Here is a 48,828-nt window from a genome sequence, read left to right as displayed (position 1 = left end):
TGCCGTGACGCATACCACGAAGTCGGGGGTCGCCGATGTTGCGTTCGATGATGATATCGAAGCGCTGCTCGCGGCCCGCGACTTCGTGGACTTCTTGCCTGCATCGAACCGCGATGCCGCGCCCGAGCGCCCGACGGCGGACCCGTGGGACCGGCTCGAGGAAAGTCTCGACCTGCTGATCCCGGCCAATGCCAACCAGCCGTATGACATGCACGAAGTGATCCGAAAGACGCTCGACGAGGGCGATTTCTTCGAGGTGCAACCGGCGCATGCGGGCAACATCATCACCGGTTTCGGGCGGATCGAGGGGCGCACCGTGGGCGTGGTCGCGAACCAGCCGATGGTGCTGGCCGGGTGCCTCGACATCAACTCATCAAAAAAGGCGGCGCGTTTCGTGCGCTTCTGCGATGCGTTCGAGATTCCGATTCTGACCTTTGTCGACGTGCCGGGCTTCCTTCCGGGAACGGCGCAGGAGCTGAACGGCATCATCAAGCACGGCGCGAAGCTGCTCTTCGCCTATGCCGAGGCGACCGTGCCCAAGATCACGGTGATTACGCGCAAAGCTTATGGCGGGGCGTATGACGTGATGGCCTCAAAGCATCTGCGCGGTGATTTGAATTACGCGTGGCCAACCGCCGAAATCGCGGTGATGGGCGCAAAGGGCGCGGTCGAGATCATCTTCCGCGGGAAAACGCCCGAAGAGATCGCCGAGCGGACGGCGGAATATGAGGCGCGCTTCGCGAACCCGTTCGTGGCGGCATCGAAAGGCTTCATCGATGAGGTGATCCAGCCGCACTCGACGCGGCGGCGGGTGGCGCTGGGGTTACGGAAGCTGAGGAACAAGCAGCTGGAGAACCCGTGGAAGAAGCATGATAATATTCCGTTATAAATACCTGTTTGCTATCAATATTAAATGCTGAACAACGCCCATTCGCAGCGCTGAAGGAAATAACGATGGTTGCTGTATTGATAGCGCTTCTTCAGTTGACTGTCGCGCCGCCCGCGCCGCAACCACCTGTAGCACCATGGACACCGGTGGCCCGCGCCGATCCGGCGGGAGGCCCGAGTTCGGTGTCGGCCTCTGTGATGACGGCGGATCGTAATGCGCGGCTTGTGGTTCGGTGTGACCGAGTGGCGGAACCGGTGGTGTCAATTCAAATGCGCATCCGCGCGGGCATCGCCGCTGCGCCGGACCATGCCGTATCGGTCGGCATCGATGGCGGCGCGCCAATCGTTACGCCTTGGGAGTTTCCGGGCACCGCGATCATGAACCGAGCGACGGCGGCAGTCACGCAACTGACCGTCGCGATGAACGGGGCGAAGACGATCTCCATTGCCACCACTGATGGCGAGACGCCGGTATCGCTCACGTTCGACGGGCCGAATGGCGGCGGCGGCATCAAGGATGTGCTGACGGCGTGTGGCTATGAATTCGGTGTCGTGCCGAAACCCGTCAAGGCAGAGAGGTAAAAGTGAAACTCGGCCGCCTCAATCATATCGGCGTCGCGACGCCGTCGATCGAAGCATCGATCGCGCTGTACCGCGACGTCCTCGGCGCGACGAAGATCCACGCCCCGTTCGATCTGCCCGCACAAGGCGTGAAAGTGTGCTTCGTCGACACCCCCAACACCCAGATCGAACTGATCGAGCCGCTGGGGGAGGCGTCACCGATCCACGGTTTTCTCGCCAAGAATCCGGCGGGGGGGCAGCATCATGTTTGCTACGAAGTGCCCGATATCCATGCGGCCAAGGCGTGGTTCGAGGCGAAGGGCACCAAGGTGCTCGGCGAGCCGCGAATCGGGGCGCATGGCACGTTGATCTTCTTCGTCCACCCCAAGGACATGGGCGGCGTGCTGACCGAGATCATGGAAACGCCGAAGGGGCATTGAGACGCGCGGGAAGCGCGGGGATGCCGTAGCGTCGCCATTTGTTGCGCCATACCCGATCTTCGAAACCTAGAGCGCTGGTTGCATCAAGGGCGATTTTCCAGCATACTGCGCCTTGAAAACCAGTCGATGCAATTCGGGAAGAGGGGATGCGCGATGACCTATGAAATGATCCGTGCCGAGCGCCAGGGCGATGTGCTGGTCCTCACCCTCAACCGGCCCGAGCGGCTCAACGCAGCACCGCCGCAGATGTTCGTGGAAATCGGCCACGCGCTCGAGAATCTGGATGGCGCGCGCGCGGTGCTGATCACGGGCGAGGGACGGGCATTCTGCTCGGGGGCTGACCTTGCCGGGCGTGATCAGAGCCAAGCATCGCCTGCCGATCGCGCCAAGCAATCGCTCACCAACAGCTATAACCCCACCATGCTCAAGATCGCGAACGCCAGCGTGCCGATCGTCAGCGCGGTCAACGGCCCGGCGGCGGGTATCGGGTGCAGCCTGGCGCTGGCCGCCGACTTCTGCATCGCGGGCGAAAGCGGTTACTTTCTGCAGGCGTTCGTCAATATCGGGCTGGTGCCCGATGGCGGGGCTTCGTGGATGCTCGCGCGGCTGGTCGGCAAGGCACGCGCGACCGAGATGATGTTGCTCGGCGAGCGCATCCATGGCCCCAAGGCGGCCGAATGGGGGCTGGTGTATAAATGCGTGCCCGATGCAGTGCTGTTGGAAGAGGCGATGACACTGGCGACGCGGCTTGCGGCTGGTCCGACGGTCGCACTGGGGCTGATGCGGCAGGGCTTGGCTGCAGCGCTGGAGAGCGATTACGCCACCGCGATGGCGGGCGAGGCCGATCGCCAGTCGATCGCGGGCCAGACGGCGGATGCGGTCGAGGGCGCCGTGAGCTTCCTGCAAAAGCGCAAGGCCGTGTTCAAGGGGGCCTAAACTCCCCCGTTCCTCCTGAGCCCTTCGGCGGGCTTCGGCCTTTTCGGCCGAAATCGAGGGACGTGCCGCAAGCGCTGCGCAGGGTGTCTCGACTTCGCTCGACACGAACGGGTAGGGATACGGAATGAGCGAAGAATCTCCTACCCAACCCACCCTCGCTGACTGGCAGGCCCTCGCCGCCAAGGAAGTGAAAGGCGCCGATCTCACCTGGCACACGCCGGAGGGGATTGCGGTGAAGCCACTCTACACCGCCGCTGACGTGCGCGATGATCCCGGCCTCCCCGGTTTCGCGCCGTTCACCCGCGGGGTGCGCGCGTCGATGTATGCGGGGCGGCCCTGGACGATCCGGCAATATGCGGGCTTTTCGACCGCTGAGGCCTCGAACGCCTTTTACCGTCGCAATCTCGCCGCCGGGCAAAAGGGCCTGAGCGTCGCGTTCGATCTCGCCACGCATCGGGGTTATGACAGCGATCATCCCCGCGTCACCGGCGATGTCGGCAAGGCCGGCGTCGCGATCGATTCGGTCGAGGACATGAAGATCCTGTTCGACGGCATCCCGCTCGACAAGATGAGCGTCAGCATGACGATGAACGGCGCGGTGATCCCGATCCTCGCCTTCTTCATCGTCGCGGGCGAAGAACAGGGCGTGCCGCAGGCGCAGCTCGACGGCACGATCCAGAACGACATTCTGAAGGAGTTCATGGTCCGCAACACGTACATTTATCCGCCCGAACCTTCGATGCGGATCATTGCGGATATCATCGCCTATACATCGGCCAACATGCCGAAATTCAACAGCATCTCGATCAGCGGCTATCACATGCAGGAAGCCGGCGCGACCCAGGTGCAGGAGCTTGCGTTCACGATCGCCGACGGGCGCGAATATGCCAAGGCGGCGATGGCGGCAGGGCTCGATATTGATGCGTTCGCCGGGCGGCTGAGCTTCTTCTTCGCGATCGGCATGAACTTCTTCATGGAAGTGGCAAAGCTGCGCGCGGCGCGGACGCTGTGGCACCGGGTGATGACCGATCTCGGCGCGAAGGACGAGCGGAGCAAGATGCTGCGCACGCATTGCCAGACGAGCGGCGTCTCGCTCACCGAGCAGGACCCCTACAACAACGTCATCCGCACCACGGTTGAGGCGATGGCGGCGGCGTTGGGGGGCACGCAGTCGCTCCACACCAATGCGCTCGACGAAGCGATCGCGCTTCCCACTGATTTTTCGGCGCGCATCGCGCGTAACACGCAGATCGTGCTGCAGGAGGAAACCGGCATCACCAAGGTCGTCGATCCGCTTGGTGGCAGCTATTATGTCGAAGCGTTGACGAGTGAACTGGTCGACAAGGCCTGGGCGATCATCGAGCGCGTCGAAGGTGAGGGCGGTATGGCGAACGCTGTCGCCAAGGGCTGGCCCAAGGCGATGATCGAGGAAGCCGCTACCGCCCGCCAGGCCCGCGTCGATCGCGGCGAGGATGTGATCGTCGGCGTCAATAAATATCAGCTCGCCGAACAGGATTCGATCGACATTCTCGACGTGGACAATGTCGCCGTGCGCGCCGGGCAGATCGCGCGGATCGAGCGGGTGAAGGCCGCGCGCGACGAGGACGCGTGTCGCGCGGCGCTCGATGCGCTGCGGGAGGGGGCGCGCGGAAATGCGAACCTCCTCGCCCTCGCCGTGAACGCCGCCCGTGCCCGCGCCACGCTCGGCGAAATATCCTCAGCGATGGAGGATGTATTCGGCCGCCATTCCACCAGCCCTACCCCTGTCAGTGGCATCTACGGCGGTGCCTATGGCGATGACGCACGCTGGGCCAATCTGGTCGAGGGTGTGGATGCAACCGAGCGCCGGATGGGCCGCAAGCCCCGCATGCTCGTCGCCAAGATGGGCCAGGACGGGCATGATCGCGGTGCCAATCTCGTCAGCAGCATGTTCGGCGATTTGGGGTTCGAGATCGTCCCCGGGCCGCTGTTCCAGACCCCGCGTGAGGCGGCGGCACTCGCGATCGAACATGACGTGGACGTCGTCGGCGCGTCGTCGCTAGCGGCTGGGCACAAGACGCTGATCCCCGAACTGATCGGCCTGCTGCACGATGCCGGGCGCAGCGATATCAAGGTCATCGTCGGCGGCGTCATCCCCGCGCAGGATTATGATTTTCTGCGTGAGGCGGGCGTGCAAGCGATCTTCGGCCCGGGCACGAACCTTATCAACGCGGCGGGCGAAGTGCTAAAGCTGCTGGGGCATAATATGCCACCCGAACGGGAGGCTGCCGAATGAGTGAACTGCCGGACGATCAGATCAGCGGTGCCGCGCGCGTCGATTGGTTGCTGCTCGAATATGATTATTTCAAGCATCTCAGCACAATCGCGCTGGTGGCGCTGGGGGCTATTCTCACCTGGATTCAGGGCGGCAGAGGGGGCACGATGATCGTGATTGGTCTCGTGCTGGTTGCAATGTCTGCGACAGCGGGGTTCGGTGCGATGAACCATATCATCGACCATCGAAAAACGGGCAAGAAGTTGCGTATGTTTTTTGCGTGGGAACGATCGATCGCAACTGCCACGTTCGCAACCGGGCTGGGCATGTTCATGAGTGAAATTGGAAGGGTGTTCAATTGATCCGTACCGACTGGGCCCGCGCTGAAATCGCCGATCTGTTCGATCTGCCGTTCGACGAGTTGATGTGGCAGGCGCAAGCTGTCCACCGCGCGCATCATGCGGCCGGAGAGGTGCAGCTGTGCACGCTCTTGTCGATCAAGACTGGCGGCTGCCCGGAGGATTGCGGCTATTGCTCGCAAAGCATGTCCGCAGACAGCGGGCTGAAGGCCGACAAGCTGATGGAGGTCGAAACCGTCCTTTCTGCCGCCGCCGAGGCCAAGGCGAGCGGATCGCAGCGTTTTTGCATGGGGGCGGCCTGGCGCAACCCCAAGGACCGCGACATGGACGCGGTGGTGCAGATGGTGGCGGGCGTGAAGGCGATGGGGCTGGAAACCTGCATGACGCTCGGCATGCTCGAGCCGCATCAGGCGCGCCAGCTCGCCGATGCCGGGCTCGATTATTACAACCACAATATCGATACCTCGCCGGAGAATTACGGCAACGTCATCACCACGCGGACCTTCCAGGATCGGCTCGATACGCTCGAGCATGTCCGTGCGGCCGGGATCAATGTGTGCTGCGGTGGGATCGTTGGCATGGGGGAAACCCGGTCGGATCGCGTCGGCTTCGTCCATGCGCTCGCCACGCTGCCGCGCCACCCGGAAAGCGTGCCCGTCAACGCGCTGGTACCGGTAAAGGGCACGGTGCTCGGGGATATGCTCGCCGATACGCCGCTGGCGAAAATCGACGATATCGAATTCGTGCGGACAGTCGCCGTCGCGCGGATCACGATGCCGCTCAGCATGGTGCGCTTGTCGGCGGGGCGCGAAAGCATGAGCGAGGCCACGCAGGCGCTGTGCTTCATGGCAGGCGCGAACTCGATCTTCACGGGCGACAAATTGCTCACCACCGGCAACCGCGGCGACAGTGCCGATGGCGCGATGTTCGAAAAGCTCGGCCTGCGCCCGATGGAGGGTGAGGAGCCGATGCGGGCGGTGGCAGCGGAATGATTGCCGCGCTGTTGCTCCTCGCCGCCGCAGCGCCCGCCGAGCCTTGCGACAACGCCATCTCGCAATCGGCGATGACGATGTGTGCAGCCGAAGCCTATAAGCGTGCCGACGCAGCGTTGAACGCGCAGTGGAAGATCACCCTTGCCAAGGCAAAAGCGCGTGACGTCGAGAGCCCGCCGATGAGCGTCGCCGAACGCCGTTATGCCGATGGGCTGCTTGATTCCCAGCGCGCCTGGATCGCTTTCCGCGATGCGCAATGCGCCGCTGAATCATTGGAAATGCGCGGGGGCAGTGCGCAGCCGATGCTGCTTTATGGGTGCAAGGCCGCGATGACGCGCGAGCGCACCAAGTGGCTTAAAGACTTCGCGGCTCAGCAATGATCGTTCGATTGCTCACGATGCTGTTGCTGCTGGCGGTCGCTGCGCCGGCAGCTGCTCAATCCGGCACCCCCATCGTCATCGGCCAATCCTATCGCCTGCCCTCGGCGGTGATGAGCGCGGATCGCACGCTCAACATCTGGCTGCCGCCGGGCTATGCGACCAGCGGCAAGACCTATCCGGTGCTCTACCTGCTCGATGGCGGGGTGGAGCAGGATTTCCACCACATCAGCGGGCTGGCGCAGCTCGGCACGATCGTGGGTACGACGCAGGATGTGATCGTGGTGGGGATCGAAACGGTCGATCGCCGCAACGAACTCGCCTTTCCGACGAGCGATGCCAAGCTGAAGGCGGATTATCCGACCGCGGGCCAATCGGCGCGGTTCCGGCGGTACATTGCAAATGAGGTGAAGCCATGGGTCGCTGCGCATTACCGCACGAGCGGCGATGACGGCCTGATCGGCGAATCGCTCGCCGGACTGTTCGTGGTTGAAACCTTGCTGCGCACGCCCGCCTTGTTCGATCGCTACATCGCGATCAGCCCCAGCCTGTGGTGGGACAATGAATCGCTCACCGCGCTGGCGCCGGGCTTGTTGCGGGCGGGTGATGTGCAACGACGTTGGCTGTGGCTGACCGTCGCCGATGAAAAGGGCATGGGCGTGGATGGTTTTGCTGCTGCGTTGAAAGCAAGCGCCCCGCCAACGCTCGACTGGACCTACGCCCCGCGCCGTGACGAAACCCATGCGACGATCTATCACGGTGCCGCGCTGGCGGCGCTGCGGGCGCTGTACCCGGTGGTGGGGAAGTGAATGCCGACAGTACTGCGGATCGGCGGATTTCGCTTTTACTTCTACAGTCACGAGCCGAACGAACCGCCGCACATCCATGTCGATCGGGGCGAGGCGACCATTAAGGTGTGGCTGGAATCGCTGGAAGTCGCCAAGAGCCGTGGCTTCCGGGCGCACGAAATTGGTGGCATTGTCGCCATGGTTGAGGGCAACAGGACTTTGCTGTTGGAGGCATGGCATGAATATTTCGGCTAAAGTCACCGACGAGGGCGTTCTCGATGTGCGATTTGATGATGCAAGCCTGATCGTCGATTTGATGGACGGACGGACGATTTCGGTGCCGCTCGCCTGGTATCCGCGCTTGCTGCACGCGACGCAGGCGCAGCGGGCGGCTTGGGAAAAGGCCGGCGCGGGTTATGGTATTCATTGGCCCGAGATCGACGAGGATCTGAGCACCGAAGGGCTGTTGCGTGGCGCGCCTGGGGTGAGGGCAGCGTGACCAGCTCCACCCCAAACCCCAACCGTCACCCCGGACGTGTTCCGGGGCCCACCGTGCAACAAGCTATGGCGTTGTCGGTGGAGGAGTGGGCCCCGGAACACGTCCGGGGTGACGCAGAATTGAAGCTCAGGCTGGCGGCGTGACGAAGCAACGAGCACTTGCCCTGTTGGCGCTTTTCATTGCTTGGGCTTGCTATGGCTTGGTTGTAATGACGATGGCCGATCGGGAAGCGTCGCGCTGCGACCAGTTCGGCAACCTTTGGGCCGAATGTGTTGCGCCATTCGGACTGTTCTTCGCCGGAGTATCTCTCGTGTTCGCCATCGCAACCTGCGCACTGGCTTTCTTGGCGCTTCGTGCGCCTTCAAATTCGGATCACCGATAATGCTCAAGAAAATCCTGGTCGCCAATCGTGGTGAAATCGCCTGCCGCGTGTTCCGCACGGCGAAGCGCATGGGCCTCCAAACCGTTGCGGTATATTCCGATGCCGATGCGCGCTCTCCCCACGTCCTGATGGCCGACGAGGCAGTGCGGCTAGGCCCGGCACCCGCAGCGGAATCCTATCTCAAGGCCGATCTCATCCTCGCTGCTGCCAAGGCGACCGGCGCCGACTGCATCCACCCCGGTTACGGCTTCCTATCCGAGCGCGAGAGCTTTGCGCGGGCGTGTGCCGATGCGGGCATCGCCTTTGTCGGCCCGCCGCCAGGCGCGATCGCCGCGATGGGCGACAAGATCGAATCGAAGAAGCTTGCCAAGGCGGCGGGGGTCAATGTGGTGCCGGGTTTCCTCGGCGAAATCGCCGATACCGATGAGGCGGTGCGGATCGCCAAGGACATCGGCTTCCCCGTCATGATGAAGGCATCGGCGGGCGGCGGTGGCAAGGGGATGCGGCTGGCGTATTCCGAGCAGGACGTGCGCGAAGGTTTCGAGGCGACCAAGCGCGAGGGGCTGGCGAGCTTCGGCGATGACCGCGTCTTCATCGAGAAATTCATCGAAACCCCGCGCCACATCGAAATCCAGCTCCTCGGCGATCAGCACGGCAACATCCTTTACCTTAACGAACGCGAATGCAGCATTCAGCGCCGCCACCAGAAGGTGGTCGAGGAAGCACCGTCGCCCTTTGTCACGCCGAAGATGCGCAAAAGCATGGGCGAGCAGGCCGTCGCGCTGGCCCGCGCGGTGGGTTATTATTCGGCGGGCACCGTGGAACTGATCGTCTCGGGCGCGGACACGACGGGGGAGAGCTTCTACTTCCTTGAGATGAACACGCGGCTCCAGGTCGAGCATCCCGTCACCGAAGCGATTACGGGCATCGATCTGGTCGAGCAAATGATCCGCGTCGCGGCGGGCGAAGCGTTGCCCTTCACGCAGGCCGATATCGGCATCAACGGCTGGTCGATCGAAAACCGGGTCTATGCCGAGGACCCGTATCGCGGCTTCCTGCCCAGCACCGGGCGGCTGGTGCGGTATAATCCGCCGGAGAGCGAGGGGACACCTTACGACTCCCTGTCCCGTCATCCCCGCGAAGGCGGGGATCCAGCTTCTTCTTCATCCGACGGCGACAGCCTGCAGCCCTACACCCGCGTCGATGACGGCGTTCGCGAAGGCGGCGAGGTCAGCATTTTCTACGATCCGATGATCGCCAAGCTGATCACCTGGGCGCCGACACGTTTGGACGCGATCGATACCCAAATCGCCGCCCTCGATGCTTTCGAGATCGAAGGGCCGGGGAATAACCTCGATTTCCTCTCCGCGCTGATGCAGCACTCGCGGTTTCGATCGGGCAACATCACGACGGGCTTCATCGCCGAGGAATATCCGCAAGGGTTTCACGGCGCGCCTGCCGGCCCCGATCTGCTCCGCTCGCTCGCCGCGATCGCAGCGTTCGCCGCCACCGCCGAGGCGGATCGGGCGCGGCGCGCCGATGGCCAGCTCGGTGACCGGCTCCAGCCTCCCGCCGACTGGACGGTGCGGATCGGCGGCACTGATCACAATATCGAACTCGATGAAGACGAGATCACCGTCGACGGCACCCCGCTTGATCTGGCGATGGAATATACCCCGGGCGACCGGGTGGTGGAGGCGGAGATCGACGGCGAGCCGCTGATCGTCCGCATCGCCCGGACGCGCACCGGCTTCAAATTGACGACGCGCGGCGCGAGCCATGTCGCGCGCGTGCTGCCCGCCCATGTCGCGCCCTATGCGCGCCACCTGATCGAGAAAGTGCCGCCCGATCTGTCGCGCTTCCTCCTCTGCCCGATGCCGGGGCTGTTGATGCGGCTCGATGTCTCGGCGGGCGACAAGGTCGAACTCGGCCAGCCGCTCGCGGTGGTGGAAGCGATGAAAATGGAGAACATCCTGCGCGCGGAGAAATCGGGCGTCGTGAAATCGGTAAGCGCAGCGCCGGGCGACAGCCTGGCGGTGGACGCGGTGATTCTGGAAATTGATTAGGGCGACCGAATTGTAGCGGTGTTGAATTTCGTCATTGTGCGTGCGGTTCTGTCGTCGGCAGCACCACAGCTGTGACAAGTTGCGACAAATTTCCGTTGGACGGTGATTGGCTTGGCCGATACGCCAGCGTCATGTTCCGCCAGAGACTCATTCCGATTGCCCTGACGGCCTTGTCGCTCAGCGCGTGCGCCGTCGGACCTGACTATGCCCCACCGACGCCCGGCAAGCTGGCGGTGCCCGAAACCTATTCTACACCGGCCCCCCCCGGCGCAGTCGGCGATGGCCAGCGCTGGTGGACCAGTTTCAACGATCCGCAGTTGACCGCGATCATCGATCTCGCGCTCAAGCAAAATCTCGACATCGAACAGGCGGTTGCCCGGTTGCGTCAGGCGCGTGAGGCGCTCGTCCAGTCGCGATCGAGCTTGTTCCCGACCGTCAGCGCGTCGGCAGGCTATTCGCGCAACATCAACGTGCGCGGGCGGAGTTTCGGCAACATCACCAATGCCGGTATCGTCAACGAGAATTACGCGATCAGCGCCGATGCGTCCTATCAGGTCGATCTGTTCGGCGGCGTGCGGCGCGGGGTAGAAGCATCACGCGGCTCGCTTGCCGCGACTGCGTTCACCCTCGCCAATGTCCAAAGCGCGATCGCGGCTGAGGTCGCGCGGAATTACATTATCGCGCGGTCAGCGCAGGCAAGTCTGGAGATTGCCCGGGGCAGTCTGACGATCCAGGACGATAATCTGGAAATCGCCGGTTTCCGCGTGCAGGCCGGGCTCGTGTCATCGCTCGATGCCGAGCAATCGCGGTCACAGCGTGCGCAGACGGCGGCGCAGGTGCCGTCATTCGAGCAGAATTTTCAGCAGGCCGCCAACCGGCTCGGTGTGCTGACCGGGCAAGCGCCCGGCGCGTTGAAGGCTGATCTGGCGGCGACCAAACCGATTCCCAGCGGGCCAACCGCCGTACCGGTCGGGCTTCCCGCTGACATCATCCGCCTGCGCCCGGATGTCCGCGCAGCAGAGCGCAATCTCGCCGCCGCTACCGCGCAGATCGGCGTTGCCAAGGCCGCGCTGCTTCCGGGGCTCAGCCTGTCGACGAGCCTGAGCACCAATGCCGGGATGGTAAGCTCGCTGACTGATATCATCACCGGCCGGGTGTTCGCCAACCTCGCGCAGACGATTTTCGATGCTGGCCGCAACCGGTCAGTCGTCCGCAGCCGCCGCGCCGCCGCCGAAGAATCGTTCGCGGCGTACAAAAGCACCGTGCTGACCGCGCTCGAGGATGTGGAGAATGCGCTGACGGCGCTTGCGACCGCCGAGGCGCGGCAGCGCGAATTCGCGGTGGCCCTCGATGCGTCGACCAATGCCGCGATCCTCGCTCGCAGCCAGTATCGCTCGGGGCTGACCGACATCACCACGCTCAACAACACCGAAAGCGCGCTGTTATCGGCGCAAAGTGGGCTGGTGACGGCGCGGGCCGATCAGGCCCAGGCATTGGTGCAGCTCTATCTCGCGCTTGGCGGCGGGTGGGACAGCACCAATCCGCCCTTCATCCCCCCTCTTTCCGCGCCCGCAAAATAGCCGCAGGAACCCCCATGGCCGACGCAACCACAACTGATCTGAACGATTTTCTCGGCAAGCGTGAGGTGCCGGCCTGGCGGCGCATCGCCAAATGGGTGCTGATCGGCATTGGTGTGGTGCTGCTGATCCTGCTCGCGATGCGATTTTTCGCGCCCGCAGCCAAGCCTACCTATGCGACCGAAGTGGCGGAAAAGGGTGCGCTGGTCGTCTCGGTATCGGCCACCGGCAAGCTTGCGCCGACCAACCAAGTCGATGTCGGCTCCGAAGTATCGGGGCTGGTGTCGAAAGTGCTCGTCGATGTGAACGACCGGGTGAGCAAGGGGCAGCCGATCGCGATCATCGACCCGCAACGCTTTCAGGATTCGGTCAACCAGAGCAGCGCGCAGCTGAGCTCCAGCATCGCCTCGGTTTCGCAGGCGCAGGCAACACTGGCGCAATCGGGCGCACAGCTGGCGCGGTTGCAGGAAGTCAGCCGCTTGTCGAACGGGCGCGTGCCGTCGAAGACCGAGATGGATCAAGCCGTTGCCGATCGCGCCCGCGCGGTTGCCAGCTTGCGGGTAGCGCAGGCCAATGTTGGGGCTGCGCGCGCGACACTGTCGTCGAACCAGTATAACCTGGTCCGTGCCGTTATCCGCTCGCCGGTCAACGGCGTCATCCTCGCGCGTCAGGTGGAGCCGGGGCAGACCGTGGCGGCATCGTTCAACACGCCGACCTTGTTCGTGATCGCCGAGGATCTGACCCAGATGAAGCTCGAAGTCGCGATCGACGAAGCTGATGTGGGTGAGGTTCAGGCGGGGCAGAAGGCTGCCTTCACGGTTGATGCTTTTCCGGGCGAGACCTTCCCGGCGACGATTACGCGTGTCGATCTCGGCTCCAACCTGTCGGCGCAATCGGCGACGACGACCACCACCACGACCAACCAGGTCGTCAGCTACAGCGCGACGCTCGCGGTATCGAACCCGCAAATCCGTCTGCGGCCAGGGATGACGGCGACTGCAGACATCACCACGACCGAGAAGAACGGCGTGCTGCTGATCCCCAATGCCGCGCTTCGCTTCAAGCCAACCGATGCAGCGGCCCAGGGCGGCGGTATCGCCAGCGCCTTTGGCCCGCCGCGCTTGCGCCGGGGTGGGGAACGGACGGCGACGATCGGCAAAGGATCGACGCAGACGGTCTCGGTCCTGCAGGCCGATGGCACGCTGAAACCCGTGTCGGTGATTACCGGCGACACCAATGGATCGATGACGGAAATCACTGGCGGCCAGTTGAAGCCAGGCATGAAGGTCGTCACCGGCCAGCTTGCCACAGGTGCGACTGCGACACCCGGTGCGGCGCGCAGCGGTGGTGGTGGTCGCCAGCGCAGCGGGGGCGGCGGTGGCCAGTAACGCGCCTGCCCCGATGTCGTCGGCACCCGATCCGAATGTGCTGATTTCGCTGCGCGGCGTCACCAAGGTCTATGGTACCGGTCCAACCGCATTTCAGGCGCTAAAGGGGGTCGACCTGGACATTGTCGCGGGTGATTTCGTCGCGGTGATGGGGCCGTCGGGTTCGGGCAAATCGACGACGATGAATATTCTGGGCTGCCTCGACGTGCCGAGTGCGGGGACGTTTCTGTTCAAGGGGCACCCTGTTGAAACGCTCGACAGGGATGATCGCGCGCTGCTGCGCCGCAAATATCTCGGCTTCGTGTTTCAGGGCTTCAACCTGCTCGCGCGCACCACTGCGCTCGAAAATGTCGAGCTGCCGCTGCTGTATCGGGGCGATGCCCGAAAGGAACGGCACGATGCGGCGATGGCGGCGCTCGACAAGGTCGGGCTGGCGCCCTGGTGGGATCATACCCCGGCGGAGCTGTCGGGTGGCCAGCAGCAACGCGTGGCGATCGCGCGGGCGCTCGTCACCAATCCCGATGTCCTGCTCGCCGACGAGCCGACCGGCAACCTCGATTCGGAACGTTCGCTCGAAATCATGGACCTGCTCACCGATCTCAACCGCAAGACCGGGATTACCGTGTTGATGGTCACGCATGAGGGCGAGATGGCCGCTTATGCCAACACGATCATCCACTTCAAGGACGGGCTGGTCGAGCGGATCGAGACCGGCAAGCGGACCGCGGCGGTGCGTGCCTGATGTTCTTCACCACCATCCTGCTCGCGCTCCGCTCGATCTCGCGGCACAAATTGCGCTCGTTCCTGACGACGCTCGGGATCATCATCGGCGTGGCGGCAGTGGTGACGATGGTCACGCTCGGCAAGGCGACGACCGCGGCGGTGCAGGCGTCGATCGCGTCGCTTGGCACCAATATCCTTCAGGTCCGCCCCGGCCAGGGTTTCGGTCGCGGCGGCGGCGGCCCGCGCCCGCCCGATTTCAAGCCCGGCGATGTCATCGCGATCCGCCAGCAGGTCGCCGGCGTAACGGCGGTGGCCGCACAGGCTCAATCGGCGGGCACCGCCATCTATGAAGGAGCAAACTGGTCGACGACGATCAATGGCACCGACAATGAGTATTTCCGCGTTCAGCCCTGGCCTTTGACATCGGGCCGTACCTTTACCCGTCAAGAAGAGCAGGCGGGAAAATCGGTGTGCCTATTGGGCAATACCGTGAAGAAGAACCTGTACCGGGAGGCCGATCCGATCGGCACGCGGATGCGTATCGCCGGGATCAGTTGCGACGTGATCGGCGTGCTGTCGGCGCGCGGGCAGGGCGGCTTCGGGGGCGATCAGGATGATGTGCTGCTGATGCCGCTCAAGACCGTGCAGCGCCGGCTGACGGGCAATCGCGACGTTCGCCTGATGCTGGTCGGCGTCGATCAGGCCTATTCGACCACGCAGGTACAATCGACGCTTACCGATCTGCTCAAGGAGCGCCGCGGCATTGCGCCCGGTAAGGATGATGATTTCTTCGTCTTCGATACCAAGCAGATCAACGATACCGTGGCGACCACGACCGGGCTGCTGACGGGCATCGTCACCGCGGTTGCCTCGATCAGCCTGATCGTCGGCGGCATCGGCATCATGAACATCATGCTCGTCTCCGTCACCGAACGAACGCGCGAAATCGGCATCCGGCTCGCGATCGGCGCGGTCGCGCGCGAAGTGCTGATGCAATTCCTGATCGAGGCGATTGCGCTGTCGTGTCTTGGCGGGCTGATCGGGCTGGTCGTCGCGCAAGCGGTGATCGCGCTGTTGGTGCCAGTGCTCAAGGTCGCGTGGCTGTTCGATCTGCAGATCAACATCATCGCTTTTGCGATCTCGGCGCTAATCGGTGTGGTGTTCGGCTTCTTCCCCGCGCGGCGCGCAGCTTCTCTCAACCCGATCGACGCGCTCCGACACGAATAGGGTCGCCTTACCCGCGCCCTTCATCCCGTGTCCGCGCATAGGCCTGGGTGCCGCGCGTGATCACCACGTCCTCGGGCAGGATATCGGCGATGCGGATGTCGGGCAGCGGCTTGATCGCTTCGTAGAGCGGCGCGAAATCGGTCTCCACGGTCACGCGCAGCAATTCGTCGAAGCTCGGGATGACGAAGTAATTCTGCTGGAAATCGTCGATCCGGTATTCGGTCCGCATCACGCGCTTGAGATCAAAGCCCAGCCGATTGGGGCTCGGGTCTTCGAGCGCGAAGTTGCTCTCAGCGGCGCTGGAGACGATGCCCGAGCCATAGATCCGCAATTCGCCATCTTCCTGGATCAGCCCGAATTCGACCGTGTACCAATAAAGCCGGCTGAGATAATTCAGCCCGCCGAGTTCGAGCGCGCGCTTGCCGCCTTCGCCATATGCCACGCAATAATCCGCGAATACCGGATCGGCGAGCATCGGCACATGGCCAAACACGTCGTGGAACACATCGGGTTCCTGCAGATAATCGAGCTGGTCGGCGCGGCGGATGAAGTTTCCGGCCACAAATCGGCGATTCGCCATGTGATCGAAGAACACGTCATCGGGCACCAGCCCGTGCACCGCGACGACTTGCCACCCGGTAAGCTTCATCAGCCGTTCCGAAAGCTCCTCGAAATTGGGGATGCCCGATGTCGAGAGCTGCAACGCATCGAGCCCGCGCAGATATGCCTTCGATGCCCGCCCCGGCAGCAGCTTGGCCTGCCGCGCATAGAGTGTATCCCACACGGCATGTTCGGCGGCCGTAAAGCGGCCCCAGTCCTGTGGGATCGTCCAGTCGGCGGCCGCGCCTTCGGGCGGACTATCAAGGACATGGCTGTCATTTGTCATCTCCGCCTCATATCATAATCTGGTAACGACAAGAAATAGAGTGCTGGGTAATGGCTTACGGACCACCTTCCCCCATCGTCATGGCCGCCGAATGGCCGCGTGCTGCCTGGGCGATCGGTTCGCTGGCGCTGGCGGGCGATCGCTTGCGCAGCGCCCCGCGTGGCGATGGTCGGCCGGTGCTCGTGCTACCGGGCCTCGTCAACAGCGATCGATCGAATTTTGTCATGCGCCGGTTTCTGACGCGGCTTGGCTACCGCGCTTATCCGTGGGAACTCGGCCGCAATCTGGGTCGTCGGGCGATCGGCACTGATGGGGCAAGGCTAATCGCGAGGATTGAGCGAATTCATGCCGAAAGCGGCGAGAAAGTGACGCTGATCGGGGTCAGCCTGGGCGGGATGATGGCGCGCTTTGCCGCTGGCCAGCGCCCCGATCTTGTCCGTGAAGTCATTACCGTCAGCTCGCCTTTTGCGGGGGAGCCGCGTGATACCAATGTCTGGCGCGCCTTTGAATGGTTCACCGGCGATCGGATCGACGGCGATGCGGTTCGCCAATGGGGTGCCGCCTGCGCTGCGCCGCTCAGCATGCCCTCTACCGCGATTTGGAGCCGGAGCGATGGCCTGGTGAACGGCCTTGCCTGTCGCGCACCTGGCCAGCCGCTCGCCCGCGATATCGAGGTGCGGAGCAACCATGTCGGCGTCCAGTTGCGACCCGCGGTGTTGTTGGCGATCGCCGCCGTCCTGGCAGGTACGTCGACTGAATGATCAAGAGCTTCGCCTGGACGGCGACGGCGGTGGGCGGCGGCTTTGTGCTCGCCATCTTCGGTTACGGCGCAGCAGGGATGATCGGCGGGGCAATTCCCACGAATGCCGCATGGAGGCCCCCGGCGCAGGGGATCGAGATTTTCGTCGAAACCAACGGCGTCCATACTGGGCTGATTGTGCCGAAAGTCGCCGCCGGAATCGACTGGCGCGGGCTCGCGCGGGCAAGTGATATCGCCGATCCCCGTCTGGCGGCGCGGACGCATCTGGCGATCGGCTGGGGCGAGCGCGCCTTCTATATCGGCACGCCGACCTGGGCAGACATCCGTCTATCGACCACGCTCCACGCCGCCACCGGCAGCGACGATACGCTGGTTCATGTCGAGCATATTGCCCGTCCCACGCCCAATCCCGATCAGCGCGTGATCATCCTGCGTCCTACCGAATATCGCCGCCTCGCCGCGTTCATCCGTGCGAGCCTGAACGGTGCGCGTCCAGCACATGTCCGTGGCTATGCCCGTCACGATGCGTTCTACACGGGCGCAGGCCGATATGATGCGGTACGAACGTGCAATGCCTGGACAGGATACGCGCTGCGCCACGCCGGCGTGCGGATCGGCTGGTGGACGCCGTTTCCCGTCACCGTCATGGGCTGGTTCTGAGCGTTTACCGCACCACTCTGAAATGAAGATCGCACATCATTCGGTTATAGATTGTGCGCATGGGGAAAAGGGCGCCGCGCAGACCGGAAATTGTCATTATTGGCGCGGGGTTTGGCGGCCTGGCGGTGGCACGCGGGTTGCGGCACGCCCGGGCCAATGTCACCCTGGTCGATCGGCAGAACCATCACTTGTTCCAGCCCTTGCTTTATCAGGTCGCAACGGCAGGGCTGTCTCCGGCGGACATCGCCGCGCCGATCCGGGGGATCGTGCGCAATTACGCCAACACGCGCGTGTTGCTTGACAGCGTCGTCTCGGTTGATACGGCAGCGCACCATGTGCTGCTCGATAGCGGCACGGCGCTACCCTATGACGGGCTGGTCATCGCAACAGGCGCGCGCCACAGCTATTTCGGCCGCGAGGATTGGGCGGTTGATGCACCTGGTATCAAGACGATCGACGATGCCATTCGCGTTCGATCCAAAATCCTCGTCGCGATGGAGCGCGCCGAAACCGAACGCCAGCGCGACCCGGAAGCGCGAACGCAGCACTTGACCTTTGTCGTCATCGGGGGCGGCCCAACCGGCGTTGAAATGGCCGGGGCCATTGCCGAACTGACCCGCCACGCCGCCGATCTCGATTTCCAGCTTTTGTCGCCAAGCTGCATTCACGTCATGCTTGTGCAGTCGGCCGATCGATTGCTGGCGGCTTTCCCGGCATCGCTCGCGGCAAGGGCGAAGAGGTCACTCGAGAAATTGGGGGTCGAAGTGCGGCTGGGTACGCGGGTAACCGATGTAACCGCCGATTCGGTGATGATTGGCGATCAGCGTATTCCTGCCGCGGTGATCGTGTGGGCGGCCGGGGTGAAGGCATCGCCGGCGGCGACCTGGCTGGGGGCCGCGGCAGACCGTGCCGGGCGCGTGATCGTCAGGCCAAATCTGAGCGTGCCCGGCCATCCCGATATCTTCGTGATTGGCGATACCGCTTCGGTTACCGGGGTGGATGGGCGCTCGGTGCCTGGCGTCGCCCCTGCTGCCAAGCAACAGGGCCAGCATGTCGCCCGGATCATTGCCGCAACCGTGCGGCGGCGCAAACCGCCCAGGCGGTTCCGTTACAAGGATTACGGCAATCTGGCGACCATCGGCCGTAAACGCGCCGTGGCCGATTTCGGGTGGGTGCGGCTTGGTGGTTTTAGCGCGTGGCTGGTCTGGTCAACCGCGCACATCTTTTACCTCAGTGATTTTCGCAGCCGGGTGATCGTGGGCACGCAGTGGCTGTGGAGCTACATCACCTTTGATCGCGGCGCGCGGCTGATCACCGGGCTGGGCGACGGCATGATGGCGACGACTTTGGGGATCGATGATGCACCGCACACGGTCGGATGAGGAATTTCGGGGTGGTCGAAAGGCCGTTCGGCTGATCGCTGTCGCGCTTCATTCGTTCCAGAGAAGATAGCCGTCGGCATCGAAACAGTCGTCGCGGTTGCGACGGCATGCTGCCGCAGCCTTTTTGCGCTCCCGGCCGCTGCGCGCATCTTCCTTGCGGGCCTTGCGACCATAGTTGCGGTCAGCCTCGTCCTGGCTCGTGGTGGCCCAATCGGCAGTTTGGCCTGCAATTTTGAAGGGTGCGCTGGCGACGCCGATGGCACTCTTAGCCAGGCAGCCGCCGGTCGCGACGGGGAGTAGCAGGACGGCACACAGAGCGAACTTGCGCATCGAATTCGTCTCCTTGCGGCTATTTCGCCGCCTTGAGGGCGTTTACTCCTTGTAGCGGAAAGTCAGTAAAAAAACCGTCAACCCCGAATTTCAGGTAGGCTTGGATTTCGGCCGTAATGTCGCCGTGCGTCGCCGGATCGGTGCCGCTTCGATAGACCGCAGGCAGGAAGGCGTTTTCTGCCCGGAACGTCCAGGGGTGCACCCGCAACCCGGCGGCGTGCGCATTGGCAACCACAGAAGTGGGGTTCAATTTGCCATCCCAGATCACATTCTTGTTGGGGCCGATACCGTACGCATAGGTTGCGATTGCTCTCAGACCCTCGGGCGTTGCCATCGCCGCGTAGCTGGTGGGCGCACTATTCTTGCCGGCATCGGCGGGGCCGCCTGCGGCGTCCATCAGCTGGATCAGCCGCACCTTGGTCATGCCCTTCAGTGCCTTCAGATTATTGACTTCAAACGACTGGATGAAGACGGGCGCATCGGCGCTGTCCCACCCGACCTTTTTCAGTTCGGCGACCAGCTTTGCCTCCATCGGCTTGCCGATCGACTGGAAATAGCTGGGGTGCTTGGTTTCGGGGTAAATGCCGATTGTGCGTCCAGTCAGCCGCGATCCTTCCTTGGCGAGCGCAATCACCTCGGCGAGCGTCGGGATCTCGAACCTGCCATCATATGTTGCGCTCTCGGGGCGAAATTGCGGCAGCCGTTCCTTGGCGCGCAGCGTCTTGATCTCACGCAGCGTGAAATCCTCGGTGAACCAGCCGGTGTGTGACGCGCCGTCGATGGTCTTGGTCGTCTTGCGCCCGGCAAATTCGGGGCGGGTGCTGACATCGGTGGTGCCGGTAATGTCGTTTTCGTGGCGGGCGATGAACACATTGTCCTTCGTCAGCACCAGATCGGGCTCGATGAAATCGGCACCCTGCTCAATCGCGAGTCGGTAGGCAGCTATGGTGTGTTCCGGACGCAGCCCGCTTGCGCCGCGATGCGCGATCACGATCGGGGGCGAGAGCGGCTTCTCTACGGCGGCGGGCGAGGTCATCGCGCCAGTCTGCCCGGATGCGTGGACGGGCGCCAGCGTGGCCAGCATCAACAAGGGCAATATTCGCAGCATCGAAATCCGCTTGCCTAATCCCGTCCGGTTCAGTTTCATGTGGCAATCCTTTTTCACGAACCCCATGTACCCGCTGCGCGTTACAGCATCTCTTCAGGAGGGGCGATTCCCATGCATTTTTCTATCAACGGTGCCGCTGTCGAGGCGGATCCCGATATTCGTACCTCGCTACTCGATCTGCTGCGCGATCATGCCGGGCTGACGGGCACCAAAAAGGGCTGCGATCACGGCCAGTGCGGGGCGTGCACGGTGCTGGTCAACGGGCGGCGCATCAACAGCTGCCTGACCCTGGCGGTGATGCACCAGGATGATGAGATCGTGACGATCGAGGGGCTGGGCACCGCGGAAGCGCTCCACCCGATGCAGGCGGCCTTCATCAAGCATGACGGGTTCCAATGCGGTTATTGCACGCCGGGGCAGATTTGCTCTGCCGTCGCGATGCTCGATGAAGTGAAGGCGGGTTGGGCGAGCCATGTCAGCACCTCGCTCGATTCGGTCACGCTCGACGAGGCGGAAGTTTCGGAGCGGATGAGCGGCAATCTGTGCCGCTGCTCGGCTTATCCCAATATCGTCGATGCGATCATGGAAGTGGCCGACGCATGAAACAGTTCGACTACATCAAGGCCGACAGCGCCGAAGCCGCCGTCAATGCAACCGGCGAAGGCGTGCACTTCATCGCGGGCGGCACCAATCTGCTCGATTTGATGAAGCTGCAAATCGAAACCCCCGATACGCTGATCGATATCAGCCGCCTCGATTTGGGCGGAATCGCCGATACCTCGGCGGGCGGTTTGCTGATCGGCGCGCTCGTCACCAACAGCGATCTCGCGCAGGATTCGCGGGTGCGTGGCCGGTATCCGGTGCTGGCACGGGCGTTGCTCTCGGGCGCGTCACCGCAATTGCGCAACAAGGCGACGACGGGGGGCAATCTGCTCCAGCGGACGCGCTGCTATTATTTTTACGATACCGCACGCGCCTGCAACAAGCGCGATCCCGGCAGCGGCTGCGCCGCGCAGGGCGGTTTCAACCGGATCATGGCGGTGCTCGGCACCAGCGAGGAGTGCATCGCGGCGCACCCAAGCGACATGGCGGTGGCGATGCGCGCATTGGACGCGACGATCATTACCTTGCTTCCCGGCGGCGACCGTCGCCGGATCGCGATCGGCGATCTCTACCAGCTGCCGGGAGACACGCCGGAGATCGAGAACAGCCTGCAACCCGGCGAGCTGATCACCCATATCGAACTGCCGCCTGCCCCCGCTGGCGAGCAACTCTACCGCAAGGTGCGTGACCGCGCCTCCTATGCCTTCGCGCTCGTTTCGGTCGCGGGCATCGTTGCGGTGGAGGATCGCATCATCACCAGCGCTGCGCTTGCCTTTGGCGGGTTGGGGCCGATGCCGTGGCGTGACGCGGCGGTTGAAGCGGTGCTGATCGGGAAGGCACCGTCGATCGCCTTGTTCGAAACGGCGGCGAACGTCTTACTGGCCGACGCGCGCGGTTATGGCAGCAATGATTTTAAGATCCCGCTCGCACGGCGTACGCTGGTCGCCGCGTTGCGTGACCTGACGACATCGGATCTGGTGGAGGACGCAGCATGAGCGAACACAAGATGGATGCCGATTACGGTCCCTCGGCGCTCGATCGTGGCGTGCAGGGGCTACTCGGCAAGGGGATCGACCGGACCGACGGCGTCGCCAAGGTGACCGGCGCGGCGATCTATGCTGCCGAGCAGAAGCCGAAGGGCAAGCTTGCCTATGGCTATGCCGTCACCGCGACGATCGCGGTTGGTACGGTGAAAGCGGTCGACACGACGGCGGCAATCTCGATGCCCGGTGTCATCCAGATCATCACCGATGATCCCCGCCTGCCCAGTGAATCGCCCAATATTGGCGCAGACATGGCCCCGCGGTTCGATGGCGTCGTCGAAAGCTATGGCCAGATCGTCGCGCTGGTGATCGCCGAAAGCTTTGAACAGGCCCGCGCTGCCGCAATGGCCGTCGCGGTCGATTATGCCCCGCAAAAGGGCGCGTTCGATACGATGGCGGGCGCGGCCACTGCCAAGCCTCCGCACGAAGGCGCGATGCTGCCCGATGTTGTCGCAGGCGATGTCGATGGCGCGATGGCAGCCGCAGAGTTCACCCATGATGCGACCTATACCACGCCCTATCAGGTGCATGCCGCAATGGAGCCGCATGCTGCGGTCGCCGAATGGGATGGCGACGATCTGACGCTCTATGGCTCGATTCAGATCATGCGCGCGGCGCGTCCCTTGCTCGCCAAGTCGCTGGGGATCGAGGTCGACCGCGTACGGATGCTCTCGCCCTATATCGGCGGCGGTTTCGGCGGAAAGATTGGCGGGCCGGAAATCGTGCTCGCGGCGATCGGCGCACAGGCGGTGGGTCGCCCGGTGCGGGTGGCACTCACCCGGCAGCAACTGTTCCATTCGATCTTTGGCCGGTCTGACACGCATCAGCGCATCCGGCTGGCCGCCAATGCCGATGGCAAGCTGACGGCAATTGCGCAGGACAGCATCGTCAGCCAGAAGGTCGGCTTGAGCTTTTTCGAGCCCGTCGCGCTGGGGGCATTGTCCCTTTACGCAGGTGCAGCGCGCAGCTTCACCACCAAGATCGTCAAGCTGAACGTCACCCGCGCGGGCGCGGTGCGGGCGCCGGGCGAAGCGGTGGGGATGATGGCGCTCGAAACCGCCATGGACGAAATGGCCGAGAAACTGGGCCTCGACCCGATCGCCTTCCGCAAGCTGAACGAACCCGATGTCGATCCGATGCGCGGTGTGCCCTTTTCCACGCGGCGGCTGGTCGATTGCCTTGATGACGGCGCGGCGCGGTTCGGCTGGGATGCGCGGGTCGCGAATCCTGGGTCAGTGCGCGAGGGCGAATGGCTGATCGGCATGGGCATGGCGACCGCTGCGCGTGTCAACTTCCTCGCCAACAGCGATGCACGCGTGCGCCTGACGGCAGAGGGCAACGCCGAGGTCGAAACCGACATGACCGATATCGGCACCGGCACCTATACGATCCTGGCGCAGATTGCGGGCGAAATGCTCGGGCTGCCGATCGATCGGGTGAAGGTGTTTCTCGGCGATTCGAATTATCCCGACGGTGCCGGGTCGGGCGGGTCGTTCGGCGCGGCCTCGAGCGGGTCGGCGGTGCAGCTGGCGTGTGATGATCTGGTGGCGGAACTGGCGCGCCGCATGGATGCCAAGCCCGAAGACATGACCTTGAAGGATGGCCACGCCATTGCGGGCAACAAGCGCGTGCCGCTTGCCGAGCTCGTGGGTGGCAGCCCGATCGAGGCGATGGGCGTGCTCCGCCCCGGCCGGAACAGCCGCACCTATGCGCAGGCGACCCACGGCGCCCAGTTCGCCGAGGTCGCGGTGAACGTGGTGACGGGCGAAGTCCGCGTACGACGGATGCTCGGTGTGTTCGATTGCGGGCGCATCCTGAACGCCAAAACAGCGCGCAGCCAGGCGATTGGCGGGATGATCTGGGGGCTCGGCTATGCGCTCCACGAAGCCGCCGTGCTCGATCAGCGCAGCGGCAGTTACGTGAACCGCGATCTGGGCGAATATCACATCCCGGTAAACGCCGATGTGCCACAGATCGAAGCGTACTTCATTGAGGAGATCGACAATCACGCGAGCCCTGTCGGCGCAAAGGGCATTGGCGAACTCGGCATTTCGGGTGCGGGCGCGGCGATCACCAACGCGGTCTACAACGCCTGCGGGGTGCGCGTGCGCGATTGGCCAATGACGCTCGATCAGATTTTGCCGAGTTTGCCACCGGTGTGATCGACGTGCTCGCGACAACCCTTGTTTCCCGTCACCCCCGCGAAGGCGGGGGCCCAGCTTCTTCCTGCCGACGTCCAAACAGAAGCTGGATTCCCGCCTTCGCGGGAATGACGGCGTAGTTGGTGAACAGGAACAACCATGGCCGATAACGATTCCGTCCTCTCCGCCGCTGCCGCCTGGAAAGGCGCACCGATGGCGCTCGCCACGGTCGTTTCGACCTGGGGCTCCGCCCCGCGTCCGCGCGGCAGTCATATGCTCGTCCATGCCGATGGCCGGTTCGAAGGATCGGTGTCGGGCGGGTGCGTCGAAAGCGATATCATGGCGACCGCGGCCGAAGTGATCGCGGGCTCGCCGTTCCAGCTCAAGCGCTACGGCGTCGCCGACGCCGCTGCCTGGGAAGTCGGGCTGCCCTGCGGTGGCGAGATCGAGGTGCTGGTGCAGCCTGTTTCGGCCGAGGGATTCGATCCCGAATTGTTCGATCGCATCGCCGATGCGCGCGACGCCGGGCAGGCGCTGACAGTCACTACCGATCTTGCCACTGGCCAGAGTAATTTGCGGCCGGCCGAGGGCGCGGTGTTCGCGAACCGCTATAATCCGCCGCGCCGCCTACTGATCATCGGTGCGGTGCAGATAGCGCAGGCGCTCGCTGGGCTGGCGCGCGAGCTCGGGATTGCCACGGTCGTGATCGATCCGCGCGCGCGCTTCCTCACTGAGGAGCGCTTTCCCGGCGTCACGCTCGACGATCGCTGGCCTGACGAAGCCGTGGCGGCCTATGCACCTGGATCGTCGACCGCCGTCGTAACGCTCAGCCACGATACCAAGATTGACGATCCCGCGCTGGTCGCCGCACTTGCTGCACCGACCGGTTATGTCGGCGCTCTAGGCTCGCGCCGCAGCCATGCCGCGCGGCGCGAACGGCTGGCGCTTGCAGGGGTCAGCGAGGCCAATCTGGACCGGATTGATGCGCCGGTCGGGCTCGATATCGGCGCGGTCGGCCCGTCGGAGATCGCGCTGTCGATTGCCGCCGCAATGGTCGCGGCGTTCCACGCGAAAGTGCCGTGATCACGCCTGATCGCACGATGCTGGTGCTGCTTGCGGCAGGGCGATCGTTGCGGTTCGGGGATGATGACAAGCTGGCGGTGGATTTCCTCGGTCAGCCGCTCGCGATGCACGTGGTGACGGCGCTGGAGGGGGCATCGTTCTTGGACCGTGTGGCCATTACGTCGGGCACAGCGCTTGATTTCGAGGCGCGGGGCTACCGGGTGATAGCCAATCCCGCGCCGGAAGCCGGGTTGTCGGGATCGGTGCGGCTGGGTGTTGCCGCCGCGCAGGCGGCGGGTGCATCGACAATGCTGGTCGTGCTGGCGGATATGCCACGCGTGACGCTGGCGCATGTGTTGCGGTTGCTCGATGCGTGCAACGGAGATGATGCAGTCGTCGCGAGCAGCGACGGTAGCCGCGCTTGTCCCCCCGCGGTGTTCGCCGCCGGGCGTTTCGCGGCGCTTGCCGAGGCGACTGGCGACGAGGGTGGCCGCGCGATGATCCGCGCTGGCATTCACATCATCACCAGTCCTGAGGAGCTGATCGACATCGATACGCCGGAGGATCTGGCGCGATTGCGGGGGCTGAACAATGAGGCAATCACTCCCCGTTCGTGCTGAGCGAAGTCGAAGCACATGACGATGCGCGTGGCCTTCGACTTCGCTCAGGCCGAACGGAAAACAGGTTTTGTGTCGGAAATCTGCTTCGACAGCGGCCCCTCACCAGCTCCCGAAATTAGGAGCTTCGGGCATGGGCGGGGCGAGGCGTGTTACCCGGTCCTGCCCGTAACGCTGGCGTTTACGGAGCTGCAGCGTCGGCCAGTCGCCCATCGTGATCCGTCCCATCGGCATCAGGCCTTGCCGCCGATAGGCCGCGATTACCGCCGTTGCCTGATCGCTGAGCAGCCCGGCGAGCACCAGTGTGCCGCCCGGTGCCAGCGCCATTGCGATCTGTGGGGCCAGCGCGATCAGCGGTCCGGCAAGGATATTGGCGACCACCAGGTCATAGGGCGCGCGGGCGATCAGCAATGGGTGCTGCAGGCCAGGCGCGGCGGCGAGTGTGATCTGCCCGCGATTTGCGCCGGTGGGGACGCCATTGATCGCCGCATTCTCCTGCGTCACGTCGATCGATGCGGGGTCGATGTCGGACGCGGTGGCATAGGCGCTTGGCCATAAATGCAGCGCGGCGAACGCCAGCAGCCCGGTGCCGGTACCAATGTCAATCAGGTTGCGCACCGGCACGCCCTGGCGCTTCAGCCGATCGAGCATCATCAGGCAGCCGCTGGTCGTCTGGTGATGGCCCGTGCCGAATGCGCGGCTCGCTTCGATCTGGAAGGCGCGCGTGCCCGGCGGAATCATGCCTGCATGGGCGGCGGTGTGGACGAAGAACCGCCCGGCCTGCACTGGCTCCAGCCCCGCCTGGCTCAACGTCACCCAATCCTGATCGGGTACGCGCTCGGGTTTAGCCTGCACGCGTCGCGCACTCGGCACCAGCGCGCGGACGGCGTTCTGCGCAGCGGCGCTGGGCTTGCCCTCGAAAAATGCCTCGAGCTGCCAGTCTTCGGGGTCGTCGGGCGTCATCTCGCAGGTCATCAGCACCGGCGCGGGCACGATCCCCAGATCATCCGCCGCATCAATCGCCTCCGCCTCCGCCCGCGTGCAGGGCAGGGTGAGCTTCCAGCTAGCGGACATAGCTCGCCCCGTTGATGTCGAGCACCGCGCCGGTCATCGATGGTGGCGCGTCGAGCGCCAGGAAGCGTGCGGCGGTGGCGACTTCGGCTGGGTCGGCGACGCGGCCGAGCGGAATGTCGGCGAGCAGTTTGTCGCCCCCGCGGCTGGCCAGATAATCCTCCGCCATGCCGGTCATCGTGAAGCCGGGGCAGATCGCGAACGCCAGGATGCCGTCACGAGCATAGCCGCGCGCGATCGACTTGGTCATCGCGACCATCCCGGCCTTGGATGCAGCATAATGCCAGTGTGCGGGACTGTCGCCGCGATAGGCGGCGCGGCTGGCGATGTTGACGATCCGCCCGGGCGCCTTGCGCTCCTGCCAGTGCCGCACCGCGAGGCGGCACAGCGCGGCGGACGCGGTCAGGTTGATCTGCATCGTCCGGTTCCAGTTGGCGAGCCAGGCGTCATCGTCCCGATCGATCGGGTTTTCCTCGAACACCCCGGCATTGTTGATCAGCACGTCGATCTGCCCGCCAAACTGGTCGAGCGCCGCCTGCCACAGCACAGCGGGGGCGGCGGGATCGACGAAATCGGCGGGGATGCCGCTGTTTGTGCCATGGCCGATCAGCGTAATGCCGGGCAGGTCGAGCGCGGCCGCAATCGCGGCACCGATGCCGCGGCTTGAACCGGTAAGGAGAATGTTGGTCATCGCGGCGGATTAGCCGCCTTCCACCCGTTCGTCACCCCGACGGCAAGTACTGGCGCGTTACGCCGCCACGCTTGCGGAGAAGGTGTCGGCCGCGCCTTTCAGCCCACCGAGCCGGTCATCGACTTCTCCGAATGCCCGTTCGAGCGAATCAATGTCGCTGGCGACGGCTTCGGTATCGGTGCGGATCGTGGCAATCGTGCTCGACATCGAATCGGCGGCGAGCGCGGTTTCGTCGACCGATGCGGTGATGGCGATCACCGTCTGTGCCTGGGTTTCCATCGCCCGGCGGATCTTGTCGGCGGATGCCTGAACTTCGGCGACGGTGGAGCGAATCGAGGCGCTGGTATCGACGCTGGAGCGCGTGGCAGATTGGATGGCAGCAATCTTGCCGGCAATATCGTCGGTGGCGCGCGCGGTCTGGTTGGCGAGGCTTTTCACTTCCTGCGCGACCACAGCAAAGCCGCGCCCGGCATCTCCAGCACGCGCCGCCTCGATCGTCGCGTTCAGCGCGAGCAAATTGGTCTGCCCGGCAATATCGCGGATCAAGCCAAGGATCGATTCAATCGATTTCGCGTGCTCGGACAAGGCTTCGGACATGCCGACTGCAGCCCCAGCCTGCTCGCTCGCGCGGGTGGCAATGTCGGCAGCGGCCTCCACTTCACTGCGAACATCGTCGATCGCGTGGATCAGGCCGGCGGCGGTTTGCGCCGCTTCCCGCATGGCAACGGCTGATTCCTCCGCAGCAGCGGCGACTTCGGACGTCTTGCCCAGCATGCCCCGAGTCGAACTCGACGCGGTCTGCGCCTGGATGCGGATGCGGTTGCCAAGCGCGGCTGCCCCTTCGATCGAGGTGGCGATGCTCTCGCTGAACTGCGCAGACCGGCTGCGGCGTTCGTCGCGCGCCACCTGGGCATCGCGCATGCCGAGATGCGTTGTCATCACATCGGCCTCAACCAGCGCAAGGCGCTGCACGATGTCAGCCAGATGCTGCGATCGTTGCGTGTCACCAATTAGTTTCTCGGCGATAATCTTCAAGGTGCGGCTATGCGCAAAGCTGAGCGATGAAAGCAGCGCCGGCAGCGGCACCTTGCTCTCATGCGTTTCGTTGGCGTGATTCAGCGCGGTGAGCATCCATTTGTCGCCAAAAGGATCCGCATATTTCAGGCGCGTGTAGGCCGCACTTTTTTGGATCCGCACGTCAAGGATGTGCTTGGGCAGCATCCGCCGAATATGCTCGGTCACCGGCAGCGACAGATAATGTTCCCAGAATGCACCGGCGATTGCCTCTTCCGATCCGGTGATAAGGCGTCCGATTTCGGCAGCACCAGGGCCGATGGCCTGATCCCAGTCATAATCGCTCACACATTGCGCTGCGGTGCGGGCCGCACCACTCCATCCGCCGAGAGTCGTCTGACGCTTGTCAGCCATCAGGGTAATTCCTCTTCCTTATGCTGCGACTTTCGAAATGAAGTCGCTTGCGGTGGTTTTCAGCGTCCCTAGTCGTGCATCAAAGGCGTCAAAGCCCAGGCCGACACGATCGATATCGCTGGCAACAGTCTCTGTATCTTCGCGGATCGCGGCGATGGTGTTCGACATCGAATCAGCGGCGAGGGCGGTTTCATCGACTGATGCGGTGATGGCAGTGACCGTCTGCGCCTGCATTTCCATCGCGCGGCGAATTTTCTCGGCGGACAGCTGCACCTCGGCGACAGTCGATCGGATCGAGGCATTGGTTTCCACCGTCGAGCGCGTGGCTGACTGGATGGCGGCGATCTTGGCGGCGATGTCGTCGGTGGCCCGCGCGGTCTGGTTGGCGAGGCTCTTCACTTCCTGCGCGACCACGGCAAAGCCGCGCCCGGCATCGCCTGCGCGCGCTGCTTCAATCGTTGCATTGAGCGCCAGCAAATTGGTCTGCCCGGCAATGTCGCGGATCAGCCCCAGGATCGATTCGATCGACTTGGCATGTTCGGACAATGTTTCTGACATGCCGACCGCAGCACCTGCCTGGCCGCTGGCGCGGGTCGCGATGTCGGCTGCAGCCTCGACTTCGCTACGGGCATCCTCGATCGCGCGGATCAGCCCGGCGGCGGTTTGTGCGGCTTCGCGCATCGCGACAGCGGATTGTTCTGCAGCGGCGGCGACTTCGGACGTTTTGCCAAGCATACCGCGGGTCGAGCTCGATGTACGACCGGCCTGTGCGCGCAACTGGCTGCCTTCCAGGCTGACGCCCTCAACCATCTTGGCGATGCCATCGCGGAATTCGGTCGCCAGCCGGTCGCGGGCGACACCGGCAGTATGATCGCGATAGGCGTTGTATAAGGCGACGGTGATTTCGCCTTCCAGTGCTGAAAGGCGCAGCAAGGTGTCGATCAGCAGGGGCAGCCTGGGATCGGCACGATCGACCCGGCGCATCATGACATCAAGCGCAGCGCGATCGCTGGCGTTGATCATCGACAGCAGCGCCATCGGCGAAACACCGCCGACATACGCCGATGCGACCGATCGCTCGATCGATTCGACCCAGTCGCGCCTGCTGGTTTCAAGAAAGCGATTGCGCAGGAACACCACACCCAGATCGATCATCTTGGCGGTTTCATGCGGCGCCCAGTGGCGCTCATCGGCAAAGCAGCGCAGCCATTGTTGCCAGTAAGCTTCTGATACCGATACAATTTCAGGCTCGATCGTTGCCCATACATCGCGGCTGGCACTGGCGAGCGAACCGTCGAAGTCGAAGACGCGCAGGCGCGCCGACAGATCGATGGCGGCCGCCAGGGCACCGGTTACGGGCAAGTCATGGCTAGTCAAAACAGCACCTCCACGCCGACGCCGGATATCGGTCGTCTCACAGACTTCATGGAGTGGCGTATCCCGATTTGGTTAAGGGCTGGTTAGGAAATCCTTGGAGATGGCCGTTTTTCGCGTGATTGACGGCGAAACGGATCGCCTGATTTGCCCTTGGCCCTTGTGCCGGGTTGCATCGCCCCCGCTCGCGGCTAATACGGCGGCACAGCAAGCAAGGATTTCGTCTTGGCAACACAACCATCCGTCGCACGCCCCCGTTCGCCGCATTTGAGCATCTGGAAATGGGGGCCGCACATGCTGGTCTCGATCCTCCACCGCGCAACCGGCGATGGCATGGCCACCGTCGGCACGGTGCTGTTCGTTTGGTGGCTGGCGGCGCTCGCCGGGGGCGAGGCGACTTATGCGCAATTCATGGATGTGTTCACGGTCAAATCAGGCGCGCTGAACCCGATCGGCTATCTGTTCGGCATCGGGCTGACCTTCGCCTTTTTCCAGCACATGGCCAGCGGCATCCGTCACCTGCTGCTCGACACCGGCGCAGGCTATGAACTCAAGACCAACAAGCTGTGGGCGCAATCGACGATCCTGCTCTCGATCGTGCTGACTATCGCCTATTGGGCCTATCTGCTGGCGGGGAAATAATCATGGGTAGCGGAACCGAACTCGGCCGCGTGCGCGGCCTGGGCTCCTCGAATGAGGGCGCGCATCATTGGTGGCATCAACGGCTGACCGCCGGGGGCAATCTGGTGCTGATGCTCTGGCTGTTCGCCTCGCTCGCGCGGCTGCCCCAGCACGATTATGCGACGATGCAATTGTGGCTCAGCAGCCCGCTCGCCGCGATCCCGATGATCCTGCTGGTTGCCAGCACCTTCTACCATTTCCGCATGGGGCTGCAGGTGCTGATCGAGGATTATGCACACGGCGCGATGCGCGCTGCACTGATGGTGCTGCTCACCTTCTTCACATTGGGGGCGGCCACGATCGCCATCTTCTCGATCCTGAAAATCGCCTTTGCTGCCGGAGCACCGATCGCATGACCGCTGCCTATAAGATCATCGATCACACCTATGACGCCGTCGTCGTCGGCGCGGGCGGCTCGGGCCTGCGCGCTGCGATGGGCATTGCCGAGGCAGGGCTGAAAACCGCGTGCATCACTAAGGTGTTCCCGACGCGCAGCCACACCGTGGCCGCCCAGGGCGGGATCGCCGCGTCGCTCGGCAATATGGGGCCGGATCACTGGACCTGGCACATGTACGATACCGTCAAGGGCTCCGACTGGCTCGGTGACCAGGACGCGATCGAATATCTCTGCCGCGAAGCCCCCGCTGCCGTTTATGAGCTCGAACATGCCGGTGTGCCGTTCAGCCGCACCGAAGAGGGCAAGATCTACCAGCGCCCGTTCGGCGGCATGATGCAGAATATGGGGGAGGGGCCACCCGCCCAGCGCACCTGCGCCGCCGCTGACCGCACCGGCCACGCCATGCTCCACGCGCTCTATCAACAGAGCCTCAAGTACGACACCGACTTCTTCATTGAGTATTTTGCGCTCGATCTGATCATGGAAGACGGCGTGTGCCGGGGCGTGATCGCTTTGTGCATGGATGACGGCTCGATCCACCGTTTCCGCAGCCACCAGACGGTGCTGGCGACCGGCGGCTATGGCCGCTGCTATTTCTCCGCCACGTCGGCGCACACCTGCACGGGTGACGGCGGCGGCATGGTGCTGCGTGCTGGCCTGCCACTGCAGGACATGGAATTCGTCCAGTTCCACCCGACCGGCATTTATGGCGCGGGCGTGCTGATCACCGAAGGCGCACGCGGCGAGGGCGGCTACCTGACCAACTCCGAAGGCGAGCGCTTCATGGAGCGCTATGCCCCGTCGGCTAAGGACCTCGCCTCGCGTGACGTTGTGTCGCGCTCTATGGCGATGGAAATCCGCGAAGGCCGCGGCGTCGGCAAGGAAAAGGACCATATCTACCTGCACCTCGATCATATCGATCCCAAGGTGCTGGCAGAGCGGCTGCCCGGCATAACCGAGACGGGCAAGATTTTCGCCGGGGTCGATCTGACCCGCCAGCCGCTCCCGGTCGCGCCGACGGTGCATTACAATATGGGCGGCATCCCGTGTAACTTCCACGGCGAGGTCGTGAACCTGAAGGATGGCAACCCCGACAGCGTCGTCCCCGGCCTGTTCGCGGTGGGCGAGGCGGCCTGCGTTTCGGTCCACGGCGCCAACCGGCTCGGATCGAACTCGCTGATCGATCTGGTGGTGTTCGGCCGCGCGACGGGCCTGCGGATCAAGGATACGCTGAAGCCCAACACGCCGCACAACCCGCTGCCGAAATCGGCAGAGGAACTGGCAATCGGCCGCCTCGATCATTTCCGCCACGCCAAGGGCGGCACGCCCACCGCGCAAATCCGTGGCGCGATGCAGCGCACGATGCAAAAGAACTGCGCCGTGTTCCGCGACAATGCGCTGCTCGCCGAAGGCAAGGCCAAGATCGGTGAAATCTATGCGTCGATGGGCGACGTCAGCGTCAATGATCGCTCCTTGATCTGGAACACCGATCTGGTCGAAACACTCGAACTCGACAACCTGATCGCGCAGGCAGTGGTAACCGTCCACAGCGCCGCCAACCGTCAGGAATCACGCGGCGCGCATGTGAACGAGGATTACCCCGATCGCGACGATGCTGGGTGGATGAAGCATACCATCGCGACGTTCGACGGCTGGGGCGGCAAGGGTGGCGGCGTCGGCATCGATTACCGCCCGGTCCATGATTACACGCTCACCGACGATATCGAGTATATCAAGCCGAAGAAGCGGGTGTATTGAGCGGACGACCTGCCGAAATCGATAATGTCCGGTGTCTAGCGGGATGCGGAGGCGCAATCCCCGTTGACTCCGTCGCCCCCAACCACCGACATGTTGGTTGGCAGTAAGGGGCGCGGTGTGCGGGTAAGGGCGGCAGTACGGTTGACCATGGCGGTGCTGCTCGCGGGCCTTGCCGGCGCGTCAACGGCGCAGCAATCCACCCAGTATCGCGCGCCGCAACACACGCGCCCGCCGCCGGTGATCGGTAACGGGACCGATGACCTGATCGCCTACGCCAATGGCGGAATGCAGGTGGAGCGGGACCGGGCGCCAGATGATATGCTCGCCGAGCATCGCCGCATCGCGCGGGCGATCGGAGGGTTGCTGCCGCAGCGCAAAGGGGTGGTCGATGCCTATGTCGTGTCGATCGCGCTCGACAGCGATCCGGTGTTCGGGCGCGAGGCGCGGGAGGCCGCGAAGGTGCTTGCGCGGCGTTATGACGCGGCGGGCCGCACGGTCGTTCTGGCGGGCAGCGATGGCAGCGCGCCGAGCGATCTGCCACGCGGCAGCCCCGATCATTTGAGCATTGCGCTGTCGCGCATCGCCGAGCTGATGGACGCCCGCGAAGACGTGCTGATCCTCTATACCACCAGCCACGGTGCGCCGATCGGCATTGTCTATAACGATGCCGATCAGGGGTTCGGCGCGATCTCCCCCCCGCGGCTTGCGGCAATGCTGGGCGCGCTGGGGATCGAGCGGCGGCTGGTGATCGTCAGCGCCTGTTACTCGGGCATTTTCGTCCCCGCGCTGGCCGGAGCGGAGACGGCGGTGCTCACGGCGTCGTCAGGGGATCGTTCCTCCTTCGGGTGCCAATCGGACAATGACTGGACCTTTTACGGCGACGCGCTGATCAACAACGCGCTGCGCAAGGGGCAGCCACTCGCGGCGGCCAGTGCCGAAGCAACCGCGCTGGTTGCGAAATGGGAAAATGCCGATCGGCTACCCCCCTCGCAGCCGCAGACGTCGATCGGCGCGCGGGCCAGCGAATGGCTTGCCGAACTGGATAAGCGGACGCCCAAGGGGGCTACCGCGCCAGTCGGGCGCCCGGCGATCGAGCTGCTGCAGCGGCGGTGATGTCAGTCGCGGCGGAAGTTTGAGAGCCGATAGGCTCTTCGCTCAATAACGAAACTTGTCCCTGCAAGCCTGTTCACACTGCGGAATGAATGCCGATGCCGGGATAGATATCGAGGTCTTCTTTTTGCATTCGGTTGTTACCACGCCGTCAAATTTCGTATCCGGCTTCATCTCGCCGCAGCCTTTGCCAGTTACCGATTCGGCATCGACCAGCTTCGCGCAATCAGCAAGGCAGACATTGAGGCCTTTTTGCAGATCAAGTTTTGAACTGTTGACCGGCAGGCGAGACTGCATTTTTGACATAATGCCTTGAACGACGGCCGGGTTTACGGCGCGATAGCTCTGTCCGTCCGGGCCTGTGGCGGTTGGCAACGCTCGTTGTGCAATGGCGATACCACCAAGCAAAGCTGCTGACAGAATGAATGCGGTGTGAAGCTTCCCCATGCCCAATTCCCCCAAGGTTGGTCGAAGGATATTGTCTCGGCGGGTGACTTGCAATTCCGGATTCAACCGTTGTCCTTGGTTACCGCCAGCGCAAATTGCCGCGCCCCAGATCGCTCACCGATTTCGCGCCCATCAGTTTCATGTCGCGGATGATTTCGGCCTGCAGATTGCCCAGCGTCCGTTCCACCCCCGCCTGACCGGCGGCGGCGAGCGCATAGAGATACAGCCGTCCCCCGGAGCACGCCTTTGCCCCGACGCTTAGAGCCTTCAGCACATGCGATCCACGCGTGATGCCGCCGTCGCAGATCACGTCGATCCGGTCGCCGACCGCGTCGACAATCTCCGCCAGCTGATCGAACGGTGCGCGGCTTCCATCGAGCTGGCGGCCGCCATGGTTCGATACCATGATCGCCGTCGCGCCGATATCGATCGCGCGGCGAGCATCATCCACTGACATGATCCCCTTCAGGCAGAATTCGCCGCCCCAATCGGCGCGGATCGCCTCGGCGGTTTTCCAGTCCAGCGACTGGTCGAGCATTTTGGTGAAATACTCACCGACCGACATCGATTTGCGCGATCCTTCGTCGAGATAATCCTTCAGGTTCGATAGCTCGAACGGCTCGCGCAGCAAATAGTCGAGCGTCCAGCGCGGATGCATTGCAAAGCTAAGCGCCGAAGAGGGCGTGAGCCGCGGCGGCGAGGTGAAGCCCGTCCGCAGGCACCGCTCGCGATTGCCGCCGACGATTGTGTCGACCGTCAGCGCGATGGCATCGAATTTCGCCGCCTTGCACGCCGAGATCATCGCCGCGTTCAGCCCCTTGTCCTTGTGAACATAGAGTTGGAAAAGCTTGGGAGAGGCGATCGTCCGGCCGATCTCCTCGATGCTGACGGTGGCGAGCGAGGAAATCCCGAACCAGGTGTCGAACTTCTCCGCCGCTGCCGCCACTGCGCGCTCGCCGCGCCAGTGGAACAGCCGTTGCAGCGCGGTGGGGGAAAGGAACAGCGGCATGGCGATGCGCTTGCCCATCACCGTCACGCTGGTGTCGATCTCCTGCACGCCCGCCAGAACGTTAGGCACCAGGTCGCACGTTTCATAAGCGGCAGTATTGCGCCGCCGCGTGACTTCGTCGTCTGCTGCACCGTCGATATAGTGAAATACCGGCCCCGGCAGCCGCGCTTTGGCGAGCCGACGGAAATCATCCACATTATGGCATTGGTCGAGCCGCATCGCGTCGCGCTACCCGGCACTATTGCCGTACGCAAGGCGTGCACAAACATTTGCGGGGCCGCGCCCGGTCATGTATCGACCCTTGTATCGGGGCCGTTTAAGCCCCCGCGCACCTGATAGGACGAGTTGAGCGATGGCCGAATTTTTCCTGCCGAAGAACAGCAAGATCAAGCCCCAGGGCAAGGTGCACAAGGCGCCCAAATCGGCTGACGGCAGCGAGGCGACGCGGATCAAGAAGTTCAAAGTCTATCGTTATGATCCCGATAGCGGCCAGAATCCGCATTTCGATACGTTCGAGATCAATCTCGACGAGTGCGGCCCGATGGTGCTCGATGCGCTGATCAAGATGAAGGCCGAGCAGGATTCGTCGCTCACCTTCCGCCGCTCGTGCCGCGAGGGGATTTGCGGCTCCTGCTCGATGAACATCGATGGCGCCAACACGCTCGCCTGCACCAAGGCGATCGAGGATGTGAAGGGCGATGTGCAGATCACGCCGCTGCCCGCGATGAGCGTGATCAAGGATCTCGTGCCCGATTTCACCCATTTCTACGCGCAATATGCCTCGATCAAGCCATGGCTGCAGACCGTCACCCCGCCGCCATCGGGCAAGGAACGGCTCCAGTCGCCGGCCGACCGCGCCAAGCTTGACGGGCTGTACGAATGCATCCTGTGCGCCTGCTGCTCGACGAGCTGCCCCAGCTATTGGTGGAATGCCGACAAGTTTCTCGGCCCCGCCATTCTGCTCCAGGCCTATCGCTGGCTGGCCGACAGCCGTGATGAGATGACCGGCGAGCGGCTTGATGAGCTGCAGGACCCGTTCCGGCTCTATCGCTGCCACACGATCATGAACTGCGCGAATGTGTGCCCCAAGGGCCTCAACCCCGCCAAGGCGATCGCAGAGATCAAGAAGATGGAAGTCGAACGGGTGGTTTAACCTCGCACCCAACGAACCGTTTGTCCCGAGCGAAGGCCCTGTCGAGCATGGTCGAGATATCGGGGGGACGTGCCACGGGCGCTGCGCAGGGTGTCTCGACTTCGCTCGACACGAACGGTTTTTTGTTGTGACCAACCAGCCACCCCCCTTCCTCTACACCGAATCGCCCGATCACCCCGGCTGGATGACCTGGGCACTGGCTGATCCCACCCGGTTCAACAGCCTGTTCGGGCCGTTTCTGCTGAAGGTGGAGGGGCAAATCGCCCGCGTGCGGATGACGCCGGGGCACCAGCATTCCAACCTCAGCAATGCGGTGCATGGCGGCGCCTTGCTCGGCTTTGTCGATATGGCGCTGTTCGCGGCATCGCGCGGGTTCGGCCTGATCGAAGCGGGCACCGCGGTGACGCTCGATCTGTCGACTCAGTTTATGGGGCGCGGCGTTGTCGGCCAGCCGATCGAGGCGCAGGTGGAATTGCTGCGCGAAACCGGGCGACTGCTGTTCCTGCGCGGGCTGGTGGTGCAGGGCGATGGCGAAGGGGAGAACAAGATCCTCGCCTTTTCGGGTACGATCCGCAAACCGACGAAGCGACAAGCCTGACGTCGTTTTCTTCCGGCGCGTTTATGCCTGCCATGATCTCACCCCAAACTTGTTTCAGGGCCAGCTATGCCGCAATGGCGAGCTGTCTTGGCCGTGTTGCGGACGCTGGACCATGTTCAGCATGACAAGGGATGGGGACTGGTGACGTGACCTTCGTGCTCGATCGGTATAACCAGTTGCTCAAGGCGGGTGAGTTGCGACCCGATCGCGAGCAGCAGGCGGCCGTATTGACGCTCGCGGCGCTCGCGACGGATCTGGAGGCGACGCCGAAGCGTGGCTCCGTCTTGTGGCGTGCACTCGGTCGCCCGCCGGAGCCACCGCGCGGGGTGTATTTGTGGGGTGGCGTCGGGCGCGGCAAATCGATGCTGATGGACTTGTTTTACAGCTGCGTCGATGTGCGCCGCAAACGCCGCGTCCATTTCCACGAGTTCATGCTCGAAGTACATCAGCGCATCGCCGAGGAACGAAAGAAGGAGGCGGGTGACCCGATCGTCCCCGTCGCCACCGCGATGGTCGGCGAGGCGCGGCTGATCGCGTTTGATGAGATGGTCGTCAACAACATGGCCGATGCCGCCATCCTCTCTCGTCTGTTCACCGCGATGTGGGCGCGCGGGCTGACGGTGGTCGCGACAAGCAACCGGGCCCCGACCGAACTCTACAAGGACGGGCTGAACCGCGAACTTTTTCTGCCCTTCATCGCGCTGATTCAGGAAAAGACGCAGGTCGTCAGCCTGAATGGCCCGATCGATTACCGCCGCGATCGCCTCGGCCAAATGGACATGTGGCTGGTGCCCAATGGTCCGGCCGCAACCAAGGCGCTGTCATCGGCATTCTTTCGGCTAACCGATTATCCGCCCGAAGACCGCGCACATGTGCCGACCGAGGATATTCCGGTACAAGGCGGCCGCACGCTGCACGTGCCGAAAAGCCTGAAGGGGGTCGCTGTATTCTCGTTCAAGCGGCTGTGCGGCGAGCCGCGTGGGGCGGCCGATTATCTGGCGATCGCGCGGCGTTTCCATACCGTCTTCATCGTCGGCATTCCGCAATTGGGGCCCGAAAATCGCAATGAGGCGGCGCGCTTCGTGACGCTGATCGACGCGCTGTACGAAAACAACGTCAAGCTGATCGCGGCGGCAGATGCATCTCCCGGCGCACTCTATGTGACGGGCGATGGCGCGTTCGAATTCGAACGAACGGTGTCGCGCCTGGAAGAAATGCAGTCCGATCTTTACCTTGCGCGGGGGCATGGCGCACATTGACGGGACGATTTCTCGCAATTGAGAAGCGTTATCATTAAGGGGCATATTTAGGGCATTTGCCCGGTTGCAGCGCCCTGCCAAAGCGCCTAAGCCGCGAACGCTTTGCGGGACCTTTCTGCACCCGCCCCGTCGCCGGAGGATGAAGATGGCTCGCAAGAAAATCGCGCTGATCGGTGCTGGTAACATTGGCGGCACGCTCGCCCATCTCGCCGCCTTGAAGGGCCTTGGCGATATCGTGTTGTTCGACGTTGTAGAGGGTGTGCCGCAGGGCAAGGCACTCGATCTGTCGCAGTGCGGCCCCGTAGAGGGTTTCGACGCGACGATCACGGGATCGAACAATTACGCCGATATCGCGGGCGCAGACGTCATCATTGTCACCGCTGGTGTCGCCCGTAAGCCCGGTATGAGCCGCGACGATCTGCTCGGCATCAACCTGAAGGTGATGAAGGCCGTGGGTCAGGGCATTGCCGCCAACGCGCCCGACGCGTTCGTCATCTGCATCACCAACCCACTCGACGCGATGGTTTGGGCGCTGCGCGAATTTTCCGGCCTGCCGCACAACAAGGTCGTCGGCATGGCCGGCGTGCTCGATAGCGCGCGGTTCAGCCATTTCCTCGCGGATGAATTCAAGGTCTCGGTCAAGGACGTCACCAGCTTCGTGCTCGGAGGCCATGGCGATACGATGGTCCCGGTGATCCAGTATTCGACCGTATCGGGCATCCCGGTGCCCGATCTGATCGCGATGGGCCGTTCGACCAAGGAGCGCATCGACGCGATCGTCGCACGCACCCGCAGCGGCGGCGGCGAGATTGTCGCGCTGCTCAAGACCGGCTCGGCTTATTACGCGCCTGCCACCAGCGGCATCGCGATGGCAGAGGCCTATCTCTACGACCAGAAGCGCGTCCTCCCCGCCGCGGCGCATCTGACCGGCCAGTACGGCATCGACAATCTCTATGTCGGCGTGCCCGTGGTCATCGGTGCCGGCGGTGTCGAGCAGATCGTCGAAATCGCGCTGGATGATGAGGCGAAGGCGAACCTGAAGGTCTCGGTCGATGCGGTGAAGGAACTGCTGGTGGCGTGCAAGGCGATCGACGGGTCGCTGAACTGACTACGAACGCAGAGCTGATCATGATATTGAGATTGCATGGCTGAACATGATCCACTTTCCTCGGCGCGGCGGAACTACCCGGCGTATGAAGAGGATTTTGCGGCATGGCTCGAGGCGCAGGCAATGTTACTGCGCGAACATCGGTTTGACGAACTTGACATCGCAAATTTGGTTGATGAGGTCGAAAGCGTGGGCAGAAGCGAATTCCGCGCATTCAGCAGCGCCATCGAACTCATCGTCTTTCACATGCTCAAATGGGATTATCAGCCCGACCTGCGCGGGCAAAGCTGGCGCAAGACAATCCGCAGTCAACGCCGCGCAGTTACCAAGCTGCTAGCCGACAATCCTAGTTATAAGGCGAGGCGCGACGAAGCTATAGAGTTGGCCTATCTCGGAATACCTGAGGATGTGGAAGAGGAAACAGGCGTCCCTGCGCATCATTTGCCTGAAACATGCCCATACAGCTGGGACGACATCATGACCCGGCTGCACGATCTCGATCCCGACCGGCCCTGGCCGAATTGACCCTTTAAAAACGGAGCGTATCCGCCCCATGAGCATCCTCGTCGACAAGAACACCAAGGTCATCACGCAAGGGATGACCGGCGAAACCGGCAGCTTCCATACCAAGGCGGCGCTGGAATATGGCACGCAGATGGTTGCCGGCGTTACGCCGGGCAAAGGCGGCACCACGCATCTTGATCTGCCGGTGTATGATACCGTGCATGAGGCGGTCGCGAAGACAGGCGCGACCGCATCGGTCGTTTATGTGCCGCCAGCGTTCGCTGCGGATTCGATCCTTGAGGCGATCGATGCGCAAGTGCCGCTGATTGTCTGCATTACCGAGGGCATTCCGGTGCTCGACATGGTCAAGGTCAAGCGCTCGCTGTCGGGCAGCAAATCACGGCTGATCGGTCCCAATTGCCCCGGTGTGCTCACCCCCGGCGAGTGCAAGATCGGCATCATGCCCGGTAGCATCTTCAAAAAGGGCTCGGTCGGCGTCGTCTCGCGCTCGGGCACGCTGACCTATGAAGCTGTGTTCCAGACCAGCAACGCCGGGCTCGGCCAGTCGACCGCAGTCGGCATCGGTGGCGATCCGGTCAACGGCACCAACTTCATCGACATGCTCGAACTGTTCCTCGCCGATGACGAGACCAAGTCGATCATCATGATTGGCGAAATCGGCGGATCGGCCGAAGAAGAAGCCGCACAATTCCTGATCGACGAAGCCAAGCGCGGCCGGAAAAAGCCGATGGCGGGCTTCATCGCGGGGATCACGGCACCACCGGGTCGGCGCATGGGCCATGCTGGCGCGATCGTTTCGGGCGGCCAGGGCGGCGCCGAAGGCAAGATCGCGATGATGCAATCGGCGGGCATCCGCATGGCGGATTCGCCCAGCGAACTGGGCACAACGTTGCTCGCGGTGCTGAACGGGTAAAGTGATTTGTGCTCCCGCGAAGGCGGAAGCCCAACAAGGACGTTGGCAATGGGCTATGAAGGCCAGGATTTCGAAGCGCTCGCAGGCTCGGTGAGCCCCGCTTTCATCGAAACGCTTTATGCGCGGTACAAAGAATCGCCCGATGATGTCGAACCGGGCTGGCGCGGATTTTTCGAGGGGCTGGAGGGCAGCGAACAGGGCCCGAGCTGGCAGCAGGCGAACTGGCCCGCGACGACGACCGACGATCTGACGGCCGCGCTCGACCCGAGCCAGATGGAGCCTGTAGCGAAGCCAGCCAAGGCTGCCGCGCCCAAGCCCGCAGTCGCCGCCGCGCCGTCGACCGCCGATGTCACCTCCGCCGCTGCTGACTCGATCCGCGCAATGATGCTGATCCGCACCTACCGGGTGCGCGGGCATCTCGCCGCCAAGCTCGATCCGCTGGGCATCGCCAAGCAGGAACTGCCCGCCGATCTGACGCCCGAATATCACGGCTTTTCGGGCGCCGATCTCGACAAGCCGGTCTATCTCGGCGGCGCGCTTGGCATGCAATGGGGCACCGTGCGCGAAATCGTGGCGGTGCTGCAGAAGAATTACTGCGGCCCGGTCGGCCTCGAATATATGCACATCTCGGATGTGGAGGAGCGCCGCTTCCTCCAAGACCGAATGGAGGGCCAGGACAAGGCCATCGAATTCTCGCCGATGGGCAAGAAGGCGATCATGAAAAAAGTGATCGAGGCCGAACAGTGGGAGAAATTCCTCGGCCGCAAATATGTCGGCACCAAGCGGTTCGGGCTCGATGGCGGCGAGAGCATGATCCCCGCGCTTGAAAGCGTGATTAAGTATGGCGGCCAGTTCGGCGTGCGCGAGATTGTGTACGGCATGGCCCATCGCGGCCGGCTGAACGTGCTCGCCAACGTGATGGCCAAGGCTTATCGAGTCATCTTCCACGAATTCGGTGGCGGCTCGGACAATCCCGATGACGTCGCGGGTTCGGGCGATGTGAAATATCACCTCGGCACCAGCACCGATCGCGAGTTTGACGGCATCAACGTCCATATGTCGCTGGTGGCCAATCCCTCGCACCTCGAGGCTGCCGATCCGGTCGTGCTCGGCAAGGTCCGCGCCATTCAGACGATCGCGGGCGATCTGACCGATCATACCGGCTCGCTGCCCGTGCTGATCCACGGCGACGCCGCGTTTGCGGGGCAGGGGATCGTGTGGGAGTGCCTCGGCTTCTCGGGCATTCGCGGCTACAATACCGGCGGTTGCCTGCATTTCGTGATCAACAACCAGATCGGCTTCACGACGAGCCCGCAATATGCGCGCTCGTCACCCTATCCGTCGGACGTCGCCAAGGGCGTCCAGGCACCGATCTTTCACGTTAATGGTGATGATCCCGAAGCGGTGACCTTTGCCTGCAAGATGGCGATCGAATCTTTGCCTGCAAGATGGCGATCGAATTCCGCCAGAAGTTCAAGCGCGATATCGTGATCGATATGTGGTGCTATCGCCGCTTCGGCCATAACGAAGGCGACGAGCCGAGCTTCACCCAGCCGCTGATGTATGATCGCATCCGCCAGCACCCGCATGTCAGCGAAGTTTACGGCAAGAAGCTGATGGCTGAAGGCGTGATTGATCAGGCGTGGATCGACGATACGGTCAACCAGTTCGTTGCCTTGCTCGAAAACGAGTTTGAGGCAGGCGCGAATTACAAGCCGAACAAGGCCGACTGGTTCGCGGGCCGCTGGTCCGGCCTGCACGCCCCTGCCGATCCCGAAAGCGCGCGCCGCAACATCGTGACCGGGCTTGAGCCGAAACTGTTCGACAGCATCGGCCGCACGCTGACGACGGTGCCAGATTCCGTGAAGATCCACAAAACGCTTGCCCGCGTCATCGATGCCAAGCGCGAGATGTTCAAATCGGGTGAGAATTTCGATTGGGCGACCGGCGAGGCGCTCGCCTTCGGCTCGCTGCTCTCGGAAGGGTACGGCGTCCGCCTGTCTGGCCAGGATTCGGGGCGCGGCACCTTCAGCCAGCGCCACGCAGTGTGGGTCGATCAGACCGATGAGCATAAATACGTGCCGCTCTGGACGATCGAGCATGGCAGCTTCGAAGTGCTCGACAGCCCGCTCAGCGAGTATGGCGTGCTCGGTTTCGAATATGGCTACGCACTCGCCGATCCCAAGACACTGGTGATCTGGGAAGCGCAGTTCGGCGATTTCATGAACGGCGCGCAGATCATGATCGATCAGTTCATCGCTGCGGGCGAGGCCAAGTGGCTGCGCGCCAATGGCCTCGTGATGCTGTTGCCGCATGGCTATGAAGGGCAGGGGCCGGAGCATAGTTCGGCGCGGCCCGAGCGCTTCCTGCAGCTGTGCGCGCAGGATAACATGCAGGTGGCGAACTGCACCACGCCCGCCAATTACTTCCACCTGCTGCGGCGGCAGATGCACCGTAATTTCCGTAAACCCCTGGTCGTCTTCACCCCCAAATCGCTGCTGCGGCACAAGCTCGCGGTATCGAAGGCGGCGGATTTCCAGGGCGAAAGCCATTTCATGCGGATCCTGTCCGATCCATGGGCGCCGAAGGACGAAGATGTGAAGCGGCTTGTGCTGTGCACCGGCAAGGTCGCCTATGATCTGATGGAAGCGCGCAACGCGGCAGGCGATACCAATACGGCGATCGTGCGGCTCGAGCAGCTTTATCCCTTCCCGGGCGAACCGCTGACAATCCGGCTGAAGCGCATGACCAATCTCGAAACCGTGGTCTGGGCGCAGGAAGAACCGAAGAACAACGGCGCGTGGAGCTTCGTCGAACCGTTTATCGAGGAAAGCCTTGCCAATGCCGGCGGCAAGGTCGCGCGCCCGCGCTATGCCGGGCGCACGGCAGCGGCATCGCCCGCGACTGGCCTGATGAAGCGCCACCAGACCGAACAGGCCGCGCTGATCGCCGATGCGCTGGGCCATAATGTCCGTGGGGAAATAAGGCGCACCCGCAAATCGTGACCAACCCTTGTGTTCCCGCGAAGGCGGGAACCCAGACTGGGCTCCCGCCTTCGCGGAAGCACAATAAGGCAGAAGAAAAAATGGCAACCGAAGTCAAAGTCCCCGTTCTGGGTGAATCGATTACCGAGGCAACACTCGGCGAATGGCTGAAGCAGCCGGGCGATCCGGTCGCGCTCGATGAGCCTGTCGCGAGTCTGGAGACCGACAAGGTCTCGGTCGAGGTTGGCGCCCCCGCTGCGGGCGTAATGGGCCAGCATGCGGTGAAGGTTGGCGATGTCGTGCTGGTCGGTGCGATGATCGCGACGATCGATGCTGCGGGGGCAACGCCGGCTGCTGCGACGTCGTCAACGCCTGCGCCCGCCCCCGCGCCGGCTGAACCAGCCGCTGCCGCCGCGCTTTCGCCTTCAGTGCGCCGTGCGGTGCTCGAAACCGGGGTCGATCCCGGCACGGTGAGGGGCACCGGCAAGGATGGCCGCCTGACCAAGGACGATGTCCTCGCGGCCGCGAGCGCGCCAGCGCCAGCACCGGCCCCGGCCGCACCGCTGCCCGCGCCGCTCCCGAGCGCCGCGACCACCGGCATCCGTAAGGAAGAACGCGTTCGGATGACGCGGCTGCGCCAGACGATCGCCAAGCGGCTGAAGGAAGCCCAGAACAGCGCGGCGATGCTCACCACCTTCAACGACGTCGACATGTCGGCGGTGATCGAGGCCCGCAACAAGTACAAGGACCTATTCGAAAAGAAGCACGGCGTCCGGCTCGGTTTCATGGGCTTTTTCGCCAAGGCCGCATGCATGGCGCTGAAGGATGTTCCCAGCGTCAACGCGTCGATCGAAGGCGACGAGATCGTCTATCACGATTATGCCGATATCTCGGTCGCGGTGTCCTCGCCCGGCGGGTTGGTCGTGCCGGTGATCCGCAACGCCGATCAGATGTCGGTCGCGCAGATCGAGCGCACGATCGGCGATTTCGGCAAGCGCGCCAAGGACGGCACGTTGAAGATGGAGGAGATGCAGGGCGGCACCTTCACCATCTCGAACGGCGGCGTGTTCGGCAGCCTGATGTCGACCCCGATCATCAACCCCCCGCAGAGCGCTGTGCTCGGCCTCCACCGCATCGAGGATCGCCCGGTCGTCCGCGACGGGCAGGTGGTGGTGCGCCCGATGATGTATCTGGCGCTCAGCTATGATCACCGCCTGATCGACGGGCGAGAGGCCGTGACGTTCCTCGTGGCGCTGAAAAATGCTATCGAGGACCCGACGCGGATACTGATCGATTTGTAATATAAGTGCTCCTGCGAACGCAGGAGCCGAGGGCTACAAGCGGAGTCCTGCGTAACTCTGTGCTCCTGCGTGCGCAGGAGCACAAGATGGGAGAAGTTATACGAAAGCCGGTTACGTCTACCTGATGGCCAGCAAGCGCAACGGCACCCTCTATCTCGGTGTGACCAGCGACCTACCTGCCCGGGCGTTCCAGCACCGCACCGGGATGATAGATGGTTTTTCGAAGAAATATGGCTGCACGCTTCTTGTTTGGTTTGAAGTGCAAGACGATCTGCAAAACGCGCGCTATCGCGAGCTGCAGATGAAAAAATGGAAGCGAGCGTGGAAGGTCGAACTCATTGAGCGTGACAACCCGCAGTGGAAGGATTTGTACGACACGCTGTTTTGATGATGTCCGTGCTCCTGCGCACGCAGGAGCCTAGGGCCACGAGCGGAGTCCTGTGTAATTCTGGGCTCCGGCGTACGCAGGGGCACTGATTGAGATCAACAAGTGCTCCTGCGCACGCGGGAGCCCAGGGTCATAGGCAGTGCACCCTGTAATTCCGAGCCACTTGCAGTCGCAGGGGCGCAGTGAGGCAGAACAATGGCTGACTATGATTTCGACGTCCTCATCATCGGCTCCGGCCCCGGCGGGTACGTAGCGGCCATCCGCGCGGCCCAGCTCGGGCTGAAAACCGCCTGCGTCGAGGCGCGCGAGACGCTTGGCGGCACCTGCCTCAATGTCGGCTGCATTCCGTCAAAGGCGATGCTGCACGCGTCCGAATTCTTCAACGATGCATCGAACGGCATGATGGCCAAGCTCGGCATCAAGCTCGGTTCGGTCGAGCTCGACATGGATGCGCTCCACGCGCAGCGGAAGGATGCGGTCAAGCAGCTTACCGGGGGCATCGCCTTCCTGTTCAAAAAGAACAAGGTCGAATGGCTGAAGGGCCATGCCAGGTTCACCGGCACCGATACCGTAGAGGTGGCGGGCACCAGCTACCGCGCCAAGAACATCGTCATCGCCACCGGCTCCAGCGTGACGCCGCTGCCCGGCGTCGCCGTCGATAATGACAAGCAGATCATCGTCGATTCCACCGGCGCGCTTGAGCTGGCCAAGGTGCCCGAACACCTCGTCGTCATCGGCGGCGGCGTGATCGGGCTCGAGCTCGGGAGCGTGTGGAAGCGGCTCGGCGCCAAGGTCACGTGCGTCGAATATCTCGATCAGATCCTGCCCGGCTTTGACGGTGAGGTCCGCAAGGAATCGAACAAGATCTTCAAGAAGCAAGGCATCGAGTTCCGCCTGTCGACCAAGGTCACCGGCGTTGCGGTCGATGGGAGCACCGCGACGATCACGGTCGAGCCCGCCGCCGGTGGCGCGGCGGAGACGATCACCGCGGATTGCGTGCTGGTCTCGATCGGCCGCCGCCCCAATACCGATGGGCTCAACCTCGAAGCCGCAGGCATCACCCCCAACAAGCGCGGCCAGATCGAGATCGATCACAGCTTCAAAACCGGCGTGCCCGGCATCTGGGCGATCGGCGATGTCGTCCCCGGCCCGATGCTCGCGCACAAGGCCGAAGATGAAGGGATTGCGGTCGCGGAGAATATCGCGGGTCTCACCGGCATCGTGAACCACGATGTCATCCCGCTGGTCGTCTACACCTGGCCCGAAATCGCTGGCGTCGGCCTCACCGAGGAGCAGGCCAAGGAACGCGGAGAGGTGAAGGTCGGCAAATTCCCGATGCTCGCCAACAGCCGCGCCAAGACCAACCACGAGCCCGACGGCTTTGTGAAGGTCATCGCCGACGCCAAGACCGATCGGGTGCTCGGCGTCTGGATGATCGCGTCAGTCGCCGGCTCGATGATCGCGCAGGCAGCCCAAGCCATGGAGTTCGGCGCGACCAGCGAAGACATCGCCTATACCTGCCACGCCCACCCCACCCACGCTGAAGCGTTCAAGGAAGCGGCGATGGGAGTCACGGGCAAGGCAATTCATATTTGAACTATGTCATAGGATATTTACAAATTTGAACTTGCAAAGATTAGTTCAATTCCTGATGATGGACGCAGAGGCGCAAAGCCCGGTTCATAGTCAGGAGAGCGATGATGGCAGGTCAATTTTCTCGTCGTGAAATCGTGGGTGGCAGTGCGTCGGGTGCGGCGTTACTGGCCAGCGGTGCCCTTCCCCAACAGGTTCTGGCGCAAACGGCGCCTGCGCTGACGGCCGGTGAGTTCACCGCGCTGCGCGCCCGCTACGTAACGATGGTTACCGGTGGAACGAACGGCACCGTCTTGTACGATGACTTCATTGCCGGCATCGCAGCAGAGGCAACGTCGCTCTCCGCCTCGTTCAGCACCGCAAACGCGCGGTTATGGCAAGACCTTGACGCTGAGAGAGATAATGGGTTGTTGCTCATGTCGATTGCGCGCCGGGTACAGGTGTTGGCCCTGGCGTATTTTATGGATCGATCGAGCAAGAAGGGCGATCCAACGCTCAAGGCGCAGGTCGATGCAGGGCTGCAACGCATTGCTCAGAATTTCTACAACACGTCGGCTACCCGGTCGACTTATGGCTGGTATTCGCTGGAGATTGGCACCCCGCTTGCCTTGCTCGAAACGATCCTGATGCTTGACGGCCAGCTCAACCAGAGCGTCGTCAACACCTTGCTGGCTGCGGTTCAGCTCTACACATCTGATCCATTGCGCGAGCAGGGACTGTGGCCGTCGAATGACTCCAATCGTGTTTGGAAAGCCTATAACTGCCTTGTTCACGGCCTTTACATCGCCAAAACTGATCTTGTTGCTGGGCGCGAAAAAGTGGCGGCGGCCAAAAATGCACTGGCAACGACATTTGTTTACGCCACCCCCAGCATCGGCGGTGGCGAGGGCTTTTGACGTGCTCCCCTTTTCTCCTCCACTCATAAGTAGAGTCCGGGGTTATCATCGTGCCCTTGCGGGCGGGGTTGTACAACCCGCCTGGCAGCATCGGC

At 63.2% G+C, this 48,828-nt stretch carries 47 protein-coding genes and 1 pseudogene; 39 read left to right on the top strand and 9 right to left on the bottom strand.

Going from position 1 to position 48,828, the window contains the following annotated elements:
- From B7Y49_RS09765 to B7Y49_RS09690, 16 genes are all read left to right on the top strand, one after another.
- A partial coding sequence (locus B7Y49_RS09765; protein ID WP_374127396.1) for an acyl-CoA carboxylase subunit beta occupies positions 1–889 on the top strand: 889 nt, incomplete at its 5' end.
- A 257-nt stretch (positions 890–1,146) separates the two neighbouring features.
- The gene (locus tag B7Y49_RS09760) at positions 1,147–1,470 is read left to right on the top strand and encodes a hypothetical protein (protein WP_374127395.1); all 324 of its coding nucleotides are present in this window, start codon (positions 1,147–1,149) and stop codon (positions 1,468–1,470) included.
- Between the two features lie 2 nt (positions 1,471–1,472).
- On the top strand, positions 1,473–1,889 hold the full coding sequence (gene mce, locus B7Y49_RS09755; RefSeq protein ID WP_374127394.1) for a VOC family protein: 417 nt from the start codon (positions 1,473–1,475) through the stop codon (positions 1,887–1,889).
- Positions 1,890–2,042: 153 nt separating this feature from the next.
- On the top strand, positions 2,043–2,825 hold the full coding sequence (locus tag B7Y49_RS09750) for an enoyl-CoA hydratase-related protein (RefSeq protein ID WP_374127393.1): 783 nt from the start codon (positions 2,043–2,045) through the stop codon (positions 2,823–2,825).
- A 124-nt stretch (positions 2,826–2,949) separates the two neighbouring features.
- Positions 2,950–5,100, top strand: a complete 2,151-nt coding sequence (gene scpA / locus B7Y49_RS09745) for a methylmalonyl-CoA mutase (protein ID WP_374127392.1) — start codon at positions 2,950–2,952, stop codon at positions 5,098–5,100.
- The gene (locus tag B7Y49_RS09740; RefSeq protein WP_374127391.1) at positions 5,097–5,441 is read left to right on the top strand and encodes a hypothetical protein; all 345 of its coding nucleotides are present in this window, start codon (positions 5,097–5,099) and stop codon (positions 5,439–5,441) included. Before scpA ends, B7Y49_RS09740 begins: the two co-directional genes overlap by 4 nt.
- Positions 5,441–6,430 (top strand): biotin synthase BioB, encoded by a 990-nt coding sequence (gene bioB / locus B7Y49_RS09735; protein WP_374127402.1) that lies wholly within the window; start codon positions 5,441–5,443, stop codon positions 6,428–6,430. Before B7Y49_RS09740 ends, bioB begins: the two co-directional genes overlap by 1 nt.
- Complete coding sequence (locus B7Y49_RS09730) at positions 6,427–6,810, top strand: lysozyme inhibitor LprI family protein (RefSeq protein WP_374127390.1); 384 nt, start codon at positions 6,427–6,429, stop codon at positions 6,808–6,810. The genes bioB and B7Y49_RS09730 overlap by 4 nt, the downstream gene beginning before the upstream one ends.
- Positions 6,807–7,616, top strand: a complete 810-nt coding sequence (locus tag B7Y49_RS09725) for an alpha/beta hydrolase (RefSeq protein WP_374127389.1) — start codon at positions 6,807–6,809, stop codon at positions 7,614–7,616. Before B7Y49_RS09730 ends, B7Y49_RS09725 begins: the two co-directional genes overlap by 4 nt.
- Positions 7,617–7,850: a DUF4160 domain-containing protein gene (locus B7Y49_RS09720; RefSeq protein ID WP_374127388.1), complete on the top strand. Its 234-nt coding sequence runs from the start codon at positions 7,617–7,619 to the stop codon at positions 7,848–7,850.
- Positions 7,834–8,094, top strand: a complete 261-nt coding sequence (locus B7Y49_RS09715) for a DUF2442 domain-containing protein (RefSeq protein ID WP_374127387.1) — start codon at positions 7,834–7,836, stop codon at positions 8,092–8,094. Before B7Y49_RS09720 ends, B7Y49_RS09715 begins: the two co-directional genes overlap by 17 nt.
- Positions 8,095–8,472: 378 nt before the next feature.
- Entirely contained in the window at positions 8,473–10,542 is a 2,070-nt protein-coding gene (locus B7Y49_RS09710) for an acetyl/propionyl/methylcrotonyl-CoA carboxylase subunit alpha (RefSeq protein WP_374127401.1), read from the top strand.
- 131 nt (positions 10,543–10,673) lie between these two features.
- Entirely contained in the window at positions 10,674–12,122 is a 1,449-nt protein-coding gene (locus tag B7Y49_RS09705) for an efflux transporter outer membrane subunit (protein ID WP_374127386.1), read from the top strand.
- Between the two features lie 14 nt (positions 12,123–12,136).
- The gene (locus B7Y49_RS09700) at positions 12,137–13,507 is read left to right on the top strand and encodes an efflux RND transporter periplasmic adaptor subunit (RefSeq protein WP_374127385.1); all 1,371 of its coding nucleotides are present in this window, start codon (positions 12,137–12,139) and stop codon (positions 13,505–13,507) included.
- A gap of 13 nt (positions 13,508–13,520) precedes the next feature.
- Complete coding sequence (locus tag B7Y49_RS09695; protein ID WP_374127400.1) at positions 13,521–14,249, top strand: ABC transporter ATP-binding protein; 729 nt, start codon at positions 13,521–13,523, stop codon at positions 14,247–14,249.
- Entirely contained in the window at positions 14,249–15,457 is a 1,209-nt protein-coding gene (locus tag B7Y49_RS09690) for an ABC transporter permease (protein WP_374127384.1), read from the top strand. The genes B7Y49_RS09695 and B7Y49_RS09690 overlap by 1 nt, the downstream gene beginning before the upstream one ends.
- Before the next feature lie 7 nt (positions 15,458–15,464).
- Here B7Y49_RS09690 and phhA read toward each other — a convergent pair whose 3' ends face one another.
- A complete protein-coding gene (phhA, locus tag B7Y49_RS09685) occupies positions 15,465–16,343 on the bottom strand; it encodes a phenylalanine 4-monooxygenase (RefSeq protein ID WP_374127383.1) in 879 nt (292 codons plus the stop codon).
- A gap of 50 nt (positions 16,344–16,393) precedes the next feature.
- Here phhA and B7Y49_RS09680 point away from each other — a divergent pair, with 50 nt between their 5' ends.
- Genes B7Y49_RS09680 through B7Y49_RS09670 form a run of 3 tightly spaced genes read left to right on the top strand, consistent with a single transcriptional unit; the run spans position 16,394 to position 19,145 of the window.
- Positions 16,394–17,104, top strand: a complete 711-nt coding sequence (locus B7Y49_RS09680; protein ID WP_374127382.1) for a triacylglycerol lipase — start codon at positions 16,394–16,396, stop codon at positions 17,102–17,104.
- Positions 17,101–17,763 (top strand): TIGR02117 family protein, encoded by a 663-nt coding sequence (locus tag B7Y49_RS09675; RefSeq protein WP_374127381.1) that lies wholly within the window; start codon positions 17,101–17,103, stop codon positions 17,761–17,763. The genes B7Y49_RS09680 and B7Y49_RS09675 overlap by 4 nt, the downstream gene beginning before the upstream one ends.
- Positions 17,764–17,822: 59 nt before the next feature.
- Positions 17,823–19,145, top strand: coding sequence for an NAD(P)/FAD-dependent oxidoreductase (locus B7Y49_RS09670; RefSeq protein ID WP_374127380.1), 1,323 nt, complete (start codon positions 17,823–17,825; stop codon positions 19,143–19,145).
- A 48-nt stretch (positions 19,146–19,193) separates the two neighbouring features.
- Here the strand turns inward: B7Y49_RS09670 and B7Y49_RS09665 are convergent, their stop codons facing one another.
- A complete protein-coding gene (locus B7Y49_RS09665; protein WP_374127379.1) occupies positions 19,194–19,475 on the bottom strand; it encodes a hypothetical protein in 282 nt (93 codons plus the stop codon).
- 19 nt (positions 19,476–19,494) lie between these two features.
- A complete protein-coding gene (locus tag B7Y49_RS09660; RefSeq protein WP_374127399.1) occupies positions 19,495–20,559 on the bottom strand; it encodes a glycerophosphodiester phosphodiesterase in 1,065 nt (354 codons plus the stop codon).
- Between the two features lie 135 nt (positions 20,560–20,694).
- Here B7Y49_RS09660 and B7Y49_RS09655 point away from each other — a divergent pair, with 135 nt between their 5' ends.
- The 5 genes from B7Y49_RS09655 to B7Y49_RS09635 all read left to right on the top strand — a co-directional run bounded on the left by B7Y49_RS09655 (position 20,695) and on the right by B7Y49_RS09635 (position 26,052).
- Positions 20,695–21,186 carry a 2Fe-2S iron-sulfur cluster-binding protein gene (locus B7Y49_RS09655; RefSeq protein WP_374127378.1) on the top strand — a complete coding sequence of 164 codons (492 nt, stop codon included), beginning with the start codon at positions 20,695–20,697 and terminating at the stop codon, positions 21,184–21,186.
- Positions 21,183–22,181, top strand: coding sequence for a xanthine dehydrogenase family protein subunit M (locus tag B7Y49_RS09650; protein WP_374127377.1), 999 nt, complete (start codon positions 21,183–21,185; stop codon positions 22,179–22,181). The genes B7Y49_RS09655 and B7Y49_RS09650 overlap by 4 nt, the downstream gene beginning before the upstream one ends.
- Positions 22,178–24,391: a xanthine dehydrogenase family protein molybdopterin-binding subunit gene (locus tag B7Y49_RS09645; RefSeq protein WP_374127376.1), complete on the top strand. Its 2,214-nt coding sequence runs from the start codon at positions 22,178–22,180 to the stop codon at positions 24,389–24,391. Before B7Y49_RS09650 ends, B7Y49_RS09645 begins: the two co-directional genes overlap by 4 nt.
- A 138-nt stretch (positions 24,392–24,529) precedes the next feature.
- Complete coding sequence (locus B7Y49_RS09640) at positions 24,530–25,453, top strand: XdhC family protein (RefSeq protein ID WP_374127375.1); 924 nt, start codon at positions 24,530–24,532, stop codon at positions 25,451–25,453.
- A complete protein-coding gene (locus B7Y49_RS09635) occupies positions 25,450–26,052 on the top strand; it encodes an NTP transferase domain-containing protein (protein WP_374127374.1) in 603 nt (200 codons plus the stop codon). Before B7Y49_RS09640 ends, B7Y49_RS09635 begins: the two co-directional genes overlap by 4 nt.
- Positions 26,053–26,151: 99 nt before the next feature.
- On the opposite strand, the gene B7Y49_RS09630 is transcribed toward B7Y49_RS09635, so the two are convergent.
- The 4 genes from B7Y49_RS09630 to B7Y49_RS09615 are packed head-to-tail and all read right to left on the bottom strand — an operon-like array spanning position 26,152 to position 30,616.
- Complete coding sequence (locus B7Y49_RS09630) at positions 26,152–27,123, bottom strand: 50S ribosomal protein L11 methyltransferase (protein WP_374127373.1); 972 nt, start codon at positions 27,121–27,123, stop codon at positions 26,152–26,154.
- Complete coding sequence (locus tag B7Y49_RS09625; RefSeq protein WP_374127372.1) at positions 27,113–27,811, bottom strand: SDR family NAD(P)-dependent oxidoreductase; 699 nt, start codon at positions 27,809–27,811, stop codon at positions 27,113–27,115. The genes B7Y49_RS09630 and B7Y49_RS09625 overlap by 11 nt, the downstream gene beginning before the upstream one ends.
- Before the next feature lie 57 nt (positions 27,812–27,868).
- Positions 27,869–29,239 carry a methyl-accepting chemotaxis protein gene (locus B7Y49_RS09620; RefSeq protein ID WP_374127371.1) on the bottom strand — a complete coding sequence of 457 codons (1,371 nt, stop codon included), beginning with the start codon at positions 29,237–29,239 and terminating at the stop codon, positions 27,869–27,871.
- An 18-nt stretch (positions 29,240–29,257) separates the two neighbouring features.
- Positions 29,258–30,616, bottom strand: coding sequence for a methyl-accepting chemotaxis protein (locus B7Y49_RS09615; RefSeq protein ID WP_374127370.1), 1,359 nt, complete (start codon positions 30,614–30,616; stop codon positions 29,258–29,260).
- A gap of 222 nt (positions 30,617–30,838) precedes the next feature.
- Between B7Y49_RS09615 and sdhC the strand changes: the two genes are divergently transcribed.
- The 4 genes from sdhC (at position 30,839) to B7Y49_RS09595 (ending at position 34,562) form a co-directional block, all read left to right on the top strand.
- Complete coding sequence (sdhC, locus tag B7Y49_RS09610; protein WP_374127369.1) at positions 30,839–31,255, top strand: succinate dehydrogenase, cytochrome b556 subunit; 417 nt, start codon at positions 30,839–30,841, stop codon at positions 31,253–31,255.
- A gap of 2 nt (positions 31,256–31,257) precedes the next feature.
- Entirely contained in the window at positions 31,258–31,650 is a 393-nt protein-coding gene (gene sdhD, locus B7Y49_RS09605; RefSeq protein ID WP_374127368.1) for a succinate dehydrogenase, hydrophobic membrane anchor protein, read from the top strand.
- Complete coding sequence (gene sdhA, locus B7Y49_RS09600; RefSeq protein WP_374127367.1) at positions 31,647–33,449, top strand: succinate dehydrogenase flavoprotein subunit; 1,803 nt, start codon at positions 31,647–31,649, stop codon at positions 33,447–33,449. The genes sdhD and sdhA overlap by 4 nt, the downstream gene beginning before the upstream one ends.
- A 90-nt stretch (positions 33,450–33,539) precedes the next feature.
- Positions 33,540–34,562, top strand: coding sequence for a C13 family peptidase (locus tag B7Y49_RS09595; RefSeq protein ID WP_374127366.1), 1,023 nt, complete (start codon positions 33,540–33,542; stop codon positions 34,560–34,562).
- Between the two features lie 42 nt (positions 34,563–34,604).
- Here B7Y49_RS09595 and B7Y49_RS09590 read toward each other — a convergent pair whose 3' ends face one another.
- Together B7Y49_RS09590 and B7Y49_RS09585 are read right to left on the bottom strand one after the other, a co-directional pair.
- Complete coding sequence (locus tag B7Y49_RS09590) at positions 34,605–35,072, bottom strand: hypothetical protein (protein ID WP_374127365.1); 468 nt, start codon at positions 35,070–35,072, stop codon at positions 34,605–34,607.
- 13 nt (positions 35,073–35,085) lie between these two features.
- Positions 35,086–36,234, bottom strand: a complete 1,149-nt coding sequence (locus B7Y49_RS09585) for an alpha-hydroxy acid oxidase (protein ID WP_374127364.1) — start codon at positions 36,232–36,234, stop codon at positions 35,086–35,088.
- 133 nt (positions 36,235–36,367) lie between these two features.
- Here B7Y49_RS09585 and B7Y49_RS09580 point away from each other — a divergent pair, with 133 nt between their 5' ends.
- The 11 genes and pseudogenes from B7Y49_RS09580 (at position 36,368) to B7Y49_RS09530 (ending at position 48,733) form a co-directional block, all read left to right on the top strand.
- The gene (locus B7Y49_RS09580; RefSeq protein ID WP_374127363.1) at positions 36,368–37,168 is read left to right on the top strand and encodes a succinate dehydrogenase iron-sulfur subunit; all 801 of its coding nucleotides are present in this window, start codon (positions 36,368–36,370) and stop codon (positions 37,166–37,168) included.
- Positions 37,169–37,295: 127 nt separating this feature from the next.
- Positions 37,296–37,766: a PaaI family thioesterase gene (locus tag B7Y49_RS09575; RefSeq protein ID WP_374127362.1), complete on the top strand. Its 471-nt coding sequence runs from the start codon at positions 37,296–37,298 to the stop codon at positions 37,764–37,766.
- Positions 37,767–37,912: 146 nt separating this feature from the next.
- Positions 37,913–39,025, top strand: coding sequence for an AFG1/ZapE family ATPase (gene zapE, locus B7Y49_RS09570; RefSeq protein ID WP_374127398.1), 1,113 nt, complete (start codon positions 37,913–37,915; stop codon positions 39,023–39,025).
- 145 nt (positions 39,026–39,170) lie between these two features.
- Positions 39,171–40,133, top strand: a complete 963-nt coding sequence (gene mdh, locus B7Y49_RS09565) for a malate dehydrogenase (protein WP_374127361.1) — start codon at positions 39,171–39,173, stop codon at positions 40,131–40,133.
- A 36-nt stretch (positions 40,134–40,169) separates the two neighbouring features.
- On the top strand, positions 40,170–40,658 hold the full coding sequence (locus B7Y49_RS09560; protein WP_374127360.1) for a DUF29 domain-containing protein: 489 nt from the start codon (positions 40,170–40,172) through the stop codon (positions 40,656–40,658).
- A gap of 28 nt (positions 40,659–40,686) precedes the next feature.
- Positions 40,687–41,571, top strand: coding sequence for a succinate--CoA ligase subunit alpha (gene sucD / locus B7Y49_RS09555; protein WP_374127359.1), 885 nt, complete (start codon positions 40,687–40,689; stop codon positions 41,569–41,571).
- Between the two features lie 48 nt (positions 41,572–41,619).
- Positions 41,620–44,576: pseudogene (locus B7Y49_RS09550) on the top strand (2-oxoglutarate dehydrogenase E1 component).
- An 80-nt stretch (positions 44,577–44,656) separates the two neighbouring features.
- A complete protein-coding gene (gene odhB, locus B7Y49_RS09545; protein ID WP_374127358.1) occupies positions 44,657–45,856 on the top strand; it encodes a dihydrolipoyllysine-residue succinyltransferase in 1,200 nt (399 codons plus the stop codon).
- Between the two features lie 121 nt (positions 45,857–45,977).
- Positions 45,978–46,244: a GIY-YIG nuclease family protein gene (locus B7Y49_RS09540; RefSeq protein ID WP_374127397.1), complete on the top strand. Its 267-nt coding sequence runs from the start codon at positions 45,978–45,980 to the stop codon at positions 46,242–46,244.
- Between the two features lie 195 nt (positions 46,245–46,439).
- Positions 46,440–47,840, top strand: a complete 1,401-nt coding sequence (gene lpdA / locus B7Y49_RS09535; protein WP_374127357.1) for an NAD(P)/FAD-dependent oxidoreductase — start codon at positions 46,440–46,442, stop codon at positions 47,838–47,840.
- A 104-nt stretch (positions 47,841–47,944) separates the two neighbouring features.
- Positions 47,945–48,733 carry a hypothetical protein gene (locus B7Y49_RS09530; RefSeq protein ID WP_374127356.1) on the top strand — a complete coding sequence of 263 codons (789 nt, stop codon included), beginning with the start codon at positions 47,945–47,947 and terminating at the stop codon, positions 48,731–48,733.
- Positions 48,734–48,828: the final 95 nt, after the last annotated feature.

Origin of the sequence: Sphingomonas sp. 28-62-11 (genome assembly GCF_002278865.1) — a bacterium.
Taxonomy (GTDB): domain Bacteria; phylum Pseudomonadota; class Alphaproteobacteria; order Sphingomonadales; family Sphingomonadaceae; genus Sphingomonas.
The sequence above is the reverse complement of the archived record's forward strand: the minus strand, read 5'-3'. Positions and strand labels throughout refer to the sequence as shown.

Excerpts from the sequence above, each read along its gene's own strand:
- B7Y49_RS09750 (WP_374127393.1), top strand. The coding sequence starts at position 2,043 with ATGACCTATGAAATGATCCGTGCCGAGCGCCAGGGCGATGTGCTGGTC.
- scpA (WP_374127392.1), top strand. The coding sequence starts at position 2,950 with ATGAGCGAAGAATCTCCTACCCAACCCACCCTCGCTGACTGGCAGGCC.
- B7Y49_RS09740 (WP_374127391.1), top strand. The coding sequence starts at position 5,097 with ATGAGTGAACTGCCGGACGATCAGATCAGCGGTGCCGCGCGCGTCGAT.
- B7Y49_RS09730 (WP_374127390.1), top strand. The coding sequence starts at position 6,427 with ATGATTGCCGCGCTGTTGCTCCTCGCCGCCGCAGCGCCCGCCGAGCCT.
- B7Y49_RS09725 (WP_374127389.1), top strand. The coding sequence starts at position 6,807 with ATGATCGTTCGATTGCTCACGATGCTGTTGCTGCTGGCGGTCGCTGCG.
- B7Y49_RS09720 (WP_374127388.1), top strand. The coding sequence starts at position 7,617 with ATGCCGACAGTACTGCGGATCGGCGGATTTCGCTTTTACTTCTACAGT.
- B7Y49_RS09715 (WP_374127387.1), top strand. The coding sequence starts at position 7,834 with ATGAATATTTCGGCTAAAGTCACCGACGAGGGCGTTCTCGATGTGCGA.
- B7Y49_RS09705 (WP_374127386.1), top strand. The coding sequence starts at position 10,674 with ATGTTCCGCCAGAGACTCATTCCGATTGCCCTGACGGCCTTGTCGCTC.
- B7Y49_RS09700 (WP_374127385.1), top strand. The coding sequence starts at position 12,137 with ATGGCCGACGCAACCACAACTGATCTGAACGATTTTCTCGGCAAGCGT.
- B7Y49_RS09695 (WP_374127400.1), top strand. The coding sequence starts at position 13,521 with ATGTCGTCGGCACCCGATCCGAATGTGCTGATTTCGCTGCGCGGCGTC.
- B7Y49_RS09690 (WP_374127384.1), top strand. The coding sequence starts at position 14,249 with ATGTTCTTCACCACCATCCTGCTCGCGCTCCGCTCGATCTCGCGGCAC.
- phhA (WP_374127383.1), bottom strand. The coding sequence starts at position 16,343 with ATGACAAATGACAGCCATGTCCTTGATAGTCCGCCCGAAGGCGCGGCC.
- B7Y49_RS09680 (WP_374127382.1), top strand. The coding sequence starts at position 16,394 with ATGGCTTACGGACCACCTTCCCCCATCGTCATGGCCGCCGAATGGCCG.
- B7Y49_RS09675 (WP_374127381.1), top strand. The coding sequence starts at position 17,101 with ATGATCAAGAGCTTCGCCTGGACGGCGACGGCGGTGGGCGGCGGCTTT.
- B7Y49_RS09670 (WP_374127380.1), top strand. The coding sequence starts at position 17,823 with ATGGGGAAAAGGGCGCCGCGCAGACCGGAAATTGTCATTATTGGCGCG.
- B7Y49_RS09665 (WP_374127379.1), bottom strand. The coding sequence starts at position 19,475 with ATGCGCAAGTTCGCTCTGTGTGCCGTCCTGCTACTCCCCGTCGCGACC.
- B7Y49_RS09660 (WP_374127399.1), bottom strand. The coding sequence starts at position 20,559 with ATGCTGGCCACGCTGGCGCCCGTCCACGCATCCGGGCAGACTGGCGCG.
- B7Y49_RS09655 (WP_374127378.1), top strand. The coding sequence starts at position 20,695 with ATGCATTTTTCTATCAACGGTGCCGCTGTCGAGGCGGATCCCGATATT.
- B7Y49_RS09650 (WP_374127377.1), top strand. The coding sequence starts at position 21,183 with ATGAAACAGTTCGACTACATCAAGGCCGACAGCGCCGAAGCCGCCGTC.
- B7Y49_RS09645 (WP_374127376.1), top strand. The coding sequence starts at position 22,178 with ATGAGCGAACACAAGATGGATGCCGATTACGGTCCCTCGGCGCTCGAT.
- B7Y49_RS09640 (WP_374127375.1), top strand. The coding sequence starts at position 24,530 with ATGGCCGATAACGATTCCGTCCTCTCCGCCGCTGCCGCCTGGAAAGGC.
- B7Y49_RS09630 (WP_374127373.1), bottom strand. The coding sequence starts at position 27,123 with ATGTCCGCTAGCTGGAAGCTCACCCTGCCCTGCACGCGGGCGGAGGCG.
- B7Y49_RS09625 (WP_374127372.1), bottom strand. The coding sequence starts at position 27,811 with ATGACCAACATTCTCCTTACCGGTTCAAGCCGCGGCATCGGTGCCGCG.
- B7Y49_RS09620 (WP_374127371.1), bottom strand. The coding sequence starts at position 29,239 with ATGGCTGACAAGCGTCAGACGACTCTCGGCGGATGGAGTGGTGCGGCC.
- sdhD (WP_374127368.1), top strand. The coding sequence starts at position 31,258 with ATGGGTAGCGGAACCGAACTCGGCCGCGTGCGCGGCCTGGGCTCCTCG.
- sdhA (WP_374127367.1), top strand. The coding sequence starts at position 31,647 with ATGACCGCTGCCTATAAGATCATCGATCACACCTATGACGCCGTCGTC.
- B7Y49_RS09595 (WP_374127366.1), top strand. The coding sequence starts at position 33,540 with ATGTTGGTTGGCAGTAAGGGGCGCGGTGTGCGGGTAAGGGCGGCAGTA.
- B7Y49_RS09585 (WP_374127364.1), bottom strand. The coding sequence starts at position 36,234 with ATGCGGCTCGACCAATGCCATAATGTGGATGATTTCCGTCGGCTCGCC.
- B7Y49_RS09580 (WP_374127363.1), top strand. The coding sequence starts at position 36,368 with ATGGCCGAATTTTTCCTGCCGAAGAACAGCAAGATCAAGCCCCAGGGC.
- mdh (WP_374127361.1), top strand. The coding sequence starts at position 39,171 with ATGGCTCGCAAGAAAATCGCGCTGATCGGTGCTGGTAACATTGGCGGC.
- B7Y49_RS09560 (WP_374127360.1), top strand. The coding sequence starts at position 40,170 with ATGGCTGAACATGATCCACTTTCCTCGGCGCGGCGGAACTACCCGGCG.
- sucD (WP_374127359.1), top strand. The coding sequence starts at position 40,687 with ATGAGCATCCTCGTCGACAAGAACACCAAGGTCATCACGCAAGGGATG.
- odhB (WP_374127358.1), top strand. The coding sequence starts at position 44,657 with ATGGCAACCGAAGTCAAAGTCCCCGTTCTGGGTGAATCGATTACCGAG.
- lpdA (WP_374127357.1), top strand. The coding sequence starts at position 46,440 with ATGGCTGACTATGATTTCGACGTCCTCATCATCGGCTCCGGCCCCGGC.
- B7Y49_RS09530 (WP_374127356.1), top strand. The coding sequence starts at position 47,945 with ATGGCAGGTCAATTTTCTCGTCGTGAAATCGTGGGTGGCAGTGCGTCG.